The sequence below is a fragment of the Pseudomonas sp. Pdm06 genome, assembly GCF_014851795.1.
Classification (GTDB): Bacteria; Pseudomonadota; Gammaproteobacteria; order Pseudomonadales; family Pseudomonadaceae; genus Aquipseudomonas; species Aquipseudomonas fluorescens_AA.
This window is the reverse complement of record NZ_JACVAH010000026.1, coordinates 1-52387: the sequence shown is the minus strand read 5'-3', so window position 1 is coordinate 52387 and position 52387 is coordinate 1. Positions and strand designations below refer to the sequence as shown.

The window sequence follows — 52387 nt, the reverse complement described above, 5'->3', positions numbered from 1 at the left end:
ACACCTCTTTTTCACCGCTTTCGACCGAGAAGATCGAACCGCATATAGAGTCAAACAACACCACTCTATCTGCTCCTTCCAGACTTCGATGAACTGAAGCCCTGCACCTTCGAAACCTACTTAACTCATTGAATCTCAAGGAGTTTTCCGTTTCGACTGCGCCGGAAGTGGGGCGAATTATAGACGTCCAGAATCTGCCGTCAACCCTTAATTTCGCTTTTCTATCAATAAGTTGCGTAGCACCGGCAAACCTGTCGCTTTTGCCCTTTAACACGCTCCTCTATATAGAAGAGAAGATTCACAACACCCCAGCCTCTCTGAGCGCCATCACCGCAGCTTCGTCCAACCCCAACACTCGCTGCAGCACCTCTAACGTATGCTCTCCTAATAAAGGAGGTGCATTGCGATACTCCACTGGCGTCTCGGACAGTCGAATCGGACTGGCCACCTGCGGCACTTTACCGGCCAGCAGGTGAGGCAATTCCATCGCCAACCCACGAGCCTGTACCTGAGGATCGGCAAACACCTGGGCCAGGTCGTTGATAGGCCCACACGGCACACCCGCCTGCTCCAACTGAGTCACCCATTCAGCGGTGGTCTTGAACACCGTCGCCTGGCGAATCAATGGAATCAACACCGCCCGGTTCGCCACCCGCACCTTGTTAGTGGCAAAACGCGGATCATCAGCCCACTGCGGTTGACCGGCAACCTCGGCGAACTTTCGGAACTGACCGTCATTACCTACCGTCAGGATGAAATCGCCATCAGCCGTAGGAAAATCCTGATAAGGCACGATATTCGGATGAGCATTACCCAGTCGCTTCGGCGCATTGCCCGTGGTCAGGTAGTTCATCGCCTGGTTGGCCAGGCAAGCCACTTGAACATCCAGCAGGGCCATATCGATGTGCTGCCCGCCGCCGGCATGATCACGATGGGCCAACGCAGCCAGAATGGCAGCGGTCGAATACAGCCCCGTGAGGATGTCCGTCAGCGCGACCCCCACCTTCACCGGCCCCGCGCCCTCATCGCCCTCAGGACGACCGGTCAGACTCATCAAGCCCCCCAGTCCCTGAATCATGAAGTCATACCCGGCGCGCTTGGCATAAGGGCCGGTCTGGCCAAACCCGGTTATCGAGCAATAGATCAATTGCGGATTGATCGCCTTTAGCGAGTCATAGTCCAAGCCATACGCCGCCAGGCCGCCCACCTTGAAGTTCTCGATCAGGATGTCGGACTTGGCTGCCAGCTCTCGCACCAACCGCTGCCCCTCTGGCCGCGTGAAGTCGATGGTCACCGACTGCTTGTTGCGATTGGCTGAAAGATAATAAGCGGCTTCGGTCGTGTTCTCGCCTCGGGCATCCTTCAGGAAGGGCGGCCCCCAGGCGCGCGTATCGTCACCATTGCCGGGACGCTCGACCTTGATGACATCAGCCCCCAGGTCCGCCAGGATCTGTCCGGCCCACGGCCCGGCCAATACTCTCGATAAATCCAATACCCGCAGATGCGAAAGCGCGCCCATGACCGTTCTCCTATTAGTAGAACGCCTGGATACCGGTTTGCGCACGCCCCAAAATCAGCGCATGCACATCGTGCGTGCCTTCATAGGTGTTCACGACCTCCAGATTCACCAGATGACGCGCGATGCCGAACTCATCGGAAATACCGTTGCCGCCCAACATGTCCCGCGCCATGCGGGCAATGTCCAGGGACTTGCCGCAGGAGTTGCGCTTCATGATCGAGGTAATCTCGACCGCCGCCGTGCCCTCGTCTTTCATACGCCCCAGACGCAGGCATCCCTGCAGGGCCAGCGTGATTTCAGTCTGCATATCGGCCAGTTTCTTCTGGATCAACTGATTCGCAGCGAGCGGGCGACCAAACTGCTGGCGGTCCAGCGTGTACTGGCGAGCGGTGTGCCAGCAGAATTCAGCTGCCCCCAAGGCTCCCCAGGAGATGCCGTAGCGCGCCGAGTTCAGACAAGTAAACGGGCCCTTCAGGCCACGGACATCCGGGAAGATGTTCTCTTCCGGAACGAATACGTTGTCCATGACGATTTCGCCAGTGATCGAGGCGCGCAGCCCGACCTTGCCATGAATGGCCGGCGCACTCAGCCCCTTCCAGCCTTTTTCGAGAACGAAGCCGCGGATATCACCGGCATCGTCCTTGCCCCAGACGACAAATACGTCAGCGATCGGGCTGTTGGTGATCCACATCTTGCTGCCCGTCAGGCTGTAGCCGCCTTCCACTTTGCGCGCACGAGTAATCATCGCACCCGGGTCGGAACCATGGTTCGGCTCAGTCAGACCAAAGCAGCCGATCCATTCACCAGACGCCAGCTTCGGCAAATACTTCTGTTTCTGCGCCTCAGTCCCGAATTCGTTGATCGGCACCATGACCAGCGAGGATTGCACGCTCATCATCGAGCGATAACCGGAATCGACCCGTTCTACCTCACGCGCGATCAGGCCATAGCTGACGTAGTTCAACCCACTGCCGCCGTACTGTTCAGGAATGGTTGCCCCCAGCAGGCCGACTTCACCCATCTCACGGAAAATCGCCGGGTCGGTTTTCTCATGACGGAACGCTTCCAGCACTCGTGGTGCGAGCTTCTGCTGGGCAAACTGCTCGGCAGTGTCGCGGATCATGCGTTCTTCTTCGGTGAGCTGCTGATCCAGCAACAACGGATCGATCCAGTTGAAGCTCGCTTTACCGGCCATGAAAGAGTCCTCGCCAATTAAATGAAAATCGTGGATTGATCCTAGGCGCGGTTTCCTACAAGGGCAAACGAGGATTACGCACTAACCTGTGCTAATTTCTCACTCCGTAAACGCTACGAACCCCGTTTACATAGGCATTGAGTGAGGCTTACGTACATGCGCCGTAAAATCCCCAGCACCGCCGCCCTGGTCAGTTTCGAGGCTGCCGCGCGCCATGAAAGCTTCACCAAGGCAGCGCAGGAGCTTTCTCTCACGCAAGGCGCGATCTGCCGACAGATCGCCAGCCTGGAGGACTTCCTCAGCGTGGAGCTTTTCCGACGCTCGCGCCGCGGCGTCAAACTGACCGAAGCAGGTCTTTCCTACAGCCGACGCGTTGCCACCCAACTGGATGCCGTCGAGCGCGACACACTTTCAGTGATGGGGCACACCGGTGCGAACGTGATCGAACTGGCCGTGGTTCCGACCTTCGGCACCCAATGGTTGCTGCCACGCCTCAAGGACTTCCAGCAGCAGCACCCGGAAGTCACCGTCAACCTGACCAACCGCACGCGCCCCTTTCTCTTTGCCGATACGGAGTTTGACGCCGCCATCTATTTTGGCGATGCGGACTGGTCCGGTACCGAATCCCACAAGCTGATGGGCGAAAATCCGATGCCTGTATGCAGCCCCGCCTTGCTAGACGGTCGCAAGGGCCTGACACCAGAGGAAATCGCCGAACTGCCCTTGCTCCAGCAGACCACTCGTCCATATGCGTGGCGCCAGTGGTTCAACGCCCAGAACCTGAACATTGCGCGAGACCTGACAGGGCCGCGTTATGAACTATTCTCCATGCTCGCCCAAGCGGCTATGCACGACATGGGTATCGCGCTGATTCCGCCCTTTTTGATTCAACGCGAACTGGCAGAGAAACGACTGGTCGTGGCCAACCGTAACGCGCTGTCGAGCATCAAGGCCTACTACCTGATGATTCCGGAGCGAAAAGTCGAATCCGCCTCCCTTCGAGCTTTTCGTGACTGGCTCGTGAAACAAGCCTACAACTATCTTCTTGATTAATAAGGAAAAAACAAAAACCGACTTAGGTAGTAAACTAACAGAAGTCGCTACAGATATAAGTTTATGTCGCATTCAGTCAATCTGTTATCAAGCCCGTGCAGTAGTCTCCAAAGCGTCTAAATACATGGCTTCGAGCCATATCACGCAACGCATCAGCGCTTATTCATCTGGCCGATGGGAAAAATTGTCAATTTGAACCTGAATCCTTGGAAAGCACGGCCCACAAGGGCTGCCGATCGATAATCGCGACATTCGGTCACAGGGTGACTTGTAGTTAATTTTCCGTCACCCGTCATAATCTCTTGAAGGGCTGAATTTTCGCCTGCAAAATGCCGCGCCCCGCCTGACTTGGTGGGACCGTGCTGATCGGCCGCCCCAGCCGCACCATCCGAAGTGCCTGGGTTTACTCAATAAGATCACGCAGGAGATTTGACGTGCACATTGGTGTTCCCCTCGAAACCCAAACGGGTGAAACACGGGTTGCTGCTACCCCGGAAACCATCAAGAAGTTGATCGGCCAAGGCCATAAAGTCACTGTTCAAAGCGGCGCCGGTATCAAGGCCAGCGTTATCGACAGTGCCTATGAGGCAGCGGGCGCAACCATTGGCAGCGCCAGTGACGCATTCGGGGCCGAGCTGATCCTCAAGGTGGTGGCTCCCAGCGACAGCGAACTGACGCTGATCAAGAGCGGCACCGTTCTGGTGGGCATGCTCAATCCGTTCAACAACGAAACCATCGCCAAGCTGGCCGAGCGCGGCATTACCGCTTTCGCCCTTGAGGCCGCGCCACGCACTTCCCGAGCCCAGAGCCTGGATGTGCTGTCGTCTCAAGCGAACATCGCCGGTTACAAAGCCGTATTGCTGGCCGCTCATTACTATCCGCGCTTCATGCCGATGCTGATGACTGCCGCAGGTACCGTGAAAGCGGCGCGCGTGCTGATTCTCGGGGCGGGCGTGGCCGGGTTGCAGGCGATTGCCACGGCCAAGCGCCTGGGCGCGGTGATCGAGGCTTCGGATGTGCGTCCGGCGGTCAAGGAGCAAATCGAGTCCCTCGGCGCGAAGTTCGTCGATGTGCCTTACGAGACCGACGAGGAGCGTGAGTGCGCCGTCGGCGTCGGCGGTTACGCCCGGCCGATGCCGGCCAGCTGGATGCAACGCCAGGCCCAAGCCGTGCACGAGCGCGCCAAACAGGCTGACATCGTCATCACCACCGCACTGATTCCTGGCCGCAAGGCACCGACGTTGCTGAGCGCCGAAACCGTCGCGCAGATGAAACCCGGCTCGGTGGTCATCGACCTCGCGGCAGCCCAGGGTGGTAACTGCCCGCTGACCGTGGCCGATCAGGTCGTGATCGAGAATGGCGTGACCATTTGCGGCCCGACCAACCTGGCCGGCGAAGTCGCGGCCGACGCGTCGGCGCTGTATGCCCGTAACCTGCTGGACTTCCTGAAGCTGGTCTTTACCAAGGAAGGTCAGTTCGACGTGAACCTGGAAGACGACATCGTCGCCGCGTGCCTGATGTGCCGCGACGGCCAAGTCATCCGCAAAAACGCCTAAGCAGGGATTCAGACAATGGAAGAGCTTATCTCCCCCGGTATCTACAACCTGATCATCTTCGTGCTGGCGATTTATGTCGGTTACCACGTGGTCTGGAACGTAACGCCCGCGCTGCACACACCGTTGATGGCGGTAACCAACGCCATTTCGGCGATCGTGATCGTCGGCGCCATGCTCGCTGCCGCGCTGACCGTGACGCCGCTGGGCAAGACCATGGGCACCCTCGCCGTGGCCCTGGCTGCGGTGAACGTCTTCGGTGGCTTCCTCGTGACGCGCCGCATGCTTGAGATGTTCAAGAAAAAAGCCCCGAAAGCCGTAAAAGAAGAGGCGCCCAAGTAATGAGCATGAACCTGGTAACGACGCTCTACCTGATTGCGTCGATCTGCTTCATCCAGGCCCTCAAAGGCCTGTCGCACCCCACCACCTCCCGCCGAGGCAACCTGTTCGGCATGCTCGGCATGGCGCTGGCGGTGCTGACCACTGTGGGCCTCATCTACAAACTGGGGGCCGAACTGGCAACCGCCGGCATTGGCTACGTGATCGTCGGCCTGCTGGTCGGCGGTACCGCCGGCTCGATCATGGCCAAGCGCGTTGAAATGACCAAGATGCCTGAGCTGGTGGCGTTCATGCACAGCATGATCGGCCTCGCAGCGGTGTTCATTGCCATCGCCGCCGTCGTCGAGCCGCAGTCCCTGGGTATCGTCAAGCAGTTGGGTGATTCGATCCCGGCCGGTAACCGCCTGGAGCTGTTCCTCGGCGCAGCCATTGGTGCAATCACCTTCTCCGGTTCGGTGATCGCGTTCGGCAAGCTTTCGGGCAAGTACAAGTTCCGTCTGTTCCAGGGCGCACCAGTACAGTTTGGTGGCCAGCACAAGCTCAACCTGATCCTGGGCCTTGCCACGCTGGGCCTGGGCCTGATGTTCATGTTCACCGGCAACCTCGGCGCGTTCGCCTTGATGCTGGCCCTGGCCTTTGTCCTGGGCGTGCTGATCATCATCCCGATCGGCGGCGCCGACATGCCGGTAGTGGTGTCGATGCTCAACAGCTATTCCGGTTGGGCCGCAGCGGGTATCGGCTTCTCGCTGAACAACTCGATGCTGATCATTGCCGGTTCGCTGGTGGGCTCGAGCGGTGCGATCCTCTCGTACATCATGTGCAAGGCGATGAACCGTTCGTTCTTCAACGTGCTGCTCGGCGGTTTCGGCAATACCGCAGATGCTGCTGGCCCGGCAGGCTCCAAAGAAGCCCGTCCGGTGAAATCCGGCTCGGCTGACGACGCAACCTTCCTGCTGACCAACGCCGATACCGTGATCATCGTGCCGGGCTATGGCCTGGCGGTGGCCCGGGCGCAGCACGCGCTGAAAGAGCTGACCGAGAAGCTGACCCATCGCGGCGTGACCGTCAAATACGCGATCCACCCGGTGGCCGGTCGCATGCCCGGACACATGAACGTGCTGCTGGCCGAGGCCGAAGTGCCTTACGACCAGGTGTTCGAAATGGAAGACATCAACTCCGAGTTCGGCCAGGCCGACGTGGTGCTGGTGCTGGGCGCCAACGACGTGGTCAACCCGGCGGCGAAGAACGATCCGAAGTCGCCGATTGCCGGCATGCCGATCCTCGAAGCGTTCAAGGCCAAGACCATCATCGTCAACAAACGCTCGATGGCCAGCGGCTATGCGGGCCTGGACAACGAGCTGTTCTATCTCGACAAGACCATGATGGTGTTCGGTGACGCCAAGAAGGTCATCGAAGACATGGTCAAAGCGGTGGAATAACCTCGCTGCTTCACCCAAAACGCCCCGACCTGTCGGGGCGTTTTGATTTGTATCAAGGCAAAATGTTACCGATCCGGTAATGATGTTTTGCCTGAGACCCTCGTAATAGACGCCTAAAATGCGACCTTTGTAGCGGGTCGGGCACAGCGCTAATTCACTAGACTGCGCATCTTGCTTTCCAGCCCGAGATAACCACCTATGTACCGTGATCGCATCCGCTTGCCTTCGTTATTGAATAAAGTGATGAGCGCTGCCGAAGCAGCCTTGTTGATTCAGGACGGCATGACCGTCGGCATGAGCGGCTTTACCCGCGCCGGAGAAGCGAAAGCAGTGCCCCACGCCTTGGCTGAACGCGCCAAGGTCACCCCGCTGAAAATCAGCCTGATGACCGGTGCAAGTCTGGGCAATGACCTCGACAAGGAGCTCACCGAAGCCGGCGTACTGGCGCGACGCATGCCGTTCCAGGTCGACAGCACGCTGCGCAAGGCGATCAACGCAGGCAAGGTGATGTTCATCGATCAACATCTCTCGGAAACTGTCGAGCAACTGCGCAACGGCCAGCTCAAACTGCCCGATATTGCCGTGATCGAAGCCGTGGCCATTACCGAGCAAGGACATATCGTACCCACCACTTCGGTGGGTAACTCCGCCAGCTTCGCCATTTTCGCCCGACAAGTGATCATCGAGATCAACCTGGCTCACAACCCGAATCTGGAAGGGCTGCACGACATCTATATCCCGACCTATCGCCCCACCCGTACACCCATTCCCCTGGTGAAAGTCGACGACCGTATTGGCAGCCCCGCCATTGCGATCCCGCCGGAAAAAATCGCCGCCATTGTCATTACCAACCAAGGCGACTCGCCTTCGACCGTCGCGCCACCGGACAGCGACACCCAGGCCATTGCCGATCACCTGATCGATTTCTTCAAGCAGGAGGTTTCGGCCGGACGCATGACCAACAAGCTCGGGCCGTTGCAGGCTGGTATCGGCAACATCGCCAATGCCGTGATGTGCGGGCTGATCGATTCCCCGTTCGAAGACCTGACCATGTATTCCGAGGTTTTGCAGGACTCGACATTTGACCTCATCGACGCCGGCAAGCTGAGTTTCGCCTCCGGCAGCTCGATCACGCTGTCGGATCGACGTAATGCCGATGTGTTTGGAAACCTGGAAAGATACAAGGACAAGCTGGTCCTGCGCCCACAAGAGATCTCCAACCATCCCGAGGTCGTGCGTCGCCTGGGCATCATTGCTATCAACACCGCGCTGGAGTTCGACTTGTACGGCAACGTCAATTCCACCCATGTCTGTGGCACACGGATGATGAATGGCATCGGCGGCTCGGGGGATTTCGCCCGCAATGCCCACCTGGCGATTTTCGTCACCAAGTCGATTGCCAAGGGGGGGGCCATTTCCAGCGTCGTGCCGATGGTCAGCCATGTGGACCATACCGAACATGACGTCGACATCCTGGTCACCGAGATCGGCCTGGCCGACCTGCGGGGCCTGGCGCCAAGGGAACGCGCGCGAGTGATCATCGACAATTGCGTGCACCCCACCTACCACCAAGCCTTGAATGAGTATTTCGACGCCGCGTGCGCCCTGGGCGGACATACCCCACATATCCTGCGCGATGCACTGAGTTGGCACCTGAACCTCGAAGAAACCGGACGCATGTTGGCCATCTGATACAGCTGGATCACCGTTATCGCAAATACAGTTTTGGTTGAAGACCGTCATTCAAGCCTGATCCGTCAAAAACTGTACTGCTGTACCGGTGTTTTCTTACAGTCTTTTCCCACAAAACAACCCACGACACGCAAAAATGCACCAATAGCGTGCAGACAAGTACAGTTGCCTCAATATCGACCAGTACACCGCTCTTTAACAGTTAACTGGTCTCTCACAATACAGGTGAACTGTATCTAGAGAGACTGGCCAAACGAGAGGATCATGGGAACCAGTCAAACCACTACCTAATCCCGCCACAAGCGGAAGGATGTCAACCATGGAACGTACACTCAGTTCCGAGCTGTTTTTCGAAGACAAAGCTGAAAAAAACCAGGCTTCCCTGCCTCTTCGCGTTATCGCCAACCTGATGTTGTGGCAGCGCCGCATCGCCAGCCGTCACCAACTGGCTCGTCTGGATTCGCGCCTGCTGGCTGATGCCGGTATCAGCGAAGCACAACGCTACGAAGAGCTGAGCAAGCCGTTCTGGCGCTAACTCAGCGTCGCTGGCCCTGACCCACCGGGTCCACCGCCAGCACCGAATTGAACACACAAGACCCGTCGCGGGTAACCGCGACGGGTCTTGTCGTTTCGGGGCCTGATTTTGACGAGAGGCTTGGAGACATAACAGTTTAAAAATATATAAAACATACCAGTACAGTACGCCAACCCCATGCAGTCAATGAGCACCGCAAGGGCTGTCGGCCAACGCGTTCCTGTCCTAATATCGAGGCGAACGTGGCGAAGCGAGTCGAGCATGCGTCTCCTCTTCCAGCTACACGCACCGGCATCACACCATCATTCAAGGAGTTTCATCATGATCCGTCTTCGCCTGCTCAGCGCAGTTACCCTGCTGGCCGTAGCCGCCCACTCCAACGCCAGCAGCTTCATCGTCACCACCGACTCCATCGTCGGAGCACTCAAGGCCACCTCCGACGTGACCTCCGATGCAACCTCATCCCTGCGTGACAACAAGATCGTTCAAGCCGCCCGTGATGACGCCGCCAGCTTCGTCGCCAGCGAAGGCGCCATCCGTGGTGTGAAACTGGAAAGCGCCCTGGATTACATCCGCCAGCAGGCACCGCAGCTCAACGCCAGCGATGCGCAATTGGCCCAGGCCATCCTGGTGATCTGATGCAACATGAAACATCGGGCACCAAATGGTGTTCCGATGTTTCAGCGCTGGCTCTGGCCCGCAGGTTTGCGCTAGCCTTCAAACTCGCCATCAACCGTCGAGTCCTATGCGTTTCTACTCAGATCTGTTCATCGCGTCTTTCTTCATCGTTTTTTGCTGGTCTGCTCCGGCCCATGCCTTCGATGTGTCCACCCAGCAAGTGGTGGTCAGCGGCTATGCCACGAGCATGGTGACCTCCGCGCCCTTCGACCATAAACTGATCGTCGCCGCTCACGATGACGCTGCGGCGTTCGTCGCCAGCGACGGGCAACTGCGAGGAGCACAGCTGGAATCGGCCCTGGATTACCTGCGCCGGGCCCAGCCAAAACTTCACGTCAGCGACCTTGAACTGGCACAGGCAATTCTCGTCCAATAGTTATCCTTATTTTTCCGGAGTCGTTCCATGCGTAGCCCGCTGATTGCTGCCGCCTTAGGCCTGCTGGTGTTGGCCGATGTGGCCCAGGCACATACCCTGGTAGCCACCAGTAACATCATCGTTCGCGCTTCCCAGCGCACGATCGATTTCACTTCCGACACCACCACGTCCATCCGTGATTCGAAAATCGTCCGCGAAGCCCATGACGATGCGGCCAGTTTTGTCGCCAGCAATGGTGAAATTCGTGGCGCTCATCTCGAGGCCGCCTTCGACACCTTGCGCACCCGCGTGCCGGAAGCCCGCGACGCCAGTGACCAGGTTCTCGCCGAAGCCATCCTCGCATTGTGAGGCGGTTCGCCGCCTGGCTGGCGGCCGGGGTCTTGCTGCTCACGGGCAGCATGGCCCAGGCCGGCTTGCAATTGCACCTCAACGTCGAAGGCCTGAGCCCGGCGCAACAGCAGGCCAGCCAGGCGCTGCTCGATGAAGCCATGCAGGCCCTGCCGCCGCGCTTCATCGAGCGGCTGGACCGGCGCATCGATGTCGGCTGGACCGACCAGATGCCCGCCAATGCCTACGGCCAGGCCTCGCTGGTGTCGCAACTGGACCTCAATAGCAACCTGCTCGACAGCCTTGTCGACGGCAGCGCCGCGACACAAAAGACCCATCGTCCCCACGGCACCGTGCGCCGGGAAATGCTCGCCACGGTCCTGCACGAACTGACCCACATCTATGATCGCTCGCGTCTATGGCCAGAGACCGAACGTGCACTGATCCAGCGTTGCACTCGACGCAACAGCAGCGCCGGGTTGATCGGTCTTCCCGATGAATGCCGGGGCCAGAACGACCGCCGTTTCACCCTCAGCGATGATCCTCGCTTGTTGGACCTCGCCGGCTGGCCACAATACGTCGGCCGTCGCGGTGAACGGGAACAGCACAACCGCCAGGTCGCCCGCAGCCCGGATCTCTATGAAACGAGCAGCCCCAAGGAGTTCGTCGCGGTCAACATGGAGTACTTTCTCCTGGACTCCAGCTATGCCTGCCGACGCCCCGCCCTGTATCGCTATTACCAGGAACACTTCGGTTGGGCCCCCGCCGCCAAGGACACCTGCGCCCAATCGTTCGCCTTCCTCAACGCCGGAAACGACTTCGCCAAGACACCGCTGGGCAAGGTCGATCCAGAACGGGTCTATGCCATCGATTACCTGCTGGCCGAGGCCAATCAGAACTGGGTGAGCCGCTGGGGCCACAGCATGCTCCGGCTCGTGATCTGCGCACCGGGCCGGCCGCGTGGCCCGGACTGCCGACTGGATCTGGACCAACACCTGGTGCTGTCATACCGCGCCTTCGTGGGCGATGTGCAATTGTCGAGCTGGGACGGGCTGGTCGGCAAATACCCGTCGCGCCTGTTCGTATTGCCGTTAGCCCAGGTGATCGATGAGTACACCAAGACCGAACTGCGCAGCCTGGCATCGGTGCCGCTGAACCTGTCGCGCACCGAGATCGAGGAAACGGTCGAGCACGCTGCCGAAATGCATTGGAGCTACGACGGCAACTATTACTTCCTGTCCAATAACTGCGCCGTGGAGAGCTTGAAACTGTTGCGCAGCGGCAGCAATAACGAGCAACTCAAGGGCCTGGACAGCATCATGCCCAACGGCCTGCTGGAGGTACTCAAGGGCCGGGGCCTGGCGGATACCAGCGTACTGGATGATCCCAAGGAAGCCTTGCGGCTGGGCTACCGCTTCGACTCATTCCGCGAGCGGTATCAGGCGATGTTCGATGTGCTGAAGAAGTATCTGCCGATCAAGCAACAAACGGTGGAAGACTGGCTGGCCCTCGACGCCGCCGAACGCCGCGTCTGGTTCGAGCAGGCCGACCTGCGCACCAGCGCGGCGTTGTTGCTGCTGGAACAAGCCAGTTATCGCCGGCAATTGTTGTTGGCGCAGGATGAAGTCAAACAGCGCTACCTCGGCGCCCGTGAATTGCAGAACGGCGGTATGGAAAGGGCCAATGCGACGCTGCAGCAGATCCTCGCCAACAGCGGTTTCCTGAGCCGTCCGGCCGAACTGTTGGGCAGCAGTGGCTACGGCTTGCCGCAACCCAGCGAATGGCAACGCTTGGAATCGGAAAGCAGCTTACGGCAGAAACAACTGCAAACGCTGACAGGCGATCTGGACAAGGAAGTCCGGGCATTGCTCGAACCGAGCCGCGCGGCTGAAATTGCGGCGAGCGAGGCCAATGTGAAAGAGATTGGCGAGCATTTGCGCAAGCTGCACAAGGCCGGGGGCGGGTTGGAGCTGCCTTGACCCTGCAAAGAGCAGCGCCAAGACTGCTCCAGGTGGAATAAAAAAAGGGTTCAGAACCGAGTTCTGAACCCTTTTTTTCGTGGCTGTCAGCTGAATCAAATCAGCTGAGACGCGCCTTGCGCACACCATCGGCCAGGGCGGCACACAAGCTCAACACCCCATCAATTGCCTGTTCCGATGTTTCGGCGCTGGCGATATGGTCGATCAGCGCCGAGCCCACCACCACCCCATCAGCCAATCGTGCGATGGCGGCAGCCTGCTCCGGCGTACGAATGCCGAAACCAATGCTGATGGGCAGATCGGTATGGCGACGCAGACGCGCCACGGCTTCTTCCACATGCTCCAGGGTCGCGGCACCGGCCCCGGTCACGCCCGCCACCGACACGTAGTACACAAACCCCGAACTGCCGTTAAGCACCGTCGGCAAACGCACATCGTCGGTGGTCGGCGTCGTCAGGCGGATGAAGTCCAAGCCAGCCGCCTGGGCCGGTTCGCACAGTTCGCTGTTGTGCTCGGGCGGCATGTCCACAACGATCAGGCCATCGACACCGCAATCCAGCGCTTCGCCAATGAAACGTTGCACGCCATAACGGTGGATCGGGTTGAAGTAGCCCATCAGCACCAGCGGCGTCTCGGTATTGTCCTGACGGAACTCGCGAACCATCTGCAGGGTTTTCGCCAGGTTCTGCTGGGCGCCCAAGGCACGAATATTCGCCAACTGGATCGCCGGGCCGTCGGCCATCGGGTCGGTGAACGGCATGCCCAACTCGATCACGTCGGCACCGGCCGCCGGCAGCCCCTTGAGAATCGCCAGCGAAGTGTCGTAGTTCGGGTCGCCGGCCGTGACGAAAGTGACCAGGGCGGCGCGGTTCTGTTCCTTGAGTTCGGCAAAACGGGTTTGCAGGCGGCTCATCAGTGTTTCTCCTGCTGGGACTGTTCCATGTGGTGCATCACGGTTTGCATGTCTTTGTCGCCACGGCCGGACAGGTTGACCACCATCAGGTGATCTTTCGGCAGGTTAGGTGCGCGTTTGAACACTTCCGCCAGGGCATGGGCGCTTTCCAGTGCAGGAATGATCCCTTCCAGGCGACAGCATTTGTGAAAGGCTTCCAGGGCTTCGGCGTCGGTCACCGAGGTGTACTGGACGCGACCGATGTCGTGCAACCAGGCATGTTCAGGGCCGATACCGGGGTAGTCGAGACCTGCGGAAATCGAATGGGCATCGATGATCTGGCCGTCGTCGTCCTGCAACAGGAAGGTGCGGTTGCCGTGCAGTACACCCGGAACGCCGCCGTTCAGGCTCGCCGCGTGCTTGCCGGTCTCGATGCCATAACCGGCGGCTTCGACGCCGATGATCTCGACACTCTTGTCGTCCAGGAACGGGTGGAACAGGCCCATGGCGTTGGAGCCGCCGCCGATGCACGCCACCAGGCTATCCGGCAGGCGACCTTCCTGGGCTTGCAGTTGATCGCGGGTTTCCTTGCCGATCACGGCCTGGAAGTCGCGCACCATGGCCGGATACGGATGCGGGCCAGCCACGGTGCCGATCAGGTAGAACGTGCTGTCGACGTTGGTGACCCAGTCGCGCAGGGCCTCGTTCATTGCGTCCTTCAGCGTGCCGGTACCGGCGACCACCGGGATCACTTCGGCCCCCAGCAGCTTCATGCGGAACACGTTGGCCTGCTGGCGCTCGATGTCGGTGGTGCCCATGTAGATCACGCAATCCAGACCGAAACGCGCGGCCACGGTGGCGGTGGCCACGCCGTGCATGCCGGCGCCGGTCTCGGCGATGATGCGTTTTTTGCCCATGCGCCGCGCCAGCAGGATCTGGCCGATGCAGTTGTTGATCTTGTGTGCGCCGGTGTGGTTCAGCTCTTCACGCTTGAGGTAGATCTTGGCGCCGCCGCAGTATTCGGTCAGGCGCTCGGCGAAGTAGAGCGGGCTTGGGCGACCGACATAGTCGCGCTGAAAGTAGGCCAATTCCTCAATGAAGGCCGGATCTTCCTTCGCCACCTCGTATTCACGGGCCAGATCAAGGATCAACGGCATCAGGGTCTCGGCCACATAGCGGCCGCCGAATGCACCGAACAGGCCGTTGGCGTCGGGGCCGCTGCGCAGGTTGAAAGGGGTCGTAGGCTGGGTCATCGGGCGCTCCAGGCAAATGCGTTGAAAGACTATGAGGTTCACTCTACCCCTGACATCCCCCAGTGAAAACCGATAAGATCGCCACAACCTGTCAGGAAAACTCACAGATAAAATGAGCCACGATCTTCCTCCGCTCAACGCCTTGCGCGCCTTCGAAGCTACCGCCCGCCTGAACAGCGTAAGCCAGGCGGCCGAACAGCTACATGTCACCCATGGGGCCGTGAGTCGACAGCTGAAGGTGTTGGAAGAGCATTTGGGCGTCAGCTTGTTCATCAAGGACGGGCGCGGCCTTAAACTCACAGATGCAGGCATGCGCCTGCGGGACGTCAGCGCCGATGCGTTCGAGCGGTTGCGCGGTGTTTGCGCGGAGCTGATGCAAAGTACGGCAGATGCCCCGTTTGTCCTGGGCTGCTCGGGAAGCCTGCTGGCGCGCTGGTTCATTCCCCGCCTGGGCAGGCTCAACGCCGACCTGCCGGATTTGCGCCTGCACCTGTCCGCCGGCGAAGGCGACCTGGACCCCAGGCGACCGGGGCTGGATGCCTTGCTGGTCTTCGCCGAGCCGCCGTGGCCGGCCGATATGCAGGTGTACGAACTGGTGAGCGAGCGGATCGGCCCCGTGATGAGCCCCCACTACGCCGGATTCGCGCGCTTGCAAGCCGCACCGGCCAGCGCGCTGCTGGACGAGCCGTTGCTGCACACCACATCCCGCCCCCAGGCCTGGCCGACCTGGGCACGACAAAACGCCCTGGAACCCCAGGCACTGAAGTTCGGGCAAGGATTCGAGCATTTGTATTATTTGCTGGAGGCCGCCGTCGCGGGGTTAGGCGTGGCGATCGCGCCCGAGCCGCTGGTGGCCGAGGACGTACGCGCCGGTCGCCTGGTCGCGCCATGGGGCTTCGATGAAACCGCGGCGCGACTGGCGTTGTGGCTGCCCAAGCGCGCCGCAGACGGGCGCGCTCGGCAATTGGCCCAGTGGCTCAGGCACGAGCTGAGCCAACCGACTCAGTCACCGCGCTTGCACAGCAGGTAAGCAGCCAGCAGACCCAGCGCACCGACTGCGACACCGGCCGTGGTCCATGGGTGTTCCTGCGCGTAGTCGCGTGTGGCGATCCCGGTTTCACGGGTTTTCACCTTCACCTCTTCATAGGCATCGCTGAGCAGATGACGAGAATGTTTCAGCGCGCTCTCGGCATTGGCCTTGAGCGACTTGAGGGTCTTACGCGACTCGTCCGAGGCGTCGTCCTTCAGGCTTTCCAACGACTTGAGCAGACTCTCGATCTCCGCTTCCATGCTTTGCAACGAGGCTTTGCGTAACGAATTGCTGGCCATGGTGGCTCTCTCCTGCAGTGGTTGAGTGGCGTGTGTGAATTGGGACTCCAGTCGTTTCTGAAAGTGCAGTAAATCTGAACTTCAGCGCGCGAACGACGACACACGTAAGGCGAAAAATCGCTGCTAGGCTGTTAAACACAACCAAGGAGAATCCCCATGAGTGATCACCACACTTACAAAAAAGTCGAGCTGGTCGGCTCGTCCCCCACCAGCATTGAAGACGCCATCAACAACGCCTTGGCCGAAGCCAGCAAAAGCCTCAAGCATCTGGAATGGTTCGAAGTCACGGAAACCCGCGGCCACATCGAAAATGGCCGGGCCGCGCACTTTCAAGTGACCATCAAAGTCGGGTTCCGGATAGCCAATAGCTGAGGTTCTTTTGAACTTGCACGCTGGCGGAGTGCCATAGGGAGTGGCGATGCGCTATGGTCTGCGCATGACGTTTTTCCAATACCTGCCCTATTTGATCCGACCAAGGAGTGCGAGCGATGAAAAAGTTGATGGTGGCCCTGGGTTTGCTGAGCCTTGCCGGTGGTGCGTTTGCGGCCGGTAAGCCCTGCGAAGAGCTGAAAAGCGAGATCGCAGCGAAGCTGGACGCCAAGGGCGTGTCAGGTTATTCGCTGGAAATCGTCGATAAAGGCACAGCGACTGACGGAAAAGTCGTCGGCAAATGTGAGGGCGGTGCGAAAGAAATCATCTATAAAAAATGATTCTTTTCGAACATCAAAGCCGACGCATCGCGTCGGCTTTTTCATGGGCGTCATTCAGCCTTTCATGACCTGCGCCAACAACTCGTAGGAGTGCAAGCGATCGGCGTGTTCGTACAGGTCACTGGTGAAAATCAGCTCATCGGCCTGGGTTTGCTCGATCAATACTTGCAGCTTGGCGCGAATCTTCTGCGGACTGCCGACCATGGCCAGGCCCAGGAAATCGCCAACCGCCTCTTTCTCATGGGGCAGCCAGAGACCGTTCATGGTTTCCACCGGCGGACGCTGCACCAGGCTCTGGCCACGCATCAGCGCCAGGATCCGCTGGTACACCGACGTTGCCAGGTAATCGGCCTGCTCATCGGTATCCGCCGCGACCAGCGGCACGCCGAGCATCACATAAGGCTTGTCGAGCACCGCCGACGGTTTGAAGTGGTTACGGTAGATGCGAATCGCCTCGTGCATGAAGCGCGGCGCGAAATGGGAAGCGAATGCGTAGGGCAAACCGCGCTCACCGGCCAATTGCGCACTGAACAGGCTCGACCCCAGCAGCCATACCGGCACGTTGGTCCCGGTGCCGGGCATGGCGATGATGCGTTGATCCGGGGTACGCGGGCCGAGATAGCGCATCAGTTCGGCCACGTCCTCAGGGAAATCGTCCGCACTGCCGGAACGCTCGCGACGCAGCGCCCGCGCGGTCATCTGGTCGGAACCTGGCGCACGTCCCAGGCCCAAATCGATTCGACCCGGGTAGAGGCTTTCCAGCGTGCCGAACTGCTCGGCAATGATCAACGGCGCATGATTGGGCAGCATGACGCCCCCGGAGCCGACGCGAATGGTCGAAGTGCCCCCCGCCAGATAACCCAGCAGCACTGCCGTCGCCGAACTGGCGATACCGTCCATGTTGTGGTGTTCGGCCACCCAGAAGCGGGTATAGCCGTACTTTTCCACGTGCTGCGCCAAGTCCAGCGAGTTGCGCAAGGACTGGGCGGCATTGCCATCGGCGCGGACAGGCACCAGGTCGAGGGTTGAGAATTTCACGTCGGACAGCTGTTTCATGGGCCGGGATCTCCAACGGCGTTCCGGGCTTTTCCTACGGGTAAAAGCCTGCCGTTTCTAAAGGTGTGTGCAATGCAATGTGGGCATATACCCGAGTTTCAATAGCAGCGACGAATTTTCCTACTAAATTCGTCGGCTAATCGACAGGGTGAACTTTTACAGGCGGTCTATCCTCACAACCCAGACAGTTAAAAAACACCCAGGCGCGGCTTTCGCGCCGAATCTTCAGGAGGCAGACATGGCTATCATCAAGAAAGCATCGGCTCATTGGGAAGGTGACCTGAAAACCGGTATCGGCTCCATCTCCACGGAAACCGGTGTGTTGCGCGAAGCGCCCTATGGCTTCAAGGCACGATTCGAAGGCGGCAAGGGTACCAACCCGGAGGAGTTGATCGGCGCGGCCCATGCTGGCTGCTTTTCCATGGCCTTTTCGATGATCCTCGGCGATGCCGGGCTCAAGGCCGACAGCATCGACACCAACGCCGAAGTGACCCTGGACCAGGTCGAGGGCGGTTTTGCGATCACGGCGGTCAAGCTGGTGCTCAAGGCGAAAATCCCCGGTGCCAGCCAGGCGCAATTCGATGAGCTGAGCAAGAAGGCCAAGGAAGGGTGTCCGGTTTCCAAGGTGCTGAACGCCAATATCACCCTGGACGCGACGCTGGTGAACTGACGCATGCAAGGATCGCAGCCTTTGCAGACGCTGGTGAAGGCTGCGATTTATTGAATGCGGTCGAGCTGTTTACCCTGGCGCAATTATGGTCGAATGAAGCCTGCAGTTTCAGCGCGCAGGCAGTGCGCGCTGCCATGAGGAATTCGAACATGAAACGATCAGCCCTGGTGGTCATCGGCTGCGCATTCGCGGCATCAGCCCTTGCCGAACCGAAATCCTGTGAAGAGCTGAAAAAGGAAATCGAAGCGAAGATCCAGGCCAACAACGTGTCGTCCTACACGCTGGAAATCGTCACGAATGATGAAGTCCACGACCAGAACATGGTGGTAGGCACTTGCGAAAACGGCACGAAAAAAATCATCTACCAGAAGAACGACCGCTAAGACGTCCTATGGGATGCAGCGGGCTTGTCGATCTTCGGCAACGATTTCTCGCTTGGCGTCATAAAGTCGGGCGCTTGGCGTGTATGCCAGGTTACGCGCCTCCAGACGATAGCGCTGGCCGGCCACGAAATGATCGTAACGCACGGTCAGATAGCACAGTCGTTCTTGCGGCTCGGTCATCAAACCCAGCCCACCGCCACCAAACACCTCGAAGTCGAAGCGTACTTCCAATTCATGGCTACCCGGCGAAACCTGGAAGAAGCGTCCGTCTCGCAGCCGCTGGCCATCCAGCTTTTCAGCCATCAGTACCTTGCCACCCGGCGTAGGCGTCGCGAAATCGACCCAGGCCATGTTCGGATCGACCGATGGCAACGGGGTCGCTGTGCAACCGCCCATGGCAACGAAGGCCAGTAACAGCATGTGAAGGCGCATGGTGAGTTTCCTGAATAATCAGGTCTTGAGCATAACGCCGATCAACTTTGCTGACAGCCCGCCGGTGTACCCTGCCCCACTACTTTGCGCTGCTGATCGTAAAGCTTGGCCCACGGTCGGAAACCAATGCTGCCGGCCTGCAGCTGGTAACGTTGGCCGGCGTTGAAGTCCTTGAATTTCAGGTTCAACCGGCAATCGCGCCACAGCGGCTCGGCATCCGGGCCGATGTTGCCGGGTTCGACGGCAAATTGATAACGCACCGTCAGCTCATGGCTGCCGGGTTGCACTTCGAAATAACGCCGGTCAATGGACATCTTGTCATCGACTTCCAGCGCTTGTAGCGCGGTGTCCTGCTGGTTCCCCAGGTCGATCCACGCCTGGGAGGGATCAGGATCAGGCAAACCGGCGCAACCGGTCAGCAGCAACAGGCCACTCGTCAGCATCAACACGCGCATAGCGAAGCTCCAGGCAAGCGAGATAGTCTGTGGGCAGACTTCCCAGGGTGATTCCAATTGATCAGGCCGCGTTCAAGCCATCGGTTACTCGACCGTGTTTTCCAGATTTTGTTTCCAGGCCTCCTGCTTTTGTTACTGAACGGCTGCAGTAGCGTCGGTTACTACAGCCAGCTCGTCGGCGGACAGCTGCGGTTGTTGCAAGCCCGAGAGCTTATCGACCAAGTCATCGCCGACCCCGCTCGCGATCCCCAACTCAAGGCGCACCTGGCCCAGGCGCGCGAGGCACGGACGTTTGCCAGCGATCACCTGCATTTACCGGACAATCGAAGCTATCGCCTGTATGCGGATATAGGCCGGCCATTCGTCGTCTGGAATGTCTTTGCCACGCCAGAATTTTCCCTGGCGCCGCAGAATCATTGTTTCCCCATTGCCGGTTGCGTGGCTTATCGCGGTTATTACAGCCAGGGCGCCGCCCGTGGCGAGGCCGCGTTGCAGCGCTTGCAGGGCATGGACGTGGCGATTGGCGGTGTAGAGGCCTATTCGACGCTGGGCTGGTTCAACGACCCGATCCTGAGCTCGATGATGCACTGGGGCGACGAACGCCTGGCGACGCTGATCTTTCATGAACTGGCGCACCAGCGGTTTTATGTAAAGGACGACACCGAACTCAATGAGTCCTTCGCCACCTTCGTTGAACAGGAAGGCACCCGGCAATGGCGTGCCAGTCGTGGGTTGGCGCCGGATAACGGCAAGCAGGTGCGCCAGCGCGACCAGTTCATCCAACTGATCCTCGACACCCGCCAGCGCCTGGAAACCCTCTACGCCCAGCCCCTGACAGCCGAACAGATGCGCCAACGCAAAGCTGCGGAGTTCGAGCACCTGCGTGCCGACTATGTGCAAATGCGCGACACCCAGTGGGCGGGCGACAAACGCTATGACGCCTGGGTCTACGCGCCACTGAACAATGCGCGACTATTGCCGTTCGGGCTGTATGACCAGTGGGTGCCGGCATTTGCGGCGCTGTTCAGGCGCGAGGGCGGTGATTGGGTTGCATTTTATGCCGCGGTGGAAAAGCTGGGCGAATTGCCGATCGAAGCGCGCAAGGCGGCCTTGAAGGTATTAGCGGAGCCGAAGACTTCTGCTGACTAGGCGGACGTCATCGCGAGCAAGCTCGCTTCCACATTGGATGCCTGGCTACAGCCAGCAACCCCGCACAAAAAAGGGCATACCGACTCATCGATATGCCCTTTTGATTGCCGCTTTCTTCCCCCCGGCCGAGGTACTCGTAGCGATTATGGGTTGACGCTTTCTTTCAAGGACTTGCCTGGTTTGAAGGCAACGGTGTTGCTGGCCTTGATCTTCACCGGCTCACCGGTCTGTGGGTTTTTGCCAGTGCGGGCGCCGCGGTGGCGTTGCAGGAAAGTGCCGAAGCCCACCAGGGTAACGCTGTCCTTGCGGTGCAGGGCGCCGGTGATTTCTTCCAGGACGGCGTTGAGGACGCGGTTGGCTTGTTCTTTGGTGAGGTCTGCTTTTTCCGCGATAGCGGCGGCGAGTTCTGGTTTACGCATGAATGAAGCCCCTTTGACGGTTTTTTTGTTGTTATGTCCGTGCTGCTCTCTTTGGAACAGCCCCTAAGGCGCCGCAGGCTCTACTCTGCGGCAGACGGAAGTGAGGATGGCACGGTGCCGAAAACGGCGCCAGTGTCCGGGCGACCTTTGTGGGACCAAAAGTAGGGTTTTTGCGACAGAACGACCAGTATTTACGCCAGCAGGGCTGGAAGCTCCTTGTTCAGCGCCAGTTTCTCCATCACCGCCGTGCCTGTCAGGGCATAACCCAACAGGTTGCCTTGAGCGTCGCGGCACAGCGCCTTGATGTCCGCCCCCTGCCCTTCGACGCTCCACACGCCCTCGCGGCCTCGCGGTGGCGGCGACACCACCAAGGGGCACACCGGGGTTTTTACGGTAATCGGCATGGGGCCGTAGCTGACGGCAGTCGGGTTCCCGCCCAGGGTTTGGGCCAGGGCCCGGGCGCAGCTCATTAGCGGCATGACATACAGCAGGTTCAAGCCGTCGACCTCGGCGCAGTCGCCCAGGGCGTAGATATTGGCGTGAGAGGTCTTCAGATGACGGTCGACCACGACGCCGCGGTTGATCACCAGGCCAGCCGCGGCTGCCAGGTCGATGCGGGGACGCAGGCCGATGGCCGAGACCACCAGGTCGCAGGCGATCACCTGGCCGTCGGACAGGTGCGCCTCCAGCCCGTCGGCGACCTTCTGCAAGCGGTTGAGCACAGGGCCCAAGTGGAAGCGCGCACCGAGGCTTTCCAGCCCGGCCTGGACCGCTGCCGCGGCGGCCGGGTGCAGCAGCGTCGGCATGACTTGCTCGCACGGCGCCACCAGTTGTACTTCGTAGCCACCCAGGCTCAGGTCGTTGGCGAACTCGCAGCCAATCAGGCCGGCACCCAGCAACAACACCCGACGCTTGCCAGCCGCCGCGACCCTGAAGCGTGCGTAGTCTTCCAGGTCGTTGATGGGGAAGATCAGGTCCGCCCCATCGCCCTGTACCGGCACGCGCACGGTTTCGGCGCCCCAGGCCAGGATCAGGTCGCGGTAGTTCACCGCCTCTTCGCCGATCCACAGCCGTTTGTGGCCCGGATCGATGCCGCTGATGCGGGTATGGGTGCGCACTTCGGCCTTGAGTTGCTCGGCCATGGCCCCCGGCTCGGCCATGCTCAGGCCGTCGGCGTCTTTGTTCTTGCCAAAGCCTGTGGAGAGCATCGGCTTGGAATACGAGCGACCGTCGTCCGCAGTGATCAGCAGCAACGGGGTTTCGCTGTCGAGCTTGCGAAACTCCCGGGCCAGGTTATAACCGGCCAGGCCTGTACCGACGATGACGACAGGTGCACTCATGTTGCTCTCCATTTGATGAAACGATCAGTTGATTTCGATCATTTCGAAATCCATTTTGCCGACGCCGCAGTCCGGGCACAGCCAGTCTGCCGGTACATCCTCCCAGCGGGTGCCGGGCGCGATGCCATCGTCAGGCCAACCGTCAGCTTCGTTGTAGATCAGGCCGCAGACGATACATTGCCACTTCTTCATTCCAATACTTCCTCAAGATGTCAGGCCTTGGCCGGTATTTTCCGGCTCAGGGCCGTTTTGTACTGATCGGTTGCGACAGATGCAAGCACGATCAGCAGGGCAGCCGGCCGGGCCCGTCAAAACCCGCGACCGACATGGTAAGCTCGCGGCCTCATTTGCTGCCATTCAAGACCTCTGTGCCGCATACAAATTCGATATTTCCTACACTCCAATGGCTGCCCCAGCACCTGCTGTCGCCCCGCCCCGATGCGGGTGTACTCGATTGGCTGTTCGACGAAGGCTCCCTGACCCGGCGCCTCACGCGCCTGTCGGACGGCCATTTCAGCGTGACGCCGCTGTTCGAAGGCTGGCAGCCCTTGCGCGCCGACGAATGTGCCGCCCTGGACCTGGCCGAGGACAGCGAGGGCTGGGTACGCGAAGTGTATCTGCGCGGCCGCGACCAGCCTTGGGTGTTCGCCCGCAGTGTGGCGGCGCGCAGCGCCTTGCAGGGTGACGGGTTGCAGATGGACGAACTGGGCAGCCGCTCCCTGGGCGAATTGCTGTTTTGCGACCAGGCGTTCCAGCGCCGGGCCATCGAGGTTTGCCATTACCCCGAGGCAGGATTGCCGGAAGACGTCCGCGCCAGCGGGCTGTGGGGTCGCCGTTCACGTTTCGATCGCGGTGCGTTGAGCGTGCTGGTGGCGGAAATCTTCCTGCCACGCTTGTGGACCGTCGCCCGCGCCTATTCGGAGAATGTTTGATGTACGTGCAACTGCTCAAATCCTTGAATCGCCTGAATCCACGGGCGTGGGACTTCGTGCAACTGACCCGTATGGACAAGCCCATCGGCATCTACCTGCTGCTGTGGCCGACGCTGTGGGCGTTGTGGATCGCCGGTGAAGGCTCGCCGTCCATCGCCAACGTGGTGATTTTCGTCCTCGGCGTGGTGCTGACCCGCGCCGGCGGCTGTGTGATCAATGACTGGGCCGACCGCAAGGTCGACGGCCACGTCAAACGCACCGAGCAGCGCCCGCTGGTGAGCGGCAAGATCAGTTCGAAAGAAGCGCTGGTGTTCTTCGCCGTGCTGATGAGTGTGAGCTTCCTGCTGGTGCTGTGCACCAATGCACCCACCATCCTGCTGTCCCTCGGGGGCCTGGCGCTGGCGTTCAGCTACCCGTTCATGAAGCGCTATACCTACTACCCGCAAGTGGTGCTGGGCGCGGCGTTCTCCTGGGGCATGCCGATGGCGTTCACTGCCGAAACCGGGCATCTGCCGGCGGCCGCGTGGTTGCTGTACATCGCCAACCTGCTGTGGACGGTGGGCTACGACACCTATTACGCCATGACCGACCGGGACGATGACCTGCGCATCGGCGTGAAGTCCACGGCGATCCTGTTTGGCGATGCCGATCGGGTGATCATCCTGACGCTGCAAAGCCTGGCCTTGGCTTGCCTGCTGCTGGCCGGATCGAAATTCCAGCTGGGCGGCTGGTTCCACCTGGGGCTGGTGGCCGCTGCCGCATGCTTCGCCTGGGAATTCTGGTACACCCGTGGCAGGGACCGGATGCGTTGCTTCCAGGCGTTCCTGCACAACCACTGGGCCGGGTTGGCGATTTTCGTGGGGATTGTGCTGGATTACGCGTTGCGCTGAGGCCGCCGGCCCAACACTGAACCTTGGCTCATGAAAGGCTTTGTGGCGAGGGAGCTTGCTCCCGCTCGGTTGCGCAGCGACCGCAAGATTTTGGGGGCCGCTGCGCAGCCCAGCGGGAGCAAGCTCCCTCGCCACAAAAGCGTTTCGGGGTGGTCAGTCGGGCTTGGCGACCTTCCAGGCGCCGTCCATTTTGCCGTCACCGGTCACGTCCCCCGCCTTCTTGTCCATGACGAAGGTGTACAGCGGCTTGCCATCGTAGGCCCACTGCTTCTTGTCGTCGTCGCGGGTGATCACGGTCCATTTACCCATGGGCTTGTCATTTTCTTCGGCCATGAGCGGTGGCCAGTTGGCGGCGCATTTGTCGTTGCACATCGACTTGCCGCCCGAGTCTTTGGCAAACGTATACAGCGTCATCTCCTTGTGGTCAGTCAGCACCCCCGTTTTTGAGACCATCGCCGGCTCAGCCGCGAACGCCCAGGTCGGCAGCGCCAGTGCAGCTGTGACCGCCAGAACCTTGATGGATTGGGTGAAGTAAGTCATGGAAACCTTCTTTTGTGGTTGTCAGGATTCGGACTGAAAAGCTTAGTCCAGGATCCCCCTTGCTGCCGGGCCAGGAAATAACTGTCACACGACTGCAATAATTCCGTTATCTAATGCGGCGCAAGACAGTTAAATGACAAGAGGATTACCCCATGGTTGGCAGGAGCATTCTGATCGTCGACGACGAGGCACCCATCCGCGAGATGATCGCCGTTGCGTTGGAGATGGCCGGCTATGACTGCATGGAAGCAGAAAACTCTCAACAGGCCCACGCCATCATCGTCGACCGCAAGCCCGACCTGATCCTGCTGGACTGGATGCTTCCCGGCACGTCAGGCATCGAACTGGCGCGACGCCTCAAGCGCGACGAGCTGACCGGGGATATCCCGATCATCATGCTCACCGCCAAGGGCGAAGAGGACAACAAGATCCAGGGCCTGGAAGTCGGCGCCGACGACTACATCACCAAGCCGTTTTCCCCACGGGAACTGGTGGCGCGCCTGAAAGCCGTGCTGCGCCGCGCCGGGCCGACCGATGGCGAAGCACCGATTGAAGTCGGTGGCCTGCTGCTCGACCCGATCAGCCACCGCGTGACCATCGACGGCAAACCCGCCGAGATGGGGCCGACCGAATACCGCCTGCTGCAATTCTTCATGACTCACCAGGAACGCGCCTACACCCGCGGCCAATTGTTGGACCAGGTCTGGGGCGGCAACGTCTACGTCGAGGAGCGCACCGTGGACGTGCACATCCGGCGCCTGCGCAAGGCCCTCGGCGATGCTTATGAAAATCTGGTACAAACCGTGCGCGGCACCGGTTATCGTTTTTCGACCAAGGCCTGATCCGAGCCCTTACCGCCCGACAAGCTGACAAGGACGCGCGTCACGTGAATCAAAACTGGCATGGCACCCTGATTCGCCACATGTTGTTGCTGGTGACCGGTTGTTTGCTGATCGGCCTGATCAGCGGTTACTACGGCTGGAGCCTGGCCGCCGGGCTGGGGCTTTACCTGGCCTGGACCCTCAAGCAATTGCTGCGCCTGCATGAATGGCTGCGCCTGCACCAACCCGACGAAGCCCCGCCCGACGGCTATGGCCTGTGGGGTGAGGTGTTCGACAGCATCTACCACCTGCAACGGCGCGACCAGCGCGTTCGCGGCCGCCTGCAGGCGGTGATCGACCGGGTCCAGGAGTCCACCGCCGCGCTGAAAGACGCGGTGATCATGCTCGACAGCGACGGCAACCTGGAGTGGTGGAACCGCGCCGCCGAGACCCTGTTGGGCCTCAAGACGCCCCAGGACAGTGGCCAGCCGGTGACCAACCTGGTGCGACATCCGCGCTTCAAGGAATATTTCGAGCAAGCCAACTACGCCGAGCCGCTGGAAATCCCTTCGCCCACCAACGATCGGTTGCGCATCCAGTTGTACATCACCCGCTACGGCAACAACGAGCACCTGATGCTGGTGCGCGATGTCACGCGGATCCATCAGCTGGAACAGATGCGCAAGGATTTCATCGCCAACGTTTCCCACGAACTGCGCACGCCGTTGACGGTGATCTGCGGTTACCTGGAAACCCTGCTCGACAACGTCGAGGAGGTGAACCCGCGCTGGACCCGGGCCTTGCAGCAGATGCACCAGCAAAGCGGGCGCATGCAGACCCTGCTCAACGACTTGTTGCTGCTGGCGAAACTGGAAGCCACCGACTACCCATCGGACAACCAGCCAGTGCCCATCGACGACCTGCTGCAAACCATTGCCGAAGATGCGCAGGAACTGTCCGGCCCCAAGCAGCAGACCATTACCCTGGAAGCCGACCCGGCCGTGCAGCTCAAAGGCAGCGAGGCGGAACTGCGCAGTGCGTTTTCCAACCTGGTGTTCAACGCGGTCAAGTACACACCGGAGCAAGGTCGGATCCATGTGCGCTGGTGGGGCGATGAGCAAGGCGCGCACCTGAGCGTGCGCGATTCGGGCATCGGTATCGACAGCAAGCACCTGCCGCGCCTGACCGAACGCTTCTACCGCGTCGACTCCAGCCGCAACTCCAACACGGGGGGCACCGGGCTGGGGCTGGCCATCGTCAAACACGTCCTGCTGCGCCATCGTGCCCGCATGGAAATCAGCAGCGTACCCGGCCATGGCAGCACCTTTACCTGCCATTTCGCCCCGGCCCAGGTGGTTCGCGCACGCCTCGCCCGCCCCGCTGATTGAGCACGCCCCCTAGGCAATCGCCGAGTCAGCCGCTACATTGACTGGCTTGCGCCTGCCTTTTCGGGCGCCCATTTCCAATTCCTACGACTATTCGGAACCCGCAAAACCCCATCATGGACCCTTCCCCTGGCTTGTCCCTCGTTACGCTCTTCGCCGAATTCGGCATGATTCTTTTCGCTCTGATCCTGGTTTTGCTCAACGGTTTTTTCGTTGCGGCCGAATTCGCCATGGTCAAGCTGCGCTCGACCCGGGTCGAAGCCATTGCCGAGCAGAACGGCTGGCGCGGGCACATCCTGCGCACCGTCCACAGCCAGCTCGACGCTTACCTGTCTGCGTGCCAACTGGGTATCACTCTGGCGTCCCTGGGACTGGGCTGGGTCGGCGAGCCGGCGTTCGCCCACATCCTCGAGCCGTTGCTGGGCGCGGTCGGCGTACAGTCGCCGGAAGTGATCAAGGGCGTGTCGTTCTTCACCGCGTTCTTCATCATTTCGTACCTGCACATCGTGGTCGGTGAACTGGCGCCCAAATCCTGGGCCATCCGCAAACCCGAGCTGCTGTCGCTGTGGACCGCCGTGCCGCTGTACCTGTTCTATTGGGCCATGTACCCGGCGATCTACCTGCTCAACGCCAGCGCCAACGCCATCTTGCGCATCGCCGGCCAAGGCGAGCCCGGGCCCCATCACGAACACCATTACAGCCGCGAAGAACTGAAACTGATCCTGCACTCCAGCCGTGGCCAGGACCCCAGCGACCAGGGCATGCGCGTGCTGGCCTCGGCCGTGGAAATGGGCGAGCTGGAAGTGGTGGACTGGGCCAACTCCCGGGAAGACCTGGTGACGCTGGAGTTCAACGCGCCGCTCAAGGAAATCCTGGCGATGTTCCGTCGCCACAAGTTCAGCCGTTATCCGGTGTACGACAGCGAGCGCCAGGAGTTCGTCGGCCTGCTGCACATCAAGGACCTGCTGCTGGAACTGGCGGCCCTGGATCACATTCCCGAGTCGTTCAACCTGGCCGAACTGACCCGGCCGCTGGAGCGGGTGTCGCGGCACATGCCGCTGTCGCAGTTGCTGGAGCAGTTCCGCAAGGGTGGCTCGCACTTCGCCTTGGTCGAGGAAGCCGATGGCAACATCATCGGCTACCTGACCATGGAAGACGTGTTGGAAGTGCTGGTGGGCGACATCCAGGACGAACACCGCAAGGCCGAACGCGGCATCCTGGCCTACCAGCCGGGCAAGCTGCTGGTACGCGGCGACACACCACTGTTCAAGGTCGAGCGCCTGCTGGGGATCGACCTGGACCACATCGAAGCAGAAACCCTGGCCGGCTTGGTCTATGAAACCCTCAAGCGCGTGCCGGAAGAGGAAGAAGTGCTGGAAGTCGAAGGCCTGCGGATCATCATCAAGAAGATGAAAGGGCCGAAGATCATCCTGGCGAAGGTGTTGATGCTCGATTGAGTCGTTGACTGAAGGTCGGCGGTGCTGCCTTCGCGAGCAAGCTCGCTCCCACAGGGGATCGCATTTCGGCCTGGAACAGCCAGCCCCTGTGGCGAGGGAGCTTGCTCCCGCTGGGTCTGTAGGAGCTGACGAGCGAAGCGATGCTGCGATCTTTCCGCTGCCCGTTGAGTCTGGAGCGAAAGATCAAAAGATCGCAGGCTTCGCCAGCTCCTACAAAGCCGAGCGGGAGCAAGCTCCCTCGCCACAAAAGCGCCTTGGCTTGTGCAGAGGCTACTGCTTGCCCAACGCAAAGTTGGGCAAGTCGCCCACCGGCTGATTGAACTGGTAGGGAATCGACACCAACCCCAACCCGGTATTGCGCTGCACCACGAAATGCAGGTGCGGGCCTGAGCTGTTGCCGGTATTGCCCGACAACGCCAGCGGCGTGCCCACCCCGACCCGCTGCCCTTCCCGTACGCTCACCGAGCCCTTCTGCAGGTGCAGGTAGACACCCATGGTGCCGTCATCGTGCAGCACTCGCACGAAGTTGCCCGCGGGGTCGTCCCCGCGGCCGGTCTGCTCGTTTTCGGTCTTGATGACCACGCCACCCCGCGCGGCGATGATCGGCGTGCCGACGGGCATGGCGATGTCCATGGCGTAGCGGTTCTTCGGGCCGTAATGGCTGTATTGGCCGTTGGCCCCCTGGCTCAGCCGGAACGGCCCGCCGCGCCAAGGCAGCGGGTACCGATAGGCCTCGGCGGCGCCTGCAGGGTCGCCCAGGGAATATTCGAACCTTGGGGTATACACCAGCGGCCTGCCGGGCCGGGTGGCCGTGAGCAGCACCAGGCGCAGGTTGCTGCGCGCCGGCAGCACCCGACGAATCGGCCGGCTCGGCGCCCCGCTGACATTGCGCAGCCCGGCGAAACTCAACTCGATCTCCACCGGCGCGTACAAGTCGTTGCGCACGAACACCGCGTCCGCGCCGTTCTGTTTCTTGATATCCAGAAACACCTGCCGCTCCAGACGTTCGACCATGCGGTCGCGGAACACGAACACCTGGGCGCCCTTGCTGGGGCGGTCGCTATAGGACACCACACCATTGGCATCGGTGGATTTGTAGATCGTCATGGCCACGGCCGAGGTGGAGGCCAGGACAAGACCACAGGCAAACAGCAGGGGCACGAGCATGGGCAAAGGTTCTGTCGAAAATGAAGGCCTGCACAGCAGCCTAGCAGCTGGGATGGACCAGCGTAGTCGACGGATGTTTCAAAATTGGATCAGTGATCGGTGTTGGATCTTATGGCCCCATCGCGAGCAAGCTCGCACCCACACTCGATCCAGTGAACACTGAAGATCCCCTGTGGGAGCGAGCTTGCTCGCGATAGCGGCCTCGAAGGCGCCGCCGGATCAGGCGCCTGGCACGAAGTGTTTCTGCGCCGTGCCGCGGGCGATCAGGCGGGAGATGTAGTCGAGTTTCTGCGGGTCTTTGTCGACGAAGCGGAACGTCAGTTGCAGCCATTCGCTGTCGGGGGTCTGCTCATGGGCGACGATGGCGTGCAGGTAGCCGTTGAGACGGGCCGTTTCGGCGTTGTCGCCCTGTTCCATGTCCAGCACTGCGCTTTCGAGCACTTGTGGCAGGGTGTCGGTGCGCTTGACCACCAGCAGCGCTTCCTTGAGGCTCAGGGCCTTGATCACGCATTGCTGGGTGCCGCTGGACAGGCGCAACTGGCCTTGGCCACGGTTGGTCGTCGGAGCGGCAGCTGCCGGTGCCTTGACCGGTGGGCTGTTGAGCAGTCCACGGGCCGGGGCAGCAGCGGCTGCGGGAGCGGGAGTGGCGGCCGGCTTGGCAAACGGATTCGCCGCAGGCGCCGAAGCAACAGCCGCAACCGGCGCCTTATTGCCCGTCAGGGCGCTGAGGGAATCATTACCGAACGCCGAGTTCATCTTGGTCGGGGCACTGTTCATCAGCGTGTCGAGCTTGCCGACCTTGTGCAGGGCCTGCTTGACCTTGGTCAGCAACTGTTCGTTGGTGAACGGCTTGCTGACGTAGCCGGAAACGCCGGCCTGGATCGCCTGGACCACGTTTTCCTTGTCGCCGCGGCTGGTGACCATCACGAAGGGCATGCCCTTGAGGGTGTCCTGCTGGCGGCACCAGGTCAGCAGTTCGAGGCCGGACATTTCCGGCATTTCCCAATCGCACAGCACCAGATCGAATGCCTCGCGAGCCAGCAGGGCCTGGGCTTTCTTGCCGTTCACCGCGTCTTCGATACGCACGCCCGGGAAGTAGTTGCGCAGGCACTTCTTCACCAGGTCACGAATGAACGAAGCATCGTCCACGACCAACACACTGACCTTACTCATCCAGATACACCTCTAAAAAATCCCGGCAAGCATACCGCTTTTACTGATGGCATATTGCCAAAAAAACCGTCAGTCACGCCGGGACTTTTCGTTCGCGGGGTGCTGCTTTCGATTAAAAAAAATCCAAAAAAAAGCCCGACCAAAAGGCCGGGCGCTTTTCTTGGCAATCTTACTTATCGTCAGTTTCGCCCGGAACATTAGCGGTTTCGGACGGGGTGCCCTGAACTTCTTCCTTCATCCGCTTGAGCCCCAAATGGCGCACATCGGTACCGCGCACCAGGTAGATGACAAGTTCCGAGATGTTGCGCGCATGATCGCCGATACGCTCCAGAGAACGCAGCACCCAGATAATGCTCAACACCCGGGAAATGGAGCGTGGGTCTTCCATCATGTAGGTCGCCAGCTCGCGCAGGGCGGTCTTGTATTCGCGGTCGATGATCTTGTCGTACTGGGCCACCGACAACGCCAGGTCGGCATCGAAGCGGGCGAAGGCGTCCAGTGCGTCACGGACCATGTTGCGCACCTGGTCGCCGATGTGGCGAACCTCGACGTAGCCGCGGGGCGCCTCGCCCTCTTCGCACAACTGAATGGCACGACGGGCGATCTTGGTGGCTTCGTCGCCGATCCGCTCAAGATCGATCACCGACTTGGAGATGCTGATGATCAAGCGCAGGTCGGACGCAGCCGGCTGACGACGAGCCAGGATCCGCAGGCACTCCTCGTCGATGTTGCGTTCCATCTGGTTGATCTGGTCATCGATTTCGCGCACCTGCTGGGCCAGGCCGGAGTCGGCCTCGATCAGTGCGGTCACCGCGTCGTTGACCTGCTTTTCCACCAGCCCGCCCATGGCCAGCAAGTGACTGCGCACTTCCTCCAGCTCGGCGTTGAACTGTGCGGAAATATGGTGAGTAAGGCCTTCCTTCGAAATCATCTTGTTCGCTCCGCGAAAGTTGCAAGCTTCAAGCTGCAAGCTTCAAGCAGTTAAATGTTGATCCTGATAGCGCAGTGCGGCTATGCAGTTGCCTCGACTAGCCGTAGCGACCGGTGATGTAGTCTTCGGTCTGTTTCTTCGCCGGATTGGTGAACAGCGTATCGGTATCGCCGAATTCCACCAGTTTGCCCATGTACATGAACGCGGTGTAGTCGGAAACCCGCGCAGCCTGTTGCATGTTGTGGGTCACGATGACGATGGTGAACTTGGACTTGAGCTCGTAGATCAGCTCTTCGACTTTCAGCGTCGAGATCGGGTCGAGGGCCGAGCAAGGTTCGTCGAGCAGCAGCACTTCCGGCTCCACGGCGATGGTGCGGGCGATCACCAGACGTTGCTGCTGGCCGCCGGACAGACCGAGGGCCGATTCATGCAGACGGTCCTTGACCTCATCCCACAGCGCGGCGCCCTTGAGGGCCCATTCCACGGCTTCGTCGAGGATGCGCTTCTTGTTGATGCCCTGGATGCGCAAGCCGTAGACCACGTTCTCGTAGATGGTTTTCGGGAACGGGTTCGGCTTCTGGAACACCATGCCGACGCGACGGCGCAGCTCGGCCACGTCTTCGCCCTTGCGGTAGATGTTGTTGCCGTAGAGGTTGATTTCACCTTCTACGCGGCAGCCGTCCACCAGGTCGTTCATGCGGTTGAAGGTGCGCAGCAAGGTTGACTTGCCGCAGCCCGATGGACCGATGAACGCGGTGACGCGCTGTTTCGGGATATTCAGGCTGACGTCATACAGCGCCTGCTTCTCGCCGTAGAACAGGCTCAGGCCGGGTACTTCGATGGCGACGGTTTCCTGCGCCAGATCCAGGCTCTGCTTGTCGCGGCCCAGGGCCGACATGTTGATGCCGTGTGTATGTGCTTCGTGTTGCATGGGAGGCTCCCTGTGCTAACAAATTCGGTTCGGAACGCCTGTGTGGCGGCCCCATGAAATTCCAGTGAACGCCGATCAATGTGGGAGCGAGCTTGCTCGCGAAGGGGCCCTCGAGGCCGCCAGAAGCTTCGCGAGCAAGCTCGCTCCCACAGACCATCAACTATCCAGTGCCTTGTACTTCTCGCGCAGGTGGTTACGGATCCACACCGCCGACAGGTTGAGCGTGGCGATCACCAGCACCAGAAGCAGCGCCGTGGCATAGACCAGCGGTCGCGCCGCTTCAACGTTCGGGCTCTGGAAACCGACGTCATAGATATGGAAGCCCAGGTGCATGATCTTCTGGTCGAGGTGCAGATACGGGTAGTTGCCGTCCAGCGGCAGCGACGGGGCCAGTTTCACCACGCCTACCAGCATCAACGGCGCCACTTCACCGGCGGCGCGGGCCACGGCGAGGATCATGCCGGTCATCATTGCCGGGCTGGCCATGGGCAGGACGATTTTCCACAGGGTCTCGGCCTTGGTCGCGCCGAGGGCCAGGGAGCCTTCGCGCACGGTACGCGGGATCCGCGCCAGGCCTTCTTCGGTGGCCACGATCACCACCGGCACCGCCAGCAGCGCCAGGGTCAACGACGCCCAGAGCAGGCCCGGGGTGCCGAAGGTCGGTGCCGGCAAGGCTTCGGGGAAGAACAAGCGATCGACCGAACCACCCAGCACGTAGACGAAGAAGCCCAGGCCGAACACGCCGTAAACAATGGCCGGAACGCCCGCGAGGTTGTTCACTGCGATGCGGATCAGCCGGGTCATCGGGCCCTGGCGGGCGTATTCACGCAGGTAGACCGCCGCCAGCACGCCGAACGGCGTCACGATCATCGCCATGATCAGGGTCATCATCACGGTGCCGAAAATCGCCGGGAAGATACCGCCTTCGGTGTTGGCTTCACGGGGGTCGTCGCTGAGGAACTCCCAGACCTTGCTGAAGTAGAAACCCAGCTTGGTGAACGTGCCCATGCCGTTTGGCTGGTAGGCGTGCACCACTTTGCCGATTTCGATCTCCACTTCCTTGCCGTTGGCATCGCGGGCCGTCAGGCTGTCGCGGTTGAACTGCGCATGCAGGTCAGCCAGGCGCGCTTCGATGTCCTTGTAGCGGGCGTTGAGTTCGGCGCGCTCGCTTTCCAGGTCGGCCTGGGCCGAAGCATCGAGCTTGCCGTCCAGCTCCAGCTTGCGACCGTGCAGGCGGATACGCTCCAGACCGGCGTTGATGGCGCCGATGTCGACTTTTTCCAGGGTCTTGAGTTCGGCGGCCAACTGATTGACCCGCTGTACCCGAGCCTGCAGTTGCGGCCAGGCCGCTTCGCCCTCGGCGATGACCTTGCCGCCTTCCTTGACGTTGACCAGGTAACCGTAGAAGTTGCCCCACTCACGACGCTCGATGGCCATCAGTTCCGGCGGCGTGGTCTGGTTGGTCAGCCAATCGCCGACGATCCAGGTAAAGTCAGTGCCGTTCAGGTCTCGGTTGCCGACCTTGATCAGTTCGCGGGTCATGAACTCGGGGCCTTCATCCGGCACCGGCAGGCCGGCGCTTTTCAGGCGCTCGCGAGGTACTTCTTCTTTCTGCACGACTTCGCCGACCACCAGATGCGCAGGCATGCCCGGCACGTTGTAGTTGGCGTGGATCAGGTCTGCCGGCCAGAAGTGGCCCAGGCCGCGCACAGCGATCACCGCCAGCAGGCCAATGGTCATGATGACCGCGATGGACACCGCGCCACCGCTGATCCAGACGCCGGGGGCGCCGCTCTTGAACCATCCTTTCAGGGAGTTCTGTTTCACAGACTTCTACCTTTCTTAAAGCGACGAATATTTCTTGCGCAGACGCTGACGGATCAGCTCGGCGAGGGTGTTCATGACGAAGGTGAACAACAGCAACACCAGGGCCGACAGGAACAGCACGCGGTAGTGGCTGCCGCCGACTTCCGACTCGGGCATTTCCACCGCCACGTTGGCCGCCAGGGTGCGCAGGCCTTCGAACAGGTTCATTTCCATGACCGGCGTGTTACCGGTGGCCATCAGCACGATCATGGTCTCGCCCACCGCACGGCCCATGCCGATCATCAGCGCCGAGAAGATGCCCGGGCTGGCGGTGAGGATCACCACGCGGGTCATGGTCTGCCACGGCGTGGCACCGAGGGCCAGGGAGCCCAGGGTCAGGCCGCGCGGCACACTGAACACGGCGTCTTCGGCGATGGAATAGATGTTCGGGATCACCGCGAAGCCCATCGCCAGGCCCACCACCAGGGCGTTGCGCTGGTCGTAGGTGATGCCCAGGTCATGGGAGATCCACATGCGCATGTCGCCGCCGAAGAACCAAGCCTCCATGTACGGGCTCATGTACAGCGAGAGCCAGCCCACGAACAGGATCACCGGGATCAACAGGGCGCTTTCCCAGCCCTCGGGCACTCTCAAGCGAATGGATTCCGGCAGGCGGCTGAAGGCGAAACCGGTGACCAGGATGCCGATCGGCAGCAACATCAGCAGGCTGAAGATGCCCGGCAGGTGCCCTTCGACATACGGCGCCAGGAACAGGCCGGCGAAGAAACCGAGGATCACCGTCGGCATCGCTTCCATCAACTCGATCACCGGCTTGACCTTGCGGCGCATGCCCGGGGCCATGAAGTAGGCGGTGTAGATCGCTGCGGCAACCGCCAGCGGCGCGGCCAGCAGCATCGCGTAGAACGCCGCCTTCAGGGTACCGAAGGTCAGCGGCGAGAGGCTCAGCTTGGGTTCGAAGTCGGTGTTGGCGGCGGTCGATTGCCAGACATACTTAGGTTCGTCGTAGTTTTCGTACCAGACCTTGCTCCACAACGCGCTCCACGACACTTCCGGGTGCGGGTTGTCCAGCGTCAACGGTTGCAGCTTGCCGCCCTGTTCAACGATCAGGCGGTTGGCCCGCGGCGACATGCCGAACAGGCCCTGGCCGTCGACCACCTGGTCCACCAGCAGGGTGCGGTGGGCGGTGCTGTGGAACACGCCGAGCTTGCCGGCGGCGTCGAGCGCCACGAAACCCTTGCGACGTTCTTCGGCGCTGATCTCGACGATGGGCGCGCTGCCCATCTGGAAAGTTCGAATCTGCTTGAAGCGCAGCTCACCGTCCGGATCCCGGGCCATGAACCATTGGGCCAGGCCGCCCTTGGAGTCGCCGATGATCAGCGAGATCCCGCCCACCAACTGGGTGGCGGCGGTGACTTGGGCGTCGGCGTTTTCCAGCAGCTTGTAACGGCCGTTGAGGCTCTTGTCCCGCAGACTGAACACATCGGCCTGGGCACGTCCGTTGACCACATACAGCCATTGCTGGCGCGGGTCGACGAAGATGTTCTTCACCGGCTCGGTCATCTGCGGCAGGTCGATACGCGTCTGCTCGCTGGTGACTTCACCGGTCATCATGTTTTCTTCGCTGGTGAGCGACAGCACTTGCAGCTGGGCGCCGCTGGAGCCGGCCAACAGCAGGGTCGAATCCGTGGCGTTGAGGCTGACATGCTCCAGGGCCGCGCCCTGTTCGTTCAAGGCCATCGGCGTCTCGCCGTAAGGGTATTCGACGGCGGGCGAGATGGTTTTCTTGCCGTCCGGGTAGGTGACCTTATACGTGTGACGGAACACCAAGGCCTGGCCGTTGGACAGACCGATCGCCACCAATGGGCTGCCGGGCTGGTCCTCGCCAATGGCGGTCACGCTGGCGCCGGCCGGGATCGGCAGGTCGACACGGCGCAGTTCGGCGCCACTGCTGACGTCGAAAAACAGCGCCTGGCCCTTGTCGGAAACCCGCATGGCGACCTGGTTCTGTTCTTCGATAGAGATCATCAGCGGTTTGCCGGCATCTTGCATCCAGGCCGGGGTGATCGAGTCCTTGGCGGTCAGGTCCGCGCCCTGGAACAGGGGCAGCACCACGTAGGCCAGGAAGAAGAAAATCAGCGTAATGGCCGCCAGGACGGCGAGTCCGCCGACCAGCACGTACCAGCGGGTCAGGCGATCCTTGAGCGCGCGGATGCGGCGCTTGCGTTGCAACTCAGGCGTATTGAAATCAATGCGCTTGGGAGGGGAAGTCGTAGTCATTGTGGAGTTGGCCAGATCATTCATGCGCACACCCTAGCGATCCTGTATGACAGAAAGATGACAGTGAAGTGACGCAACAAATCCGCCGCCAGCTAGAAGCGGCAGCGGAGAGAAAATTCGTGTCTGTGGGAGCGGGCTTGCTCGCGAAGGGGCCAGCGCATTCGACATGGATGCCGACTGATCCACCGCATTTGCGAGCAAGCCCGCTCCCACAGAGAGCCCGGGCGTTGGCCCGGGCTCAGGTATTACTGCTTGGCGACGTTGCCGCCTTCCTGCAGACCCAGGTCAGCCAGTGCCTTGGCGGCGACTTTGGCAGGTACCGGGATGTAGCCGTCCTTGACCACGACTTCCTGGCCTTGCTTGGACAGGATCAGCTTCACGAATTCGGCTTCCAGCGGGGCCAGAGGCTTGTTCGGCGCCTTGTTGACGTAGACGTAGAGGAAACGCGACAGCGGGTACTTGCCGTTCAGGGCGTTTTCTTCGGTGTCTTCAATGAACTCGCCGCCTTCTTTCTTGGCCAGGGCAACGGTTTTCACGCTGGCGGTCTTGTAGCCGATACCCGAGTAGCCGATGCCGTTAAGCGAGCTGCTGATCGACTGCACAACCGAAGCCGAACCCGGCTGTTCGTTGACGTTTGGCTTGTAGTCGCCTTTGCACAAGGCTTCTTCCTTGAAGTAGCCGTAGGTGCCGGACACCGAGTTACGACCGAACAGTTGGACCGGCTTGTTGGCCAGGTCGCCGGTCACGCCCAGGTCGCCCCAGGTCTTGACGTCAGCCTTGGCGCCGCAGAGGCGAGTCGAGGAAAAAATGGCGTCGACCTGAGCCATGGTCAGGTGCTTGATCGGGTTGTCCTTATGCACGAATACGGCCAGGGCGTCCACGGCAACCGGAATAGCGGTTGGCTTGTAGCCGTACTTCTGTTCGAAGGCCTGCAGTTCGTTGTCCTTCATCTTGCGGCTCATCGGGCCCAGGTTGGCGGTGCCTTCGGTGAGCGCGGGCGGCGCGGTGGAGGAACCGGCGGCCTGAATCTGGATGTTTACGTTCGGGTATTCTTTCTTGTAGTTCTCGGCCCACAAGGTCATCAGGTTGGCCAGGGTATCGGAGCCGACGCTGGAGAGGTTGCCCGACACACCAGTGGTCTTGGTGTAGCTCGGGATCGCAGGGTCAACAGCGGCAACCGCGTTGGCAGTCGCAACGCCAGCAGCGACAAAAGTCATTGCCGCCATCAAACGCTTCAGTTTCATGCCTTACTCCTAGCAGAGAGGTGTGTTAAGTCGGCCAAGTATTGGTAAGCCGTGTGAACACTCTATGGCTGAAATATGACAATTGGATGAAAGGCCAGCATTGAGTTTTACAGGATGATTCATGCCGGCCCAATCGCGAGCAAGCTCGCTCCCACAGTGGATTTGCGGTGAACGCAGCCCTCTGTGGGAGCGAGCTTGCTCGCGATGAAGCCCGTGCAGTCAGCGAAAGATTCGGACCTAGCGCCCCTTCTTCCAGAGATAACCGCCCACAGCAATCCCGATACAGCAGATCACCGCCACGTAATAGGCCGGTCCCAGCGGGCTTTCCTTGAGCAGCAGGGTAACGATCATCGGGGTCAGGCCGCCGAAGATGGCGTACGCCAGGTTGTAGGAGAACGACAGGCCGCTGAAGCGCACCACGGCCGGGAACGCCTTGACCATGACGTAAGGCACCGCGCCGATGGTGCCCACCAGCAGGCCGCTCAGCGCATAGAGCGGGAATAGCCAGTCGGGGTGGTCGAACAGGCTGTGATAAAAGGTCCAAGAGGTGATCAGCAGCAACGCGCTACCGAAGACAAATACCCGCCCGGCGCCGAAGCGGTCGGCCAGCACGCCGGAGCCGATGCAACCAAAGCTCAGGAACACGATCGCCAGGCTGTTGGCCTGCAACGCGGTGGTCGGGCTGAAGTGGTAAACGGTCTGCAACACCGTCGGGGTCATCAGGATGATTACGATGATGCCGGCCGACAGCAGCCAGGTCAGCAGCATCGAAATCGCGATGGCGCCGCGATGATCGCGCAGCACGGCCCGCAGCGGTATTTCCTCGGCCAGGGCCTTGCGCAGTTGCAGCTCGGCGAACACCGGGGTTTCGTGGAGCCAGCGGCGCAGGTACACCGAAAACAGACCGAACACACCGCCCAGCAGGAACGGGATCCGCCAGGCGTAATCCGCCACTTCCACCGGCGTATAAATGCTGTTGATGGCTGTGGCGACCAACGAACCCAACAAGATCCCCGCCGTCAGGCCGCAGGTCAGGGTGCCGCAGGCATAGCCGATGTGGCGCGCCGGAACATGTTCAGAAACGAAGACCCAGGCCCCCGGCACTTCCCCGCCGATGGCCGCGCCCTGGATCACCCGCATCAGCAACAGCAGGATGGGCGCCCACATGCCGATCTGCGCATAGGTGGGCAACAGGCCCATGATCAGGGTCGGCACAGCCATCATGAAAATGCTCAGGGTGAACATTTTCTTGCGCCCCAGCAGGTCGCCGAAGTGGGCCATGATGATCCCGCCCAGCGGCCGGGCCAGATAACCGGCGGCAAAAATGCCGAAGGTCTGCATCAGGCGCAGCCACTCAGGCATTTCGGCAGGAAAGAACAATTTGCCGACCACGGTGGCAAAGAACACGAAGATGATGAAATCGTAGAACTCCAGCGCACCGCCCAAAGCTGAAAGCGACAGGGTCTTGTAATCGTTGCGGGTCAGTGGACGTGCCGGTTGTGCGGGCGTCGCCGTGCTCGAAGGCGCAGTGGTCATGGCAAGGGCTTCTCTTATAGTCAATTCTGCAACCCTGGCAATACGGGTTGGGGCCTGGGCAGGTCCGGCACGATAGCAAATTGTTCGAAAAAGCACATAGAGGCGCGTATTTGATAGTCGAAATCAGAACCGAGTGGTCGTCTCGACGTCTATCGCCCGATATACTCGCAACCTTGCAGTACTCTGTAAGGGGTTGCTGTGCGAAAACGTCGTTGGTGGCGTATTACCAGAACCAGCCGGTTTCGCAGAGTTTCCCTTTGGCACGCCTTTACGAAAAACGTGACGAACGCAGTATGTTCGGGCTGAATCGTTTTTTTCAAAGACGGCTATTCACCTGAAGTACCAGACAGCGTTACGGGTCAGAGGCCCCCCGGCATGATAGAGCTCGAACAAGAAGATCCAATCCCGCAAGGCGACCTGGCCCTGCAAATCACCGCGCTCCCTCGCGAGACCAACGGCTTCGGCGATATTTTCGGTGGCTGGCTGGTGTCCCAGATGGACCTGGCCGGCACCGCCATGGCCAGCAAAGTGGCCGGCGGACGCGTGGCCACCGTGGCGATCGATCGCATGGCGTTCCTGGTGCCGGTGGCGGTGGGTGCGCAGCTTTCCTTTTATACCCAGGCGCTGGAAATCGGCCGCAGCTCGATCCAGATGATGGTCGAGGTCTGGAGCGACGACCCGCTGTCCAGTGAATGGCGCAAGGTGACCGAGGCGGTCTTTGTCTTTGTCGCCATCGACGGCAGCGGTCGTACCCGCTCGGTTCCGCCGCGCGCCCGTTAAACACGGCGGCCGTTTTGCGGTCCATTGCAGTCCCTGTTCCCGAGCGAGATTTGCAACATGCCTACGCCCAACGTCGAAGCGGTCAAACTGGATGAACTGAACGCCTGGCGCATCCGTCACGGTCAGGCCGAGTTGCTGGTGGCCCAGCAAGGCGCGCACATCCTCAGTTATCAAGTGGACGGCCAGCCGCCACTGATCTGGCTCAACGACCAGGCCACGTTCAAGGCTGGCAAGAGCATCCGCGCGGGCGTGCCGGTGTGCTGGCCGTGGTTCGGCAACCTGACGCGCAACCCCGACAGCGTACAGGCTATGCGCGTGAGCGACGCCCCCGCCACGGCCCACGGCCTGGTGCGGGCGATGGATTGGGAATTGAAGGGCATCGAAGCCGAAGGCGAAAGCCTCAAGGTGGAATTCGTGCTGCCTTACCCTGAAAACGGCCTCTCGGGCTGGCCTCACCAGGTGGACCTGACGCTGACCATCGTGATGGACGAGCAGTTGCACATCCGCCTCACCAGCCATAACCGTGGCAGCGAAACCGTCAGCCTCAGCCAGGCGCTGCACAGCTATTTTGCCGTGAGCGACGTGCGCAACGTGCAGGTCGAAGGGGTGGATGGCTTGAGCTACATCGAGACCCTGGACGACTGGAACACCCACACCCAGGCCGGCGACCTGAAATTTGCCAGCGAGACCGACCGCATCTACCTCGACACCCCGCCGACGCTGAGCATCATTGACCCGCACTGGGAACGACGGATCGAACTGACCAGCAGCGGTTCGCGCTCGGCGGTGATCTGGAACCCCTGGACCGAACGCGCCAAGGCCTTCAGCGACATGGCCGACGATGGCTGGCAGCGCATGTTGTGCATCGAGACGGCGAATGTGATGGACGACGTGGTGACGTTGTTGCCGCAGGCCAGCCATACCCTTGGCGTAAGCATCTGCAGCAAGCCCGCTCCCACAAGATTTGCAGGTCAAGCCAACCAGCCGGTTACAAATCCGCCTCCTGCACCACCCTCACCTTCTCCGCCTCCAGCGCATACGCCGCACTCGCCAGGTCGTTGTCGACCTTTTCGATCTTCAGCGTGCCCGTCACCCAGAGCGGCGTGTAGATGTCGTCCAGCTTCAGGCCCTTGGGATAGCGCACCAGCACCAATTGGTTAGGCGGCGGTGGCGGGACGTGGATGCAGGCGCCAGGGTAGGGCACCAGGAAAAACAGCGTGCTGCGGCCCTTGGCGTCGGTTTCCAGCGGCACCGGGTAACCGCCGATGCGGATGTGCTTGTCGTTCATCGCCGCCACGGTCTTGGTCGAATACATCACCGCCGGCAAGCCCTTGCTTTGTTTCAGGCCGCCTTTTTCAGTGAAGGTGCCGTTGGCTTCCGGGGAGTTGTGGTCGATCTCGGGCATGGCCTCGAGGGCTTTCTGGTCCGACTTGGGCATCAGTTCGAGCCAGTCGGTTTCCGGCAACTCGGCGGCATGGGCCAGGCCACTGCCCAGCAGAAGAAGGGTCAATACTAGACGGCGCATGAAAGGGCTCGGCAATGAATGAAAAGTGAAACGCCGAGCATTCTAGCCCCCTCTGCTCGCCACGCGGAGAGGGCCTTGCTGCATTTGGATCAGTTTCTTTTGATCAGGCCGTAGATCACCAGCAACACGATCGCGCCCACCAGGGCACCGATGAAACCTGCGCCTTGGCCGGCCTGGTAGATGCCCAAGGCCTGGCCGCCGTAAGTGGCCGCCAACGAACCGCCGATACCGAGCAGGATGGTCATGATCCAGCCCATGCTGTCATCGCCCGGTTTCAGGAAGCGCGCCAGCAGGCCAACGATCAAGCCGATAAAGATGGTTCCGATGATTCCCATGGCATTTCCCCTCTCATTGAGTCGCTAAGCCAAAGCCCGGTCAGGCTTTGGCACTTAGCCATGAGAAAGATTAGCCGACGAATGGTTCCACCGCCGTTCCAGATTATTGTTCGGCGATCAGCGCCTCGACCTTGATGATCTGCTGGGCCAGCGTGGCCCGGTCAGCGCAGCGCAGGTTGGCGTGACCGACCTTGCGCCCGACCTTGAACGCCTTGCCATAGTGATGCAAATGGCAGTCGGCAATCGCCAGGACCTTGTCGCTGTCCGGGACCTTGCCGATGAAATTGAGCATCGCGCTTTCACCGACCTTGGCGGTCGACCCCAGTGGCAGCCCGGCCACCGCCCGCAGGTGGTTTTCGAACTGGCTGCACTCGGCGCCTTCGGTGGTCCAGTGCCCGGAGTTGTGTACCCGCGGTGCGATTTCGTTGGCCTTGAGGCCGCCGTCCACCTCGAAGAACTCGAACGCCATCACGCCGACATAGTCCAGTTGCTTGAGCACCCGGCTGGAGTAGTCCTCGGCCAGGGCCTGCAACGGATGATCGGTGCTGGCGACGGACAGCTTGAGGATGCCGTCCTTGTGGGTGTTGTGCACCAGCGGATAGAAGCGGATTTCACCGTCGCGGGCACGCACGGCGATCAGCGAGACTTCCCCGGTGAACGGCACGAAACCTTCCAGCAGGCAGGCCACGCTGCCAAGCTCGGCAAACGTACCGACCACGTCTTCAGGCTTGCGCAGGACTTTCTGGCCCTTGCCGTCGTAACCCAGGGTACGGGTCTTGAGCACGGCGGGCAGGCCGATGGCGGCGACAGCCGCGTCCAGGTCGGCCTGGGACTGAATGTCGGCGAAGGCCGGCGTGGGGATGCCCAGGTCCTTGAACATGTTCTTTTCGAACCAGCGGTCACGGGCGATCCGCAAGGCTTCAGCGCTCGGGTAGACCGGGACGAACTGGGACAGGAAGGCCACGGTTTCGGCCGGGACGCTTTCGAATTCGAAGGTCACCAGATCGACTTCATCGGCCAGTTGGCGCAGGTGATCCTGGTCGCCGTAGTCGGCCCGCAGGTGTTCACCCAGCGCCGCGGCACAGGCGTCAGGCGCCGGGTCCAGGAAAGCGAAGTTCATCCCCAGCGGCGTACCTGCCAGGGCCAACATGCGACCCAACTGGCCGCCACCGATTACACCGATCTTCATTCGTCAACAACCTCAGGCAATGCGTGGGTCTGGATTGTCCAGGACGCTGTCTGTCTGCTCAGCGCGGAATTTTTTCAGCACGGTATGAAACTGTGGATGCTTGGCGCCCAGGATGCTCGCCGACAGCAGGGCCGCGTTGATCGCACCGGCCTTGCCGATGGCCAGGGTCGCGACCGGGATACCGGCCGGCATCTGCACGATCGACAGCAACGAGTCGACGCCCGAGAGCATCGACGACTGGACCGGCACGCCCAGCACCGGCAGGTGGGTCTTGGCCGCGCACATGCCCGGCAGGTGGGCCGCGCCACCGGCACCGGCGATGATCACCTCGATGCCACGTGCCTCGGCCTCTTCGGCGTACTGGAACAGCAGGTCCGGGGTACGGTGGGCGGAGACCACTTTCACCTCGTAAGGGATGCCGAGCTTTTCCAGCATATCGGCGGTGTGGCTAAGGGTGGACCAATCGGACTTGGAGCCCATGATCACGCCAACCAGTGCACTCATCGTCGTGCCTCTTCTCTCTGGGCGCCCGCAGGCGCGTCAAAAAACAACAAGCCACGCAGGAAACCGGCGTGGCTTGTTGTACGAATTATGGCCGGGCGAACCGACCGAAGGCCGGGCAGTATACCGAAAATGGTGCGTTAAACGCACTTTCGCCGACCATCTGTCATTTGGGGTGAAGTGGCGGTTTTATTGACTCGCAGGTCAGCGAGGGAACAACCTAAATCCCCTGTGGGGGGGTCCGTTATTGTCAGACCCCGGCCACACCCTGCGCCGCACCGCCCTCGAGCTTGCGCCACAGCAACCGCACATTGGCCTTGCGCACCAGGGCGCAGCGGTACAGGCGGATCTCCAGGGGCACGTGCCATTGCGTGCCACCGCAGATCACCAGTTCGCCCCGGGCCAGTTCGGCGCGTACGCTCAGGTGCGGCACCCAGGCGATGCCCAGGCCTTCCAGGGCCATGCTTTTCAGGCTGTCGGCCATGGCCGTCTCGTAGATCGTGGTGAACCGCAGCGCCCGCTGGCGCAACAACTGGTTGACCGAACGCCCGAGGAACGCCCCGGCGCTGTAGGCCAGCAGCGGCACGCTGGCCTCGCCTTCAAGGTCGAACAGCGGGTTGCCGTTGGCATCGGCGGCGCACACCGGGAGCATTTCGGTCTGGCCCAGGTGCAGCGACGGGAAGATCTCCGGGTCCATCTGCATGGCCGAATCCGGATCGTAGAAGGCCAGCATCAAATCACAGCCACCTTCACGCAGGGCGTGGACAGCGTCACCGACGTTGGTCGCCACCAGCCGCGTGGCGATGTTCATCCCTTCGTTGCGCAGTTGCGCGATCCAACGGGGGAAGAAGCCCAGCGCCAGGGAGTGGGCGGCGGCCACTTGGATGACTTCGCCCTGCCCGCCTTCCAGGTGATGCAAATGGCGCAGCACTTCGCCCAATTGCTCCACCACGGTACGTGCCGTCACCAGGAACAACTGCCCCGCCGCCGTCAGCTCGACGGGTGTACGGGAGCGGTTGACCAGGGTCAGCCCCAGCGCAGCCTCAAGGCTGCGAATTCGCCGGCTGAATGCCGGTTGCGTCACGAAACGCCGCTCGGCCGCCTGGGAGAAACTGCGGGTCGCGGCCAGGGCACTGAAGTCCTCGAGCCATTTGCTTTCAAGATTCATCACGTCCTCCCCTACATGCACCAAAACAGGTCACACGTTCGCCGCACCGTCGGCGTCACACCGGCATTATGCCGAATATGCATAGGCCAGTGTTTAACAGCATTGGCCCTATTTTTTCCCAGAGCCTAGGATCCACAGCGTTCCGGCTCAGACCGGGTCCTTATCGAGATGATTTCCGTCATGTCCTCCGCTGCATCATTCCGCACAGAAAAAGACCTGCTTGGCGTACTCGAAGTACCAGCGCAAGCGTATTACGGCATCCAGACCCTACGAGCGGTAAACAACTTCCGTCTCTCCGGCGTCCCGATCTCGCATTACCCCAAGCTGGTGGTCGGTCTGGCAATGGTCAAACAGGCCGCCGCTGACGCCAACCGCGAACTGGGGCAGCTCAGCGAAGCCAAGCACGCCGCCATCAGCGAAGCCTGTGCACGATTGATCCGCGGCGACTTCCACGAAGAATTCGTGGTGGACATGATCCAGGGCGGCGCCGGCACGTCGACCAACATGAATGCCAACGAAGTCATCGCCAACATCGCGTTGGAGGCCATGGGCCACCAGAAAGGCGAGTACCAGTACCTGCACCCCAACAACGACGTGAACATGGCGCAGTCCACCAACGACGCCTACCCGACCGCGATCCGCCTGGGTCTGCTGCTGGGTCACGACGCGTTGCTGGCCAGCCTCGATAGCCTGATCCAGGCGTTCGCGGCCAAGGGCGAAGAATTCAGCCACGTCCTGAAAATGGGCCGCACCCAGCTGCAGGATGCCGTGCCGATGACCCTCGGCCAGGAATTCCGCGCCTTCGCCACCACCCTGAGCGAAGACCTGGCACGCCTGAAAACCCTGGCGCCTGAACTGCTCACCGAAGTGAACCTGGGCGGCACCGCCATCGGCACCGGTATCAACGCCGATCCGCGCTACCAGGCCCTGGCCGTGCAGCGCCTGGCGACCATCAGCGGCCAGCCGCTGGTTCCGGCCGCCGACCTGATCGAAGCCACCTCCGACATGGGCGCCTTCGTGCTGTTCTCCGGCATGCTCAAGCGCACCGCAGTCAAGCTGTCGAAGATCTGCAACGACCTGCGCCTGCTGTCCAGCGGCCCACGCACCGGCATCAACGAAATCAACCTGCCAGCCCGCCAGCCAGGCAGCTCGATCATGCCCGGCAAGGTCAACCCGGTGATCCCGGAAGCGGTCAACCAGGTGGCATTCCAAATCATCGGCAACGACCTGGCCCTGACCATCGCGGCCGAAGGCGGCCAACTGCAACTGAACGTGATGGAGCCGCTGATCGCCTTCAAGATCTTCGACTCGATCCGCCTGCTGCAACGGGCCATGGACATGCTGCGCGAGCACTGCATCGTCGGCATCACCGCCAACGAAGCGCGCTGCCGTGAACTGGTCGAGCACTCGATCGGCCTGGTCACCGCCCTGAACCCGTACATCGGCTATGAAAACGCCACCCGCATCGCCCGTGTTGCCCTGGAAAGTGGCCGCGGCGTGCTGGAACTGGTGCGCGAAGAAGGCTTGCTCGACGACGCCATGCTCGACGACATCCTGCGCCCGGAAAACATGATTGCTCCGCGTCTGGTCCCGCTCAAAGCGTGATCGACACGGCCACCGCTCACCAGGTCGAGGGACTAGACACCTCTCACCTTTTGAGGGCTTGGGGATCTTCCCCAAGCCCTTTTTTTAATTGATAGCAGCCAAGGATGACCGAACCTGTGGGAAGGAACCTGCTCGCGATAAACGACGACGCGCTGCCCGTTGTAAACCGTGTCGCCAGCCAACGCGAGCAGGCTCGTCCCCACAAGAACCTGACCGTAAGGCCAGGTGTTTCAACGGGTCCGCTTCGTCGGACGCACCACAACTGTGCAGACGGGCACCGCACTGATAGGTATAGTGCCGCCCCTCTTCGCATGAGCGGTCGTCCGCAACGAGACCCTTAAACATGCGAAAACCGAACTAATAACAAACCCGCGAAAATGGACCGGGACGAAACTTCGCCTCACCTGTCGGGCCGCGCGCCGACCGATGTAACGCGATATTTCCAAATGGCCAGCATTTGCTTAAACAAAAAACAGCGAGGAATACTCATGCTCGAAGTCATCAACGACTTCCTATCAGGGAAAGTGCTGATCGTGCTCATTGTCGGGCTCGGTGGCTACTTCACGATCCGCTCGCGTTTCGTCCAGTTCCGTCACTTCTTCCACATGTTCACGGTGTTCCGTGACAGCCTGAAAAGCAGCACTGACCAGCTCAGTTCCTTCCAGGCCCTGATGCTCAGCCTGGCCGGTCGTGTCGGCGCGGGCAACATCGCCGGTGTCGGCATCGCCGTGACCCTCGGTGGGCCTGGTGCGGTGTTCTGGATGTGGGTAACCGCCCTGGTCGGTATGTCCAGCAGCTTCTTCGAGTGCTCCCTCGGCCAGCTCTACAAGCGCTGCGACTCCGAAGGCCAGTACCGTGGCGGCCCGTCCTATTACATCCAGCACGGCCTGCAGAAACGCTGGTTGGGCATGATCATGGCGTTCCTGCTGCTGGTCACCTTCGGCTTCGCCTTCAACGGCCTGCAAGCCCACGCGGTCACCCATTCCCTGAACAACGCCTTCGGCCTCGACACCACTTACACAGGCCTGGGCCTGGCCGTGCTGCTGGGCCTGGTGTTCATCGGTGGGATCAAGCGTATCGCCAAGGTTGCCGACCTGCTGGTACCGGTCAAGACCCTGGTGTACATCGGCGTGACCATCTACGTGATCGTGCTGCAGTTCGACCACGTACCGGCCATGCTGGCGACCATCGTCAAAAGCGCCTTCGGCCTGGACCCGGCCTTTGGCGGCCTGATCGGCAGCGCCATCGTCATGGGCGTCAAGCGTGGCGTCTTCGCCAACGAAGCCGGCCTGGGCAGTGCGCCTAACGTGGCCGCCGTCGCGTCGGTCGAGCACCCGGTAGCCCAGGGTGTGGTCCAGGCGTTCAGCGTGTTCCTGGACACCTTCGTGATCTGCACCTGCACCGCGCTGCTGATCCTGCTGTCGGGTTTCTACACCCCGGGTTTCGAAGGCGACGGCATTGCCCTGACCCAGAACTCCCTGGCAGCCGTGGTCGGTGACTGGGGCCGGATGTTCATCTCCGTGGCCCTGGCGTTGTTCGTCTTCACTTCGATCCTCTACAACTACTATCTGGGCGAGAACAACCTGCGCTTCATGCTCGGGGAGAACCGCAAGGCACTGATCGCCTACCGCGCGCTGGTGTTGGTCCTGATTTTCTGGGGCGCCATCGAAAACCTCAGCACCGTGTTCGCCTTCGCCGACATCACCATGACGCTGCTGGCGTTCGTGAACCTGATCGCGCTGTTCCTGCTGTTCAAGGTCGGCATGCGCATCCTGCGCGACTACGATGACCAGCGTTCGGCCGGCATCAAGGTTCCGGTCTTCGACTCCAGCAAGTTCCCGGACCTGGATCTGGACCGCAAGGCCTGGCCTGCCAACCCATCGGCGCCCGTTGCCCAGCCTGACGCCGCTTCGGCTGGCGTGACCGCAGCGCAACGCTGATCGGTAACAAGCTGCCTGGAAAAAACCGGACGCATCCCCTGCGTCCGGCGTGACACAACCTAAGGTCGGCGTCATGCTCGGCCTTATGTTGTGGCAGCGAAGTAAAGCTGCCGTTTTCGTCCTCGGAGAACAACCATGAACCCCTCGACCTACCCTGCCGCCCAGCACGTCATGGTGCTCTACACCGGCGGCACCATCGGCATGCAGGCCAGCGCCCACGGCCTGGCCCCGGCATCCGGTTTCGAAGCGCGGATGCGCGATTACCTGCACAGCCAACCCGAACTCGTCGTGCCGCAATGGCGCTTCCGGGAAATGTCGCCGTTGATCGACAGCGCCAACATGACCCCGGCCTATTGGCAGCAACTGCGCGAAGCGGTAGTCGATGCCGTGGACGTGCAGGGCTGCGACAGCGTACTGATCCTGCACGGCACCGACACCCTGGCCTACAGCGCGGCGGCGATGAGCTTCCAACTGCTGGGCCTGCATGCGCGGGTCTGCTTCACCGGCTCGATGCTGCCCGCCGGCGTGACCGACAGCGACGCCTGGGAAAACCTCAGCGGCGCCCTGGTCGCCCTCGGCCAGGGCCTGGCGCCGGGCGTGCACTTGTACTTCCACGGTGAGCTGTTGGCGCCGACCCGTTGCGCGAAGGTGCGCAGCTTCGGTCGTCATCCGTTCAAGCGCCTGGAACGCCAGGGCGGCGGCACCCCGGCGCCGACCCTGCCAACGCAGTTGAACTACAACCAGCCCAAGCGACTGGCGAACATCGCGGCGCTGCCGCTGTTTCCCGGCATCAGTGCACAGATCCTCGATGGCCTGCTGGGCAGCGGTATCCAGGGCCTGGTGCTGGAATGCTACGGCAGCGGCACCGGGCCGAGCGACAACCCGGCCTTCCTCGCCAGCCTCGAGCGGGCGCGGGACAGCGGCGTGGTGGTCGTGGCGGTGACCCAATGCCACGAAGGTGGCGTCGAGCTGGACGTGTATGAAGCCGGTAGCCGCTTGCGCGGTGTCGGCGTGCTGTCCGGCGGCGGCATGACCCGCGAGGCCGCGTTCGGCAAATTGCAGGCGTTGATCGGCGCTGGCCTGCCGGTGGAAGAGGTTCGGCGGCTGGTAGAGCTGGATCTGTGCGGCGAGCTTATCTGACACCCGGCAATCCCCTATGAGGGCAAACCTGTGGGAGCAAAGCTTGCTCGCGAAGAACGATGACGCGACCTTATTGTGGATTTGTGTCCACTGCGTCGCGAGCAAGCTTTGCTCCCACAGGCTCGCTCCCACATTGGGTGTTGTGTTGAGCTTCCGATTTTCATCCGGCATATAACTTGCTCCGTTTCCAGCTCCCCCAGGCTGGAAACGGACATGCTTCATTCCCACCTCACCACCCTCAACGCCGTCTCGCTGGTACTGAGCACCTTTAAAAGCGAAGGATTGCCCAGTGATGCCTTGTTGGCCGGCAGCGGCATCAGCGCGGCGGACCTGAGCCGGGCCGATACGCGCATCACCACCAACCAGGAGATGCAGGTCTGCGCCAACGCCGTGGCCCTCAAGCGCGACATCGGCCTGGAATTGGGCCTGCGCATGCACGTTTCGTCCTACGGCATGCTCGGCTATGCCCTGCTCACCAGTGCCACCTTAGGTGACGCTTTGCGCCTGGCGCTGCGCTATCCGGCGCTGTTGGGAACACTCTACGAGCTGAATCTGGACGACGATGGCGAGCACATCTGGTTCAGCGCCAGCGATTATCGGGAGAACCCGGCCCTGGCGGTGTTCAACGCCGAGTTCTGCATGGTTTCGCTGAAGGTGATCTGCAATGACCTCCTCGGCCATGCACTGCCGTTGCACGCTGCGCGCTTCGAACACCCGGCGCCCGATTACCAGGCGCGCTACACCGCGCTCTTCGACTGCCCGGTGCGCTTCGACAGCATCGATAACGCTTTCGCCTTCGACCGTCACTGGCTCGAGCAACCCTTGCCCCTGGCCGACCCCATCACCCATCACGCCATGGCCGAACGCTGTCGCCGGCAGAACACCGAATTCACCGGACGCCAAGCCTGGCTGGGACGGATCCGCCAGTTGCTCGACACCCAACTGGACGCCGCCCCCGGCCTGGAGGGCCTGGCCGAACAGATGAACTGCTCGGCGCGCACCTTGCGCCGCCACCTCAAGGACCTGGGCTGCAGCTACCAGGAGCTGCTGGACGAACTGCGCTTCGAGCGGGCCAAGCAGATGCTCTGCGAAGACCAATTGCCGATCTATCGAATCGCCGAACGACTGGGCTTCAGCGAAACCGCCAGCTTTCGCCATGCCTTCGTGCGCTGGAGCGGCGTGGCGCCCAGCCAGTTCAGGGCCTGATTAACCCGTGTGGGAGCAAGGCTTGCCCGCGATGGCGTCAGACCAGACACATCCTGCTCCAACATCCCAAGTCGGATCTACTTCTGCTGTCCTAGCCTTGAACAAAAGGACAGGTTAAGGATGATCACTTGTGACAACACGGCCTCACTCCCAACGGTTGCGTTCCGGACGTTATTCGCAGTCTGGACAAATCTATCTACTGACAGTGAATACGCACGACCGCGAGCCGCTTTTCGGCCGATTCGAGACAGGGCGCTTGGTGGTTGACGCCTTCCGAAAGGCTCAGGAGGAGCAATTTGCCCATTCGTTGGCCTGGGTGGTAATGCCGGACCATTTTCACTGGCTGATCGAACTACAGGGTATAGAACTCTCCAAGTTGATTGCGCGAACGAAGTCTCGGACCACGGTTGTCTGCAATCGACTGATGCAGCGGGAAGGAACGCTTTGGCAGGCAGGATTCCATGACCGGGCCATTCGCAAGGAGGAGGATCTGCAAACAGTCGCTCGATACATCGTGGCAAACCCGCTGCGAGCCGGTTTAGTTAAGAAAATAGGGGACTACCCATTGTGGGACGCGATATGGGTCTGATTCGATTCAAGCTGCGCCCATGATGGCCTCATCGCGGGCAAGCCTTGCTCCCACAGGGCAAGGCCTTGAGTGCTATGGGCATGGCTTGCTCACTCAGCAGCAGTAGCTGGAATGCCTGGGCATGGCTTGCTCACTCAACAGCAGTAGCTGGAATGCCTGGGCATGGCTTGCTCACTCAACAGCAGTAGCTGGAATGCCTGGGCATGGCTTGCTCACTCAGCAGCAGTAGCTGGAATACCTGGGCATGGCTTGCTCATTCAACAGCAGTAGCTGGAATGCCTGGGCATGGCTTGCTCACTCAACAGCAGCATCTGGAATGCCTGGGCATGGTTTGCTCACTCAACAGCAGCTGGAATGCCTGGGCATGGCTTGCTCACTCAACAGCAGTAGCTGGAATACCTGGGCATGGCTTGCTCACTCAACAGCAGTAGCTGGAATGCCTGGGCATGGCTTGCTCACTCAACAGCAGCATCTGGAATGCCTGGGCATGGCTTGCTCACTCAACAGCAGTAGCTGGAATGCCTG

53 protein-coding genes and 1 pseudogene are annotated in these 52387 nt (G+C 61.0%); 29 read left to right on the top strand and 25 right to left on the bottom strand.

The window, feature by feature from the left end; translation table 11 throughout:
• Positions 1–298 precede the first annotated feature (298 nt).
• Together IB266_RS29725 and IB266_RS29720 are read right to left on the bottom strand one after the other, a co-directional pair.
• Entirely contained in the window at positions 299–1519 is a 1221-nt protein-coding gene (locus IB266_RS29725; RefSeq protein ID WP_192264215.1) for a CaiB/BaiF CoA transferase family protein, read from the bottom strand.
• A 13-nt stretch (positions 1520–1532) separates the two neighbouring features.
• Positions 1533–2714 (bottom strand): acyl-CoA dehydrogenase, encoded by a 1182-nt coding sequence (locus IB266_RS29720; protein WP_014335919.1) that lies wholly within the window; start codon positions 2712–2714, stop codon positions 1533–1535.
• A 156-nt stretch (positions 2715–2870) separates the two neighbouring features.
• Here IB266_RS29720 and IB266_RS29715 point away from each other — a divergent pair, with 156 nt between their 5' ends.
• From IB266_RS29715 to IB266_RS29670, 10 genes are all read left to right on the top strand, one after another.
• Positions 2871–3767: a LysR family transcriptional regulator gene (locus IB266_RS29715; protein ID WP_192264212.1), complete on the top strand. Its 897-nt coding sequence runs from the start codon at positions 2871–2873 to the stop codon at positions 3765–3767.
• 434 nt (positions 3768–4201) lie between these two features.
• The gene (locus IB266_RS29710) at positions 4202–5323 is read left to right on the top strand and encodes a Re/Si-specific NAD(P)(+) transhydrogenase subunit alpha (protein WP_072411239.1); all 1122 of its coding nucleotides are present in this window, start codon (positions 4202–4204) and stop codon (positions 5321–5323) included.
• A gap of 15 nt (positions 5324–5338) precedes the next feature.
• Entirely contained in the window at positions 5339–5662 is a 324-nt protein-coding gene (locus tag IB266_RS29705) for an NAD(P) transhydrogenase subunit alpha (protein ID WP_003187010.1), read from the top strand.
• The gene (locus tag IB266_RS29700) at positions 5662–7098 is read left to right on the top strand and encodes an NAD(P)(+) transhydrogenase (Re/Si-specific) subunit beta (RefSeq protein ID WP_025216189.1); all 1437 of its coding nucleotides are present in this window, start codon (positions 5662–5664) and stop codon (positions 7096–7098) included. The genes IB266_RS29705 and IB266_RS29700 overlap by 1 nt, the downstream gene beginning before the upstream one ends.
• A gap of 198 nt (positions 7099–7296) precedes the next feature.
• The gene (locus IB266_RS29695; protein ID WP_192264209.1) at positions 7297–8790 is read left to right on the top strand and encodes an acetyl-CoA hydrolase/transferase family protein; all 1494 of its coding nucleotides are present in this window, start codon (positions 7297–7299) and stop codon (positions 8788–8790) included.
• A gap of 319 nt (positions 8791–9109) precedes the next feature.
• Positions 9110–9325, top strand: coding sequence for a DUF1127 domain-containing protein (locus IB266_RS29690; protein ID WP_003187014.1), 216 nt, complete (start codon positions 9110–9112; stop codon positions 9323–9325).
• A gap of 321 nt (positions 9326–9646) precedes the next feature.
• Positions 9647–9964, top strand: coding sequence for a DUF2388 domain-containing protein (locus IB266_RS29685; RefSeq protein WP_192264206.1), 318 nt, complete (start codon positions 9647–9649; stop codon positions 9962–9964).
• 106 nt (positions 9965–10070) lie between these two features.
• Positions 10071–10379, top strand: a complete 309-nt coding sequence (locus IB266_RS29680) for a DUF2388 domain-containing protein (protein WP_060739791.1) — start codon at positions 10071–10073, stop codon at positions 10377–10379.
• Between the two features lie 27 nt (positions 10380–10406).
• Positions 10407–10727 (top strand): DUF2388 domain-containing protein, encoded by a 321-nt coding sequence (locus IB266_RS29675; RefSeq protein ID WP_003187020.1) that lies wholly within the window; start codon positions 10407–10409, stop codon positions 10725–10727.
• On the top strand, positions 10724–12685 hold the full coding sequence (locus IB266_RS29670; protein WP_060739792.1) for a DUF4105 domain-containing protein: 1962 nt from the start codon (positions 10724–10726) through the stop codon (positions 12683–12685). The genes IB266_RS29675 and IB266_RS29670 overlap by 4 nt, the downstream gene beginning before the upstream one ends.
• Positions 12686–12785: 100 nt before the next feature.
• Here IB266_RS29670 and trpA read toward each other — a convergent pair whose 3' ends face one another.
• A complete protein-coding gene (gene trpA, locus IB266_RS29665) occupies positions 12786–13598 on the bottom strand; it encodes a tryptophan synthase subunit alpha (RefSeq protein WP_192264203.1) in 813 nt (270 codons plus the stop codon).
• Positions 13598–14830, bottom strand: a complete 1233-nt coding sequence (gene trpB / locus IB266_RS29660; RefSeq protein WP_053127073.1) for a tryptophan synthase subunit beta — start codon at positions 14828–14830, stop codon at positions 13598–13600. Before trpB ends, trpA begins: the two co-directional genes overlap by 1 nt.
• Positions 14831–14942: 112 nt before the next feature.
• Between trpB and IB266_RS29655 the strand changes: the two genes are divergently transcribed.
• Positions 14943–15860, top strand: coding sequence for a LysR family transcriptional regulator (locus tag IB266_RS29655; protein ID WP_192264200.1), 918 nt, complete (start codon positions 14943–14945; stop codon positions 15858–15860).
• Here the strand turns inward: IB266_RS29655 and IB266_RS29650 are convergent.
• The gene (locus IB266_RS29650) at positions 15833–16159 is read right to left on the bottom strand and encodes a DUF883 family protein (protein WP_025211165.1); all 327 of its coding nucleotides are present in this window, start codon (positions 16157–16159) and stop codon (positions 15833–15835) included. The two genes, IB266_RS29655 and IB266_RS29650, sit on opposite strands and share 28 nt — an antisense overlap.
• 156 nt (positions 16160–16315) lie before the next feature.
• Between IB266_RS29650 and IB266_RS29645 the strand changes: the two genes are divergently transcribed.
• Together IB266_RS29645 and IB266_RS29640 are read left to right on the top strand one after the other, a co-directional pair.
• Positions 16316–16531 (top strand): dodecin, encoded by a 216-nt coding sequence (locus tag IB266_RS29645; protein WP_003177209.1) that lies wholly within the window; start codon positions 16316–16318, stop codon positions 16529–16531.
• Positions 16532–16647: 116 nt separating this feature from the next.
• A complete protein-coding gene (locus tag IB266_RS29640; RefSeq protein WP_060739795.1) occupies positions 16648–16869 on the top strand; it encodes a DUF1161 domain-containing protein in 222 nt (73 codons plus the stop codon).
• A 54-nt stretch (positions 16870–16923) separates the two neighbouring features.
• Here the strand turns inward: IB266_RS29640 and IB266_RS29635 are convergent, their stop codons facing one another.
• Complete coding sequence (locus IB266_RS29635; protein WP_060739796.1) at positions 16924–17925, bottom strand: LLM class flavin-dependent oxidoreductase; 1002 nt, start codon at positions 17923–17925, stop codon at positions 16924–16926.
• Positions 17926–18163: 238 nt separating this feature from the next.
• On the opposite strand from IB266_RS29635, the gene IB266_RS29630 reads away from it, so the two are divergent.
• Together IB266_RS29630 and IB266_RS29625 are read left to right on the top strand one after the other, a co-directional pair.
• The gene (locus IB266_RS29630; RefSeq protein ID WP_192264197.1) at positions 18164–18595 is read left to right on the top strand and encodes an OsmC family protein; all 432 of its coding nucleotides are present in this window, start codon (positions 18164–18166) and stop codon (positions 18593–18595) included.
• A gap of 149 nt (positions 18596–18744) precedes the next feature.
• Positions 18745–18978 (top strand): DUF1161 domain-containing protein, encoded by a 234-nt coding sequence (locus IB266_RS29625; protein WP_192264219.1) that lies wholly within the window; start codon positions 18745–18747, stop codon positions 18976–18978.
• A 6-nt stretch (positions 18979–18984) separates the two neighbouring features.
• Here the strand turns inward: IB266_RS29625 and IB266_RS29620 are convergent, their stop codons facing one another.
• Complete coding sequence (locus tag IB266_RS29620) at positions 18985–19410, bottom strand: hypothetical protein (RefSeq protein WP_192264195.1); 426 nt, start codon at positions 19408–19410, stop codon at positions 18985–18987.
• A gap of 41 nt (positions 19411–19451) precedes the next feature.
• The gene (locus IB266_RS29615; protein ID WP_092333657.1) at positions 19452–19865 is read right to left on the bottom strand and encodes a hypothetical protein; all 414 of its coding nucleotides are present in this window, start codon (positions 19863–19865) and stop codon (positions 19452–19454) included.
• 57 nt (positions 19866–19922) lie between these two features.
• Between IB266_RS29615 and IB266_RS29610 the strand changes: the two genes are divergently transcribed.
• Entirely contained in the window at positions 19923–21014 is a 1092-nt protein-coding gene (locus IB266_RS29610) for an aminopeptidase (protein WP_192264192.1), read from the top strand.
• 143 nt (positions 21015–21157) lie between these two features.
• On the opposite strand, the gene IB266_RS29605 is transcribed toward IB266_RS29610, so the two are convergent.
• The 3 genes from IB266_RS29605 to IB266_RS29595 form a co-directional block, all read right to left on the bottom strand.
• Positions 21158–21433: an HU family DNA-binding protein gene (locus IB266_RS29605; protein WP_060739802.1), complete on the bottom strand. Its 276-nt coding sequence runs from the start codon at positions 21431–21433 to the stop codon at positions 21158–21160.
• 191 nt (positions 21434–21624) lie between these two features.
• Entirely contained in the window at positions 21625–22773 is a 1149-nt protein-coding gene (locus IB266_RS29600) for an NAD(P)/FAD-dependent oxidoreductase (RefSeq protein ID WP_192264189.1), read from the bottom strand.
• A 24-nt stretch (positions 22774–22797) separates the two neighbouring features.
• Positions 22798–22965 carry a rubredoxin gene (locus IB266_RS29595; RefSeq protein WP_003177199.1) on the bottom strand — a complete coding sequence of 56 codons (168 nt, stop codon included), beginning with the start codon at positions 22963–22965 and terminating at the stop codon, positions 22798–22800.
• Positions 22966–23141: 176 nt separating this feature from the next.
• On the opposite strand from IB266_RS29595, the gene IB266_RS29590 reads away from it, so the two are divergent.
• Together IB266_RS29590 and ubiA are read left to right on the top strand one after the other, a co-directional pair.
• Positions 23142–23705 carry a chorismate--pyruvate lyase family protein gene (locus tag IB266_RS29590; RefSeq protein WP_192264186.1) on the top strand — a complete coding sequence of 188 codons (564 nt, stop codon included), beginning with the start codon at positions 23142–23144 and terminating at the stop codon, positions 23703–23705.
• Positions 23705–24595 carry a 4-hydroxybenzoate octaprenyltransferase gene (ubiA, locus tag IB266_RS29585; protein ID WP_192264183.1) on the top strand — a complete coding sequence of 297 codons (891 nt, stop codon included), beginning with the start codon at positions 23705–23707 and terminating at the stop codon, positions 24593–24595. The genes IB266_RS29590 and ubiA overlap by 1 nt, the downstream gene beginning before the upstream one ends.
• A gap of 153 nt (positions 24596–24748) precedes the next feature.
• On the opposite strand, the gene IB266_RS29580 is transcribed toward ubiA, so the two are convergent.
• Positions 24749–25135: a hypothetical protein gene (locus IB266_RS29580; protein WP_192264181.1), complete on the bottom strand. Its 387-nt coding sequence runs from the start codon at positions 25133–25135 to the stop codon at positions 24749–24751.
• A gap of 152 nt (positions 25136–25287) precedes the next feature.
• On the opposite strand from IB266_RS29580, the gene phoB reads away from it, so the two are divergent.
• From phoB to IB266_RS29565, 3 genes are all read left to right on the top strand, one after another.
• Complete coding sequence (gene phoB / locus IB266_RS29575) at positions 25288–25977, top strand: phosphate regulon transcriptional regulator PhoB (RefSeq protein ID WP_003177195.1); 690 nt, start codon at positions 25288–25290, stop codon at positions 25975–25977.
• Between the two features lie 80 nt (positions 25978–26057).
• Positions 26058–27344 (top strand): phosphate regulon sensor histidine kinase PhoR, encoded by a 1287-nt coding sequence (gene phoR, locus IB266_RS29570; protein WP_219734551.1) that lies wholly within the window; start codon positions 26058–26060, stop codon positions 27342–27344.
• Between the two features lie 113 nt (positions 27345–27457).
• A complete protein-coding gene (locus tag IB266_RS29565) occupies positions 27458–28798 on the top strand; it encodes a hemolysin family protein (RefSeq protein WP_014335895.1) in 1341 nt (446 codons plus the stop codon).
• Positions 28799–29068: 270 nt separating this feature from the next.
• On the opposite strand, the gene IB266_RS29560 is transcribed toward IB266_RS29565, so the two are convergent.
• The 8 genes from IB266_RS29560 to IB266_RS29525 form a co-directional block, all read right to left on the bottom strand.
• A complete protein-coding gene (locus IB266_RS29560) occupies positions 29069–29965 on the bottom strand; it encodes a peptidoglycan DD-metalloendopeptidase family protein (protein ID WP_192264179.1) in 897 nt (298 codons plus the stop codon).
• A 219-nt stretch (positions 29966–30184) separates the two neighbouring features.
• On the bottom strand, positions 30185–31138 hold the full coding sequence (locus IB266_RS29555; RefSeq protein WP_192264177.1) for a response regulator: 954 nt from the start codon (positions 31136–31138) through the stop codon (positions 30185–30187).
• A gap of 169 nt (positions 31139–31307) precedes the next feature.
• Entirely contained in the window at positions 31308–32069 is a 762-nt protein-coding gene (phoU, locus tag IB266_RS29550; RefSeq protein WP_060739809.1) for a phosphate signaling complex protein PhoU, read from the bottom strand.
• 97 nt (positions 32070–32166) lie between these two features.
• Positions 32167–33000 (bottom strand): phosphate ABC transporter ATP-binding protein PstB, encoded by an 834-nt coding sequence (gene pstB, locus IB266_RS29545; protein ID WP_058544183.1) that lies wholly within the window; start codon positions 32998–33000, stop codon positions 32167–32169.
• Positions 33001–33156: 156 nt separating this feature from the next.
• Entirely contained in the window at positions 33157–34827 is a 1671-nt protein-coding gene (pstA, locus tag IB266_RS29540; RefSeq protein ID WP_060739810.1) for a phosphate ABC transporter permease PstA, read from the bottom strand.
• A gap of 15 nt (positions 34828–34842) precedes the next feature.
• Complete coding sequence (locus tag IB266_RS29535) at positions 34843–36876, bottom strand: ABC transporter permease subunit (RefSeq protein WP_177431712.1); 2034 nt, start codon at positions 36874–36876, stop codon at positions 34843–34845.
• 473 nt (positions 36877–37349) lie between these two features.
• Positions 37350–38348 carry a phosphate ABC transporter substrate-binding protein PstS gene (locus IB266_RS29530; RefSeq protein ID WP_053127032.1) on the bottom strand — a complete coding sequence of 333 codons (999 nt, stop codon included), beginning with the start codon at positions 38346–38348 and terminating at the stop codon, positions 37350–37352.
• 237 nt (positions 38349–38585) lie between these two features.
• A complete protein-coding gene (locus IB266_RS29525) occupies positions 38586–39884 on the bottom strand; it encodes an MFS transporter (RefSeq protein WP_192264175.1) in 1299 nt (432 codons plus the stop codon).
• A gap of 375 nt (positions 39885–40259) precedes the next feature.
• Here IB266_RS29525 and IB266_RS29520 point away from each other — a divergent pair, with 375 nt between their 5' ends.
• Both IB266_RS29520 and IB266_RS29515 read left to right on the top strand, forming a co-directional pair.
• The gene (locus tag IB266_RS29520; RefSeq protein WP_003177184.1) at positions 40260–40664 is read left to right on the top strand and encodes an acyl-CoA thioesterase; all 405 of its coding nucleotides are present in this window, start codon (positions 40260–40262) and stop codon (positions 40662–40664) included.
• Between the two features lie 57 nt (positions 40665–40721).
• Positions 40722–41615 (top strand): annotated as a pseudogene (locus IB266_RS29515) (D-hexose-6-phosphate mutarotase); the annotation flags it as partial.
• A 37-nt stretch (positions 41616–41652) separates the two neighbouring features.
• On the opposite strand, the gene IB266_RS29510 reads toward IB266_RS29515, so the two are convergent.
• The 5 genes from IB266_RS29510 to IB266_RS29490 all read right to left on the bottom strand — a co-directional run bounded on the left by IB266_RS29510 (position 41653) and on the right by IB266_RS29490 (position 45382).
• The gene (locus IB266_RS29510) at positions 41653–42189 is read right to left on the bottom strand and encodes a DUF3299 domain-containing protein (RefSeq protein ID WP_013691991.1); all 537 of its coding nucleotides are present in this window, start codon (positions 42187–42189) and stop codon (positions 41653–41655) included.
• Between the two features lie 89 nt (positions 42190–42278).
• Positions 42279–42524: a GlsB/YeaQ/YmgE family stress response membrane protein gene (locus tag IB266_RS29505; RefSeq protein ID WP_003187057.1), complete on the bottom strand. Its 246-nt coding sequence runs from the start codon at positions 42522–42524 to the stop codon at positions 42279–42281.
• A 103-nt stretch (positions 42525–42627) separates the two neighbouring features.
• Complete coding sequence (locus IB266_RS29500; protein WP_092167679.1) at positions 42628–43713, bottom strand: 5-(carboxyamino)imidazole ribonucleotide synthase; 1086 nt, start codon at positions 43711–43713, stop codon at positions 42628–42630.
• A 12-nt stretch (positions 43714–43725) separates the two neighbouring features.
• A complete protein-coding gene (purE, locus tag IB266_RS29495) occupies positions 43726–44217 on the bottom strand; it encodes a 5-(carboxyamino)imidazole ribonucleotide mutase (RefSeq protein ID WP_003196369.1) in 492 nt (163 codons plus the stop codon).
• A 247-nt stretch (positions 44218–44464) separates the two neighbouring features.
• The gene (locus tag IB266_RS29490) at positions 44465–45382 is read right to left on the bottom strand and encodes a LysR substrate-binding domain-containing protein (RefSeq protein ID WP_192264172.1); all 918 of its coding nucleotides are present in this window, start codon (positions 45380–45382) and stop codon (positions 44465–44467) included.
• A gap of 180 nt (positions 45383–45562) precedes the next feature.
• Here IB266_RS29490 and aspA point away from each other — a divergent pair, with 180 nt between their 5' ends.
• The 6 genes from aspA to IB266_RS30845 form a co-directional block, all read left to right on the top strand.
• Positions 45563–46987: an aspartate ammonia-lyase gene (gene aspA / locus IB266_RS29485; protein WP_003196363.1), complete on the top strand. Its 1425-nt coding sequence runs from the start codon at positions 45563–45565 to the stop codon at positions 46985–46987.
• A 488-nt stretch (positions 46988–47475) separates the two neighbouring features.
• Positions 47476–48927, top strand: a complete 1452-nt coding sequence (locus tag IB266_RS29480) for an alanine/glycine:cation symporter family protein (protein ID WP_192264170.1) — start codon at positions 47476–47478, stop codon at positions 48925–48927.
• Positions 48928–49062: 135 nt separating this feature from the next.
• Entirely contained in the window at positions 49063–50067 is a 1005-nt protein-coding gene (locus IB266_RS29475; RefSeq protein ID WP_192264168.1) for an asparaginase, read from the top strand.
• 213 nt (positions 50068–50280) lie between these two features.
• Positions 50281–51273, top strand: coding sequence for an AraC family transcriptional regulator (locus IB266_RS29470; RefSeq protein ID WP_192264164.1), 993 nt, complete (start codon positions 50281–50283; stop codon positions 51271–51273).
• Positions 51274–51403: 130 nt separating this feature from the next.
• Positions 51404–51862: an REP-associated tyrosine transposase gene (locus tag IB266_RS29465; protein WP_192264161.1), complete on the top strand. Its 459-nt coding sequence runs from the start codon at positions 51404–51406 to the stop codon at positions 51860–51862.
• Between the two features lie 244 nt (positions 51863–52106).
• Positions 52107–52387: hypothetical protein (locus IB266_RS30845; RefSeq protein ID WP_225613689.1), on the top strand; the 281-nt coding region annotated here is incomplete at its 3' end.

Coding starts and splice junctions, on each gene's coding strand:
- IB266_RS29725 (WP_192264215.1), bottom strand. CDS start 1,519: ATGGGCGCGCTTTCGCATCTGCGGGTATTGGATTTATCGAGAGTATTG.
- IB266_RS29720 (WP_014335919.1), bottom strand. CDS start 2,714: ATGGCCGGTAAAGCGAGCTTCAACTGGATCGATCCGTTGTTGCTGGAT.
- IB266_RS29715 (WP_192264212.1), top strand. CDS start 2,871: ATGCGCCGTAAAATCCCCAGCACCGCCGCCCTGGTCAGTTTCGAGGCT.
- IB266_RS29705 (WP_003187010.1), top strand. CDS start 5,339: ATGGAAGAGCTTATCTCCCCCGGTATCTACAACCTGATCATCTTCGTG.
- IB266_RS29700 (WP_025216189.1), top strand. CDS start 5,662: ATGAGCATGAACCTGGTAACGACGCTCTACCTGATTGCGTCGATCTGC.
- IB266_RS29695 (WP_192264209.1), top strand. CDS start 7,297: ATGTACCGTGATCGCATCCGCTTGCCTTCGTTATTGAATAAAGTGATG.
- IB266_RS29690 (WP_003187014.1), top strand. CDS start 9,110: ATGGAACGTACACTCAGTTCCGAGCTGTTTTTCGAAGACAAAGCTGAA.
- IB266_RS29685 (WP_192264206.1), top strand. CDS start 9,647: ATGATCCGTCTTCGCCTGCTCAGCGCAGTTACCCTGCTGGCCGTAGCC.
- IB266_RS29680 (WP_060739791.1), top strand. CDS start 10,071: ATGCGTTTCTACTCAGATCTGTTCATCGCGTCTTTCTTCATCGTTTTT.
- IB266_RS29675 (WP_003187020.1), top strand. CDS start 10,407: ATGCGTAGCCCGCTGATTGCTGCCGCCTTAGGCCTGCTGGTGTTGGCC.
- trpA (WP_192264203.1), bottom strand. CDS start 13,598: ATGAGCCGCCTGCAAACCCGTTTTGCCGAACTCAAGGAACAGAACCGC.
- trpB (WP_053127073.1), bottom strand. CDS start 14,830: ATGACCCAGCCTACGACCCCTTTCAACCTGCGCAGCGGCCCCGACGCC.
- IB266_RS29655 (WP_192264200.1), top strand. CDS start 14,943: ATGAGCCACGATCTTCCTCCGCTCAACGCCTTGCGCGCCTTCGAAGCT.
- IB266_RS29650 (WP_025211165.1), bottom strand. CDS start 16,159: ATGGCCAGCAATTCGTTACGCAAAGCCTCGTTGCAAAGCATGGAAGCG.
- IB266_RS29645 (WP_003177209.1), top strand. CDS start 16,316: ATGAGTGATCACCACACTTACAAAAAAGTCGAGCTGGTCGGCTCGTCC.
- IB266_RS29640 (WP_060739795.1), top strand. CDS start 16,648: ATGAAAAAGTTGATGGTGGCCCTGGGTTTGCTGAGCCTTGCCGGTGGT.
- IB266_RS29635 (WP_060739796.1), bottom strand. CDS start 17,925: ATGAAACAGCTGTCCGACGTGAAATTCTCAACCCTCGACCTGGTGCCT.
- IB266_RS29630 (WP_192264197.1), top strand. CDS start 18,164: ATGGCTATCATCAAGAAAGCATCGGCTCATTGGGAAGGTGACCTGAAA.
- IB266_RS29625 (WP_192264219.1), top strand. CDS start 18,745: ATGAAACGATCAGCCCTGGTGGTCATCGGCTGCGCATTCGCGGCATCA.
- IB266_RS29620 (WP_192264195.1), bottom strand. CDS start 19,410: ATGCGCCTTCACATGCTGTTACTGGCCTTCGTTGCCATGGGCGGTTGC.
- IB266_RS29615 (WP_092333657.1), bottom strand. CDS start 19,865: ATGCGCGTGTTGATGCTGACGAGTGGCCTGTTGCTGCTGACCGGTTGC.
- IB266_RS29605 (WP_060739802.1), bottom strand. CDS start 21,433: ATGCGTAAACCAGAACTCGCCGCCGCTATCGCGGAAAAAGCAGACCTC.
- IB266_RS29600 (WP_192264189.1), bottom strand. CDS start 22,773: ATGAGTGCACCTGTCGTCATCGTCGGTACAGGCCTGGCCGGTTATAAC.
- IB266_RS29595 (WP_003177199.1), bottom strand. CDS start 22,965: ATGAAGAAGTGGCAATGTATCGTCTGCGGCCTGATCTACAACGAAGCT.
- ubiA (WP_192264183.1), top strand. CDS start 23,705: ATGTACGTGCAACTGCTCAAATCCTTGAATCGCCTGAATCCACGGGCG.
- IB266_RS29580 (WP_192264181.1), bottom strand. CDS start 25,135: ATGACTTACTTCACCCAATCCATCAAGGTTCTGGCGGTCACAGCTGCA.
- phoB (WP_003177195.1), top strand. CDS start 25,288: ATGGTTGGCAGGAGCATTCTGATCGTCGACGACGAGGCACCCATCCGC.
- phoR (WP_219734551.1), top strand. CDS start 26,058: ATGTTGTTGCTGGTGACCGGTTGTTTGCTGATCGGCCTGATCAGCGGT.
- IB266_RS29565 (WP_014335895.1), top strand. CDS start 27,458: ATGGACCCTTCCCCTGGCTTGTCCCTCGTTACGCTCTTCGCCGAATTC.
- IB266_RS29560 (WP_192264179.1), bottom strand. CDS start 29,965: ATGCTCGTGCCCCTGCTGTTTGCCTGTGGTCTTGTCCTGGCCTCCACC.
- IB266_RS29555 (WP_192264177.1), bottom strand. CDS start 31,138: ATGAGTAAGGTCAGTGTGTTGGTCGTGGACGATGCTTCGTTCATTCGT.
- phoU (WP_060739809.1), bottom strand. CDS start 32,069: ATGATTTCGAAGGAAGGCCTTACTCACCATATTTCCGCACAGTTCAAC.
- pstB (WP_058544183.1), bottom strand. CDS start 33,000: ATGCAACACGAAGCACATACACACGGCATCAACATGTCGGCCCTGGGC.
- IB266_RS29535 (WP_177431712.1), bottom strand. CDS start 36,876: ATGCAAGATGCCGGCAAACCGCTGATGATCTCTATCGAAGAACAGAAC.
- IB266_RS29530 (WP_053127032.1), bottom strand. CDS start 38,348: ATGAAACTGAAGCGTTTGATGGCGGCAATGACTTTTGTCGCTGCTGGC.
- IB266_RS29525 (WP_192264175.1), bottom strand. CDS start 39,884: ATGACCACTGCGCCTTCGAGCACGGCGACGCCCGCACAACCGGCACGT.
- IB266_RS29520 (WP_003177184.1), top strand. CDS start 40,260: ATGATAGAGCTCGAACAAGAAGATCCAATCCCGCAAGGCGACCTGGCC.
- IB266_RS29510 (WP_013691991.1), bottom strand. CDS start 42,189: ATGCGCCGTCTAGTATTGACCCTTCTTCTGCTGGGCAGTGGCCTGGCC.
- IB266_RS29505 (WP_003187057.1), bottom strand. CDS start 42,524: ATGGGAATCATCGGAACCATCTTTATCGGCTTGATCGTTGGCCTGCTG.
- IB266_RS29500 (WP_092167679.1), bottom strand. CDS start 43,713: ATGAAGATCGGTGTAATCGGTGGCGGCCAGTTGGGTCGCATGTTGGCC.
- purE (WP_003196369.1), bottom strand. CDS start 44,217: ATGAGTGCACTGGTTGGCGTGATCATGGGCTCCAAGTCCGATTGGTCC.
- IB266_RS29490 (WP_192264172.1), bottom strand. CDS start 45,382: ATGAATCTTGAAAGCAAATGGCTCGAGGACTTCAGTGCCCTGGCCGCG.
- aspA (WP_003196363.1), top strand. CDS start 45,563: ATGTCCTCCGCTGCATCATTCCGCACAGAAAAAGACCTGCTTGGCGTA.
- IB266_RS29480 (WP_192264170.1), top strand. CDS start 47,476: ATGCTCGAAGTCATCAACGACTTCCTATCAGGGAAAGTGCTGATCGTG.
- IB266_RS29475 (WP_192264168.1), top strand. CDS start 49,063: ATGAACCCCTCGACCTACCCTGCCGCCCAGCACGTCATGGTGCTCTAC.
- IB266_RS29470 (WP_192264164.1), top strand. CDS start 50,281: ATGCTTCATTCCCACCTCACCACCCTCAACGCCGTCTCGCTGGTACTG.